This is a genomic window from Halobacillus sp. B23F22_5 (assembly GCF_043497085.1).
In the GTDB taxonomy this organism is placed as follows: Bacteria; Bacillota; Bacilli; order Bacillales; family Halobacillaceae; genus Thalassobacillus.
The window spans coordinates 57,672-115,342 of the sequence record NZ_JBIEKI010000007.1 but is presented as its reverse complement, the minus strand read 5'-3'; the positions used below and the strand labels follow the sequence as shown (position 1 = coordinate 115,342).

The window sequence follows — 57,671 nt, the reverse complement described above, 5'->3', positions numbered from 1 at the left end:
GGCATCTGCACGCCCGCCCCCTTCGCCGGCGCGTGTATCCAGTCCCATAATCAAAATCGATATCGGATCCCCGTCCCCAAGGTCAATATTCTCCATACGGTTTGCAAGCTTTGGATTCCTATCAATATCTTCGTGGATACTTGCGGACGTTGATGTTACAAAGTTGAAGGCGTAACTGACCACACCCAGTATCAAAACCGTCATTGCAGTAATAAAAAATAACAATAATTTTTTCCCCATTACACTTTCACCTACTAATAAACTTTTTCCTCGGGAACAGCCTTTTTTCAAGCTGCTGTTTTCGAGTTTTTGTGATGATAACTTCTCCCTGTCCGGGAGACTTTGTTCCATTTTTTATTGAAGAAATAGGAGATGCTGCCATACATAACATAATAAACGGCTACAAATCGATAGATGAAAATATCAAACAGGATGGTCACAAACAAACGAAGACTATCCATTTTGCTGAACGAAAATCCATAATGTTTATTCATCCGAAGTGCCACAAGGTTATATATAATTCCAAATACAATCAGGAAAAACAGATAGAAAAACATATAATCGATGAACGAATTCCCCGGGTTGTTGATTATATTGTAAGTCATGATACCTGTCATGATATAAGCTGCAAGCGTCCCAATAAGGAATGTTTCAAATACATAGAAAAAGGATACAGGCTTCGTAAGTAACGTTTTTAAGAAAAACGCCCAAAAGTGAATGATGCAGTCGATATAGGCTTTCTGCCATCGCAGCCGCTGTTTGGTCAAGTCCCTCCATGTTTCAGGTAGCTCAGTGTAGCCTACCGCATCAGCTATGAAACTGATTTTCATGTCTTTGTGCCTGGCTATGTGCCGCTGGATACGTAGGGTTATATCAATATCTTCTCCGATCGAATTACGATAGCCACCTACATCAATCAGCACTTGCTTATTGAAAATCCCGAATGCTCCTGATATTACCGCCAAAGCCTTGAACCGTACAAGTGATAATTTTGATATATAGAATGCTTTCAGGAAATCAAGTACTTGCACACGTATCAGCATATTCGTCCTTTTTAGAGATAAGCGGCTCAATGGATGATCTGTTTTCGTCTGCAGTACATGTACCATACCTCCTGCCGCAACTACATTTCTATCCTCAAAAGCCTCGTTGACAGAATTTAATGCTGTTCTGGTTAAAATAGTGTCGGCATCCAATGTCACAACCAAATCCTTCGTTGCATATTCAATACCGGCGTTCAGAGAGTCCGCTTTCCCACCATTCTCCTTATCGATCACATAGATATTAGGATAAAGGGAAGATTGGTATACTTTTTTGACTTCTTTATACGTGAGTTCTCCCTGTGCTGACATGCTGCAAGGGGTCAGCCCCAATAATTCATCCAACTGATCCATCGTATCGTCTGATGAACCGTCATTGATATAAAAGACTTCAAACCGGGAATACGACAAAGACTTCATGCTCTCAATCGAAGTTTCTATAATGTCCTCTTCGTTAAAACACGGCACTAAGATACTTATACCTTTTTCATTATCATAGCAATGTTCACTCTTCCATCGTTTCAGCTCACGGTTTGCGTCGAATCTTTCACCGGACTCACGGAAAAACGGCAAGCAGTGATAGATATGCAAAACCGGGAATGTAACACTGATTAGGAAAAAAATAGTGATTAATATATCCAAATATGCCACTCCTTCATTAGATAACCATACGAATAAATAAATCCTCTTCCAATGAAAAACGTCCCCCATGCAAGGAGGACGTGGATCATCATCTATTAAGGTTATCACAACCGGCAACTGAAAGAATACAGGCTTATTATCTAAATAAGTCTCCACTTTTCATGAGAAATCCTATGTACCAAGTGACATTCTTTTCCGTTATCCACCAAATATTGTGTGGATCATGTAACTACATTACTATTCTAAAGGTAGAGAGCCAAATTACAGAAAGACGGAGTACTTTTAAAAATACATAAAAAAAGCACGATTGTAAAAATCGTATTACAATTCAATTACTTTATTGGTTTAAAGCGTCTATATCTGTTAGGATGAAGATGAATGAAGGCAGCACCCTACCAGTGACCTCCCCCTTTTCCTGGTTAGCATGCTGCCTTTTTTTTTGGATTCATTCCTGAAAGTCCCTTGCAAGTCCCCTCTCAAACGCAGCCAGATGATTCATAGAAGCATTGCGTAAATTAGTGAATACCACCCTCACATCCTGTGGCAGCATGTAGGTTAGGAATTTATTATACATCCCAATATTATCGATTTCCGCCTGGACTCCTTCAGCAAATGCTTGCTTCACCGACGCTGGGGTAGAGACAAATGTCTCGGAAATATCACCCGGCACAGGAACCTGATAGCGCTGGAACAATGGAAGCAATGCCTGGATATGCCTCAATTCCGCCTGTTGAATATTCGCAAATTGACGCACATACCCAAAATTACTCAACACATCCCGATATCTCGCTTGTGCCAAATATTCGTCCTGCATCGCATAGGTCAACATTTGTGGCAGAGTCAGGGAAGTTGCATTCAACGCTCCTTTTGCCCCATAATCCGCTGCGTTTTGTCGCACATTAAAAGGATATGCACCCTGAAAAAGATTCGTATACATCGATCGCCCTCCTTATCGTTCACTTTTTATCGTATGGGCGCGATGCAGAAAGAGTGCTGTTTAAATAGTAAAACCTAGAGATAACGATGGTACCGTAATGTGATATAGTTTTCCGCTTCTCCATTACCATACCCTGCCTGCTTATACCGGTATACAAACCCTCTGGCTTCGTAGAAAGGAATCCCTTTTGTGTTACCTTCCTGAACAGAAACCCACTGTTCTTTCGCATGGAACTCATATTTTTGCTGATGGCTGACTGCTTCCAGCAGTTTCGTACCAATTCCCTCATTACGTCTTCGAGGATCAAGATATAAAACATATACTTCGCCCGCGTTATCGCTGATCATTCCGCCTCCACAAGCACCAATCACTTCATTGTTTTCAACTGCTGCGAAATAGCCGCCCCAGTCTTTTTCTGAATAAGTAACTTCCGTCAAAATTCTGGCAGGGTTATAGAATTCTTTGATGACCCGCTCAATATATTCCGGCGTGTAAATATCTTTATAAGTGGACCTTGTAGCTGCCGAACAAACATCAGCTATCCCTTGGACGTGATGGACGTTCGCCTTTACCACCTGTATCATAATGCCTCCCCCCCCTCTGCCCATAAACTACTTTTTCTTAAAACATCTATATAAATAGCTGTGTGGTTTGTTTACCGATCATTACTTCCCCCTTATCATGGATGAAATTCTTCCGATAAAATGGAATAAAGCTTCAAATCGCGAAACTTTCCTTTCACCAGCATTCCTTTTCTGATGGTTCCTTCCCATCTCATACCGACTTTTTCCATTACCCGCTGTGAACCAACATTGTCTACAAAACACCGCGCCTGAATCCGCTCTAAGTCCAATTCGTTAAATCCAAAAGCGATTATCCTCTCGGTAGCTTCGGTGGTTAATCCCTGGCCCCAATATTCCTCGGCTAATACATATCCAATTTCTGCCCGCTTATGCTTGGTATTTACGGTAACAAAGTCAATCGTACCCACAATCTTTCCAGTAGACTTTAACTCCATTCCCCATAGCGCTTTTTTGCCCAGTCGATATCCCTCCTGGACAAACTGCACAAATTCCCGGGCGTCCTCAAGCGATTGATGGGTCTCCCAACTGACATATTGCGATACATTAGGGTTCGATCCATACGCAAATACATCCTCGATATCATTCAGGCTAATTTTTCTTAACATCAACCGCTTCGTCTTAAGCTTTGGTAACTGTTCGAACAATTGCTCCATTTTTTCATCTCCCAACACATCGATTAAGCGGATAAAACTTTCTGGCATAAATAACAACCGTGCCCCATCAGCCAGAACACTAATCAAAGCCTACCAAGGAATTCTACTAGCTCCATCAATATAATGATAATAGGTGCTGTCAGAACAATTCGTCTCGTCCGTTTCCTGGAAGGCTCATCCAAAATAATCGGCATGATGAGTAGGTAATATAAACCGAAAGAAGTAAAGTCTACGGTAAGAAAACCTCCGTTAGGCATGAAAGCAAGCAGGATAAACATAATAGCTGATACAAATACGATATAAACGACCTGCTCTTCTTTTGTTGACATAGCTGACAAATCCTTTCTTTACAAATTCTTAACTCAAACGGATAACTACCATAATATCAATCACCAAAAATATCACCGCTAACCATGCACTACCATATGTATATAATTTCCTCTCCCTGGCCCACCACGATAGAATAGCCATCAGGGCAAAAACCATGGTTACACTTTGGATTCTCTGGACTCTGGTTTGGTTTTGAAAAACCTTCAGTGCTTCATCGGAATCCCCTTCGAACGATTCATGAATCAGAGGCGCTCCATACCAGCTATATTTGGTAATTTTATAGCTGTTTGTTTGTGGAATGTAATCCAGGTTTTTGTAGCCCAACGCTGGCATATCAATCGAAAAAATAATTAAGAAAAACGCCGCTATCCATAAAACTATATTTTTAATCCATTTCCGCTTCCGAATATCTACCACTCTTCCCCTCTTAATTTTCCTTTATTTTACCATTTATTATTTGTACCTTGGCTGCTCTCTTGGAAATAGATAGATTTTTATGAATATATCGGTAAATAATGCTCAATATGTAGAAAAAGACGTACCGGAATCCTGGAGAGGAATCTGGTACGCCTATGACTTGCAATAAGCATTCTACTCGTTAAAATTTCTGCATGGTCACAAAAAGTGCCCTTGCCCTTTTCGTGATGCCTCCCTACAGCGATGAGAGACTCACAGTCACGAATACTTTCGGATTCTGAAATTATCTCGTAACACCGGCCAATTCTGCGGGAACGTACTTCCAAGCACCCAGTAACTCCCGCCGCGTAAGCCATAATCTTTAATCGTGTCGTACTTCGCCTGCATGCTGCGCGCATCCTCGAACCAGACTTCGTGTTCCTGGCCGGTTCCATCGACATAACGGAAAAATGGGGATTGATAGGTTTCATCATATTGGATATCCACTCCGTACCGTTGAGCCAATTGGACTGCTTCCTTGGGACTCACCGTCCTTGCGAATGTCCCTTGCACCCATGGAACCTTCCAATCTCTCCCGTATAACGGGATACCCATCAGAATTTTATCCCTCGGAATTTCTGTCACGGCATAGTCCAGGACATCCCGTACTTTGTTGATTGGAGCAATCGCCCATGGCTCGCCGCCGGCCCATCCCCATTCATAAGTCATGATGACAACAAAATCGAGGATTTCCCCGTGAGCAGCATAATCATGCGCTTCATATAAAAGCCCCTGCTGATCCGCGCTTTCTTTCGGGGCAAGTGCCGTCGAGACTGTGTACCCTTCCGGTCGCAGCCTGGCCACGGCCCGCCTCAAAAAATTATTATAGTTTTCCCGGTCCTCTGGATAGACATATTCAAAATCAATATTAAGACCCGTATAGCCTTTAGCTTCCATTTTAGCGAGTATATTGGTAAGTAATGTTTCCTGCAATTCCGGACTTCGTAAAATGGTAGCCGCGATATCCGAGTCAAACGACCGATCCCGGAAGTTGGTCAATACAAGCAGGGGAGCGACATTGGCAGCACTAGCAGCTTCCAATACTCCCGTATCGTTCATCTCCGTGATCGTGCCATCTTCCTGAATCGAGTAAGTGAATGGCGACAGATACGTAAAATTCCGGCCAAGGGCAAGCACCTCACGTCTTCCTTCCTCACTCATGTTGGTAAGGTAAGCATTAATTTCTGTTACAGGCCGTGGCTCCCTTGGGATGTACAACATTTGCCCGACAGACAGCATCGAAGGATTGGTGATGTTATTAATCTGAATGACCCGCTGCATCGAAACACCAAACCTGCGGGAAATCGCCCATAATGTATCGCCCGGCTGAACGGTATACGGAAAATAAGGAAGCACCAGCATATCCCCGACAAAAATCAAAGCAGGATTACTGATTTGATTCACTTGTTGTAAATCCTGCACAGAAATTCCATAACGCTGTGCAATCGCCCACAGCGTATCTCCCGCCTGCACCACATATTCCCGGCCCGGTTCCGGAATGACCAGCGCCTGACCGACCACGATTACATCCGGATTGTCTATCTGGTTGGCTAATATAATCTGATTCATATCAGAACGATAACGCCTGGCTATCGCCCATAACGTATCGCCGGATTCCACCACATGGATTTGCATGCTTCCTTCACCCTCTCAGGTAGTCTCTATATACCATGCTATTCATGTAAGCCCTGTCCTATTAAGTAATTAAAAGCTTCTCCCCTCCTGCTTAAATTTTATAATCAAAAAATAATCAAACCCTATTGACGCAAAAATATTCTGCTAATAAAATTGCCTAACAACAAAATTTGAACAAACAATAATAAGAAAGACGAGGGTCAATGAATGCTTTACCGCATGTCCGTATATATCCTGGGTATTTTTGTCAATTTTTTCGGAGTAGCCCTTTTAATTAAAGCTGCTTTAGGCGCAGGATTTTGGACAGCATTATTTGTCGGGTTAGAAGATAGATTTGGTTTTACAGTAGGGATTTGGTACGGCACCTTCCAGCTTGCCTTCATTTTCCTGAATGGATGGCTGGCAAAGCAAAAGCCGGAATTCAGAGCTTTACTGCCGCTTGTGCTGGAAAGTCTGGTTCTGGACTTCTGGCTGGAAGTCGTTTTCAACAATATGAGCCTGGCAGCCGCACCATTTCTTATCCAGCTTATCACGGTAGCAACTGGTGTGGCCTTCACTGCTTTAGGCGTGGCTATTTATATTTTGCCTCAGCTGCCACGGGCGCCGGTCGATCAATTATTCTTAGTCATCGCCAAGAAGTTCAGAATCAGTCTGTTGGTGAGTCAGACAGCAATAGCCATCACTACGTCGACGACTGCTTTATTGATCGGTGGTCCTGTAGGAATCGGCACGGTGGTTGGCACCGCCTTTGCAGGTCCGCTCATCCAGTATTTTTACACGAAAGGTTATCCGTTATATTATTTACTCCATCCCGGCTACCGGGAAAAGTTCGAGCCGATTATTCAGTAATCAGCATCCCCCCTTACCATGGAACATTATCCAGGTTAAGGGGTTTTTTATGTCCTTTTCACCACTCCCTCACCCACTGCATAAATTGTACCGATTACCATAAAGGGGGAATTTTCATGTATCATCACCAAAGCAGAAATCAGGGTATAGATGTGCAATATAAAACCTTGTTCGATCCTTTTGTTGTTAGCCGTCTCCAATCTGTCGTTGGCAAAAACCTGATTGTGGAGACTACCAAAGATACCATTCGTGGTGAATTGACGGAAGTCCAGCCAGATCACATCGCATTACAAGCCGGGGACTCTACCTTTTTTGTACGTATTCAACAAATCGTTTCCATCATGCCAATATAAGGGATTTTGACACGTGATGTTTTAAATTTGTTCAGGCGGGATATATCCATAATAGATTTTAAAAGAGGAGGTTAACCATTATGGGTCTTATTTTATATTTAATCGTGGGTGGACTGATCGGCTGGCTCGCCGGAGCTATCATCGGCCGTGACATGCCACTCGGAATCATTGGAAATATTATTGCAGGTATTGTAGGTGCATGGATTGGCGGTGAACTATTAGGTTCATGGGGACCTTCCTTAGCCGGTATTGCTATTTTACCTGCTTTGATTGGCGCAATCATTTTTGTCTTTATCATCAGTGCCATCATGAGAAGTTCCCGAAAAAAACGATAAAAAATACCGAAGCTCAAGGCATCGCAGGCCTTGAGCTTTTTTACTGACCGTTTTTATTTGCTACCCTTACCTGACACGCTAAATGACACGGCACTAAACCTTATCAACGCTTTATCCCACAAGCGTCAGGACTCCATAATCCCCTCCGAAACATAGGCAAAACAAAGATTATTAACAAAAAGATTAGTAAAAATCGTACAGGAAACGAATTTTTTCCATCTATGATAGCACCTGACTTTTCTTTCCTTCGATTATAAGGGTAAAAGCTTTGATTGGATGATGTTCATAATGAATATACAAGAGGTTAGCAAACTACAATCCTTCACGAATAAACAAACTATGGATTTGCGTGTACGTTCCTTTTTATTTCACCACAAAGCGGAACTTTCTGCTGGAGCACTCGATGTTTTGAAATTTATCTGGCGCCATTCTGTTAAATATCCCGGCGTCTCTTTTGCAAAAAACGAAACGATCGAGAAGAAAACCGGGCGCAGCCGCAGTACCGTCATCCGGGCGATCAATACGTTTGTTGAAAAAGGGCTCTTAAAACGCGTACCTGCTACCCGTCCCAACGGGAAGCGCGGTGTCAATATCCTGGTCATCCTTCCCGGGGATGAAACGACTTCACCATGGCTGGAAAAAGAAGACGAAAAACCTTCGGAAAAGATCGAGATTCAGCAGAAAACAGCAGAAGAAAAATCTTTGCCTGCAGCGGAACAAAAACCCGATTTCGATACGGATTACCTTCCTTCTTACATACCGAAAGCCTTCACGTCACTGACAAAAGCTTTTTTACCAATTGACGACATCTGGTCCGCCTGGAAAAGCGTCACCCATGCTTTCCATAAATTCCAATTGAACTATCCAGTCGACCATTACATAGAAGTCATTAATCGTACATTCAAGCAAAGCCTCTACGCCCAAAAGAAAGGAATAATCAAGAAGACCTTCCTCGGTTATTTTTACGGCGGAATCATCCAGACCTTTACCCAGGTCTATCGAAGTGAAGTGATGGAGGATCCGGCCACATTGTACTATGATTGGCTGAACGCGTGATCCTGCATGGCTTTTTCCAAAAAAACACCTGGACCAACAGACTGATCCAGGTTACTTCCATACGTAACCCCTGCTTCCTCCACAATGCAAGGCATCTGGTTATTTAACAGGGATTACCGTTTTTTCTTTATCATTTTTTCAATCGAGGAAAAGTCTTTCGGTACTTTATCATTCAGTATTGCTTTAACAATCATGTCTTCTTTACTTTTCGAAACTGGCTTATTTGCCAGCTTGGAAACTTTGTTGATCACGTTTCGGATCGTTGTTTCATCTTTAAAATTAGCACCCTGTAAAGACTGGGCAAGCTTCATGACTTCGTCCATTTTCACACCGGTTTTTTTCTCGAAATTATTGAACAAGCCTACTACCTCCTTTGCCTGCAAAAAGATTCATAGTTATCCTATGGCAGGCAGTCTGGTTGGTAACGGCATGTATCCTCATTTCATAATAACTAAAATTTTTTGTATAAATGTCCTTTCCAATCATTGCGCTCTTACATAGACTAATTATGGAACAGGGAGTAGCTATGCCTTCCCTTTCCAATTGATTAAATCAGACAGTTAGGAGGGTTAAATATGGGTTACGGATGCTACGGAGGTCTTGGTTATGGTGGTTCCCGTTACGGCGACACTTTCGTGTTGATCGTTGTCTTGTTTATCCTGCTTATCATTGTAGGAGCAGCTTGGTACTAAAACGATGGTTGGATTAGCAGGTAAATGACCCTGTTGCCGAAAACCTCCTCTCGGCAACAGGGTTTTTAATTTTCTTGTCTCCTTTCCACACGATCATTCATGCATTAGAAAAACTTAGCTTATCGCCAAGTACTTATGGCGAAAGCCTTAGTATTTTCTTATACTTTAATCCTTTAACAAAGTTAAACTTTCTTAAAGTGCAAAAAAGAGCCCGTATCCCTATTACTGGGACAGGACCTTTCCTTCAGGGAATTGAGATCTACCATGCATTTCTCGAGCTTTTCAATAAGAATCAATAAAAAAAACCAGGTCCCCTTCCGGACCTGGTTTTCTGTTATCAAATGTGGACTTTAACATCTGCATCTTCACGCAGATTCTTAATAAGCTTTTGCGCTTCTTCCGCTTCTTTTTGCTGCTTCAGTTGCTGTTTCAGAGATGGTTTCGCTTCCTCGAAAGAAGGAACTTTGCTTTCTCCACCCATTTGTTCTTGCTGCGCTTTCATCTGCTCATACATTTTTTTCATTTCTTCTTCTGTAGGCTCGATGTCTCCTGCTTCAGCGGCAATCAGTTGCTCTACCTTCACTTGGGTTTCCAGTTGAGACATGACTTCTTTTTCACTCATGCCCTGCTTTTCTAATTGAGCCAGGAACTCTTCTTTAGAGCCGGCTTTATTCTGCTTAGCCAAGTCTTCGAGAATTTTATCCTTCTTTTCCTGGGTAGCTTTGTAATCACGATTGTTCGCTTCCTGAATGAGAAGCTCCTGACCGACCAGGCTGTCGACCATCTGTTTTTTCAGCTTGTCCTGATCAACCTTCTGCCCTGACATCTGTGATTGCAAGGCAGCCTGTTGGAATTGACTTTTATATGCTGCCTCAAATTCTTTTTTCTTGATTTTTTCTCCATTGACTTCCGCTACAACATCCGGTGTGCCTTTCAGATCCGGCTCAGGCATTTTAGGCTGTTCGCCGCCTTCCTTGCCTTCTTTGTTACCTTCACTTTGTTCACTGGACTTCTGTTCTTGTTGTGTATCTTTTTTCTCATTATCTTTTGCTGTTTCTCCGTCACTACTGCATGCACCCAGAGTTAAAAATGCTGCAAACAGTAGACCTGATAACCACTTTTTACGCAATGTCATTCTCCTTTTCTATGGATAGTTTCCGCCATTGTATCAAATACCAGCCGTCTGTAAACCCTGCTTTTTCACAAAATACAACACCTGACTGAATGCATTATCCTGCTGAACCCCTGTCAGAGAGGGAATGAAACCAACGAAGCAAGCCCGCTCACCGCAAATGTGTAAAAAGTGTGGAATTTACCTGAGAAATGGAGTTTGGAACCAGAGTAAGCATACACTGCTAATCAGTTGGAAAACTGGAGCCCGCAATCAGTTCGTCCGCCGTTTTCGTCAACAATTCCCTCGTAGTAAGTCGTCCATGGCGTTCCTGATAAGATGTAATAATTTCAAAACCGATTTGATACCCAATCCATCTCGGGAGTGAACTATTGCCTTTTCCATACAAATATTTCTGATGGTTTTCCTGTCCTTGCACATGCAATGCGGATTGGAATTGCTTTTTCCATATTTCTTTCACCCGATTACTCCGGTAGTTACTGGTCCATGGCGCCAGTTGCTTTTCCCCGTACAATTCTTTCACCGCATTTTCCGCCAGGCCCTCCATGATCAGCACTTCTTTGAGCGGGAGTCTGATTTCATTCAACTTGCTCTGAGAAAACCGGCACATATGATTATATTCATGAGCCAATAAGGCTTTTATTTCTAACACCGGCGTATCGGGTGCCAAAAATAAAAATAAGCATTTCTTAAAGCTTACCCCGCTTTTTTTGATGGGGCGTTTTCCAGCAGGCTGCTGTGCCCGGGCTACCGGATAGATATAAATGGGTGCCTCTGGCCCATGCCATTTTCTCTTCAAACGGCGGTATTCCTCTTCGACAATCTTCCATATATTCCTTTTTTCTATCTCACGAACCGTGCGATGGATATGTTTCCACTCGAACGGCTCAAACAAGCCATGTTTTAATAAAATGGCCTGTAATTCAGCCGGGGGAATTTTCGAAAAGCTTTTTTGGACCGGCCTGCAAAGCGCTTCACGCTGCTCATCATAAGGCGGCTTAAACAAAAAGCTTTTCTTTTCACATGCTTTCACAAAATCATCCAGCCAAAGCTGCGTTTCTATTACTCCCAACGCCCTCTCCCCTTTTGCAATCCTTTTATCATCATAACTGCTGCAGACACAGTGATAAGCTACACGTTTACCGTTCATTCATAAACTCAGGCAAACTATTATACGAAGCTGTATGGATTTTTGTGCAAACTCGCCCCTCCCCCTGTCCAGAAATAAACACCCTTGAGTTCCCACATTTTTGCAAGCTGTCCCCTAAAACTCCATATAACGTCCTCTCTTTTATTCTGCGTTCCGATTGTACTCCTAGCTACGAATATCTAAATTTACATAGATTTAACGTTTTAAACACTGGATGAGATGGTATCGTTAAAAAACAAATTTTCAAAGAAGGTAAATGAAACCATCGAATAAATGGAGGTATCCAGCATGAATAACTATCTTCTGTTATCTTTTTCGATTTTGTTTGAAGTAATCGGAACTTCTTTCATGAAGATCTCCGAGGGGTTCACGAATGTAGGGCCAACATTAATTGTAGTAGCTTGCTATGGGATTGCTCTTTCACTTTATGTGGTGATCACCCGCTCCAGTGAAATCGGGATCATCAACGCCATTTGGTCAGGAGGCGGCATGGTCGTCGTCACCATCATCGCTGTATCCTTGTTCCACGAGCCGCTTTCTCTGGTCAAGGTTCTTGGTACTACTTTAATTCTTGCAGGCGTAGTGGGATTGAATTTACCGGAACAAAGAGACATATCCACGGAAAAGAGGTGATCCCTTGGCTTCTCTATACTTGATTATCAGCTTGATCTTTTCCACTATTGGAAATATTAGTGTCAAACTATCCGAGGGGTTCACAAGAAAACTGCCAAGCATCGGTGTGTTCGTCTTTTTCACCTTATGTATCTATTACCTGACACTGTCGATCCAATATCTCGAAATAAGCATCGTATATGCGATCTGGTCAGGCGTAAGTGTGGCAGCAACCACATTGATGGGTATATTAATCTTCCGCGAATCAGCAAATGCACGGAAAATCATCTCTATTTTGTTGATTATTATCGGAGTGGTCAGTCTGGAACTTTACGGATAAGCTTAAATACCTTCCATTTTTAGCAAGAACAAAGCATGAAATGGAGCTGCCAGACCCTGATTTTCTCTCTACTGCTCTCAAATTTAAAATCCTCCTTTTGCTTCCTGGCAAGGGGAGGATTTTTTATTTTGCTATTAAAATCATCCTAAAGCTCTTCTAGTATTAATAGTAAGTTCTCAACGCAAAGGAATATGCTATAATTAGAAAATTAAAACAATTATGATTTACAGAATGAAGGTGAGTATTTGAACAGAGTATGGTTTACCGTTTTGCTAGTGATCACGACCAGCTTGATGGGCTCCTCTTTTGCTGTCGGTAAAATCGGGCTCCATTTTGTTTCCCCACTACTGCTGGTGGGATTACGATTTACGATCGCAGGTTTGCTGATGGCTATGATTGTATTTTTACTTAAACGAAAACATCCCAGACGTGTCAGGGAATGGCTCCAGATGCTATTGGTAGGTTTGTTTCAAACTGCGGGAGTGATGGGAGCTATCTTCCTCAGTTTGCGGACAATTACCGCAGGCGAATCGTCGATTTTGACCTTTACCAATCCCTTGCTTGTTGTCCTGTTCGGCACGATTTTCATGGGGATGAGATATCGCTGGCTGCAATGGGGCGGTGTCGTCATCGGATTTCTGGGAGTCTTCATCACTCTGGGAGCAAGTCTTGATATCCAGCAGCCAGGTACACTGTTAGGCATGTTCAGTGCAGTCTCCTGGGCTATCGCGACCTTATTGATGAAAAAATGGGGAAGTACGTTCGATACATGGGTGCTGACTGCCTATCAAATGCTTTTTGGCGGCATTATCCTGCTAATGGGAAGTGCTTTGTTTGAACAGACACAATTCGTCCTCACACCCCTTTCCATCTTTATCTTGATATGGCTGGCTATTATGGCTTCGATTGTGCAATTTGCCATCTGGTTCTATCTTTTGAACAAAGAGGATCCAGGAAAAGTCAGTGCATTTTTGTTCCTTGCTCCATTATTCGGTGTCATCTTTGGATGGCTGTTATTGAACGAGCAGCTACATATCTCTACTTTGGCAGGCGGAAGCCTGATTTTGGCAGGCATCTATTTTGTCAATCGACCAGCCAGACACGTAAAAAGGCGTCTCGCTCCCGGTACCTCTCAGCTTTGAGCTACCTGGGGCAGACGCCTTTTTTCTTATGAATAAGGATGAATACTGCAGCATATATCTTGAATTAGAGTGTTTTTTTTATTATTTATCTTGACTTTGAGATATTTTTGAGTTATCTTTAATTCAAGATAAAAACACAAAACATTTTCAGGAGGAATTTTTTATGTCAACGTTAAAATTAGACAACGTGCACAGCAACTTGAATTTTCAAATCAAACATATGATGGTTTCCAAGGCAAAAGGTGAATTCAAAGAATTCGATGTAAACTTCAACGGAGATCTCGAAAATCTGGATAATGCTAAAGTGACGGTTACTATTCCAGTCACTTCCATCGATACAGGTAATGAAGACCGTGATGGCCACCTTCGCTCCGGCGACTTTTTTGAAGCTGAAACATACCCGAATATGGTGTTTGAAAGTAAGTCAATCAAGAAAGTATCTGATGATGAATACGAAGTGACTGGTGACTTCACGATCAAAGATGTCACACGTGAGGAAACCTTCACAGTTGAATATAACGGCGTATCCAAAAGCCCGATGGATGGCAGCACGATCGCCGGCTTCGATGTAGCAGGCAAAGTCAACCGCGAAGCTTATGGCATGACTTATAACGCGGCTATAGAAACAGGCGGCGTCCTGCTTGGTAAAGAGGTTAAATTTGAAGGCAACTTTGAATTTGTTGTAGAGGATTAAACGAACAAAAGCCATGAACCTGAAATCAACAGGCTCATGGCTTTTTTTAATTCTTCAACTGCTCCCAGGCTTCATCGACACTTGGGTACTGCGCTACCAAACCTTGGTTGATCGCTTCCCAAAGGTAAAGTGACGCGGCCGTGTAATGCGGGTGCCACTTAGAAGCATGGCTCTTGATGAGCTGCTTCCCGTTGTTATCCCGCTCCACTTGATACAGCCACTGGCATGCTCGCTGGAGACCAAGATCCCCCACTGGCAAAACGTCTGTCCGCCCCAATGAAAAAATCAGGAACACTTCAGCCGTCCACGGACCGATCCCTTTTACACTTGTCAGCACTTTCCTTATTTCATCGTTATCCATTCTTTCCAGTTGATCAAGATCGACTTCTTTAGCCAACACTTTTTCACTGAGGTCTCTCAGATATGCTATTTTTTGCTTCGAAAGACCAACGCTTCTAAGTTCTTCATCGGAAAATTTCAAAACCGCTTCCGGCGTTATTTCTCCCACCAGTTCCTCAAACCTTGCATAGATAGTCTTCGCCGCTTTTACAGATAGCTGCTGGCCGATACATGATCGGACAAGACTTTTAAAGTGATCTTCCCTTTTTGTCAGGGAAATGTCTCCAATCAGTGTAACCAGTTTTTTCATTTCCGGGTCTTTTGCCGTCATCGCCTCGATCGCTGATTTTTCAAAAGTTAATCGATTATTTGCAGTCATCATGATCTCCTTCTTATTTTCAATATGTGTGTATTGTTCGGAAAAATTGGGGTATACCCTCATTGTAACGAATAGAAAATTGCTTTGTCTTAATAATTTGATTTCAAATACGTTAAATCCTGCCTGAAGCTGGTATCCTGTGTTAAAATACAGGCTGCTTTTTCTATTCATCATCATGACGATAAGGATGTGTACACCTTGAAAAGACTCCCTTTCTTACTGTTTATTTTAACAACTACCTTGCTACTTACTGCCTGCTCGGATTCACCCTCGCAGGATAAAGAAGAAGAGAAAAATAGTACGAAGGAAACAGAACAAGAGGAACCAACAGACAAATCAAAAGAGGATAAAAAAGAACAAGAACCTTCCAAGCCTTACAAAGCATTGCAGCCTTCAGAAGATGCGAAACCTCTTAAGGAAAAGCTGTCCGAGAAAGAGCTGAAAAACATGCCGAAGGCCCAGACGGACGGGGTAGATAACCCTAAACGATCGGTTCCCGTTGGCCAGATGCTTGTCAAAGGTGCTGCGGATCAAACGGATGGTCCTTTAAAAAACAACCGGATTGTCGCATTTTACGGCCATCCGAACTCAGAAAACATGGGAATCCTCGGTGAAATGGAGCCAGAAGCCATGATGAAAAAATTAAAGAAACAGACACAGGCCTATTCCGACGCAGACCCGGAGCGGCCAGCAATTCCGACCATTGAGCTGATTACGACAGTCGCTCAACGCGATCCCGGCCCGCATGGTAAATACTATCGCATGACACCGGAAGAGGATATCGAGAAATACGCGAAGCTTGCTGAGAAAAACAATGCTTTACTCCTCCTCGATATTCAGCTCGGCACGGACTCCGTCATGAATCAGGTAAAACTAATTGAAAAATGGCTGAAGCTCCCTCATGTCCATCTCGCCATCGATACGGAATTCCGTGTCGAAGAAGGAGAAGTACCCGGTGAGGACCTCGGTCAAGTCAACGGAAAAGAAGTTCAGAAAGCTGTGGAATATTTATCCAGGATCATCGAAGAAAATGACCTGCCGGATAAATTCGTGCTCGTCCACCAGTTCACTGATGGCGTACTGACGAATAAAGACGCCGTCCAGCCGACCGACAACGTCGAAGTCGCGCTGAATGTCGACGGATGGGGCAATTATATCGATAAGCAGACCCTTTACCGGAAATTCGTCCGCGATGACACTTCCCAGTACGGGGGCTTCAAAATTTTTTATAAGAAAGATGAACCAGTACTGAAGCCAATGGACGTGGTAAAACTGGACCCTGGCCCGGCGGTAATCAACTATCAATAAGCATTTTTCCTTAAGCAATAACAAGAGTGAAAAAACTATCTTTTACGAAACAAAACATTCATTTACTAGACAAGCATGGAATATACTAGACGTTTTCGTGCATTAACTAGACAACCCCGTGATTTTAGTAGACAAAATCAAAAATTTACGAGACATCCATGTCAGTTTTGAGACAATTCATTGATTTACTAGACAATTAGCGACTGAAAGGGGCCTGCCCCCTTTCTTCGAATTAGAAAAACTTGGCTTGTCGCCAAGTCCTTATGGCGAAAGCCTTAGTTTTTCTTATACTTTAATCCTTTAACACAGTTAAACTTTCTTAAAGTACAAAAACTCTCCTCCTTAGGTGAGGATTATGTTTTAGTTATGATAGAATGGTGCAAATGTAACTTTGAAAAGTGAGGGTTCCAAATGATAGAAACAGAAGTAGAATTACTGAGACTGATTGAAAAGAATGCCAATCTGGAAGTAGAAAAAATCGCAAAACTGATGGGGAAAAGTAAGCAGGAAATCGAGGAATTGATCGCGAGTTTGGAAAAAAAGAAAGCCATCCTCGGTTATTCAACGCTCATTGACTGGGCAAAAGTAGAGAATAAAGAAGAAGTTACCGCGATGGTAGATGTAAAAGTCACACCCGCCCGAGGGGTCGGTTTTGATAAAGTAGCGGAGCGCATTTACCGTTTTCCGGAAGTAAAAGCCGTTTACCTAATGTCTGGCGCTTACGATCTGTCCGTTTCCGTAAGAGGAAGTACGATGATGGAAATCGGGCATTTCATTTCTGAAAAATTATCTACACTCGATTCTGTCCTATCGACGACGACTCATTTCGTGTTGAAAAAATACAAGCATGACGGCATCATCCTCGAAGATGAAGATGATGACGATAAAAGAATTGTGGTATCGCCATGAATCAGTATCTATCTAAGCAAGTAGCAGACCTGAAGCCATCTGGAATCCGCCGCTTTTTTGATTTGGCAGCCCAGATGGATGATGTAATTTCCCTTGGTGTCGGTGAGCCGGATTTCGTAACCCCATGGAGTTTTATCGAGCAAAGCTTTCATGCGCTGGAACAGGGTTATACCTCTTACACCGAAAATGCCGGAATGATTGAGCTGCGGGAGGAAATCAGTGGCTATCTAAGTAGAAGTTTTGACTTATCCTATAATGCTAGTGATCAGTTGATTGTTTCCGTAGGAGCAAGCCAGGCGATTGACCTTGCACTGCGGGCGATTGTCAATCCAGGAGATGAGGTCATCGTCGTCGAACCGAGCTTTGTTGCTTATGTACCGGCCATCACACTCGCCGGCGGTACACCGGTCACGATTCAAACAAAAGCGGAAGATGACTTTAAAGTCCAACCGGAACAGATCGAGGCAGCCATTACACCAAAAACGAAAGCGATCATGTTGTGCAATCCGAACAACCCGACAGGTACCTTTTTGGAGAAAAAAGAGTTAGAGCAGCTCGCAACAGTAATTGAAAAGCACGACCTTCTCGTTCTGTCGGATGAAATCTACGCTGAGCTCACTTATGATAAGCCATACACCAGTTTTCCAACCATTAGTGGCATGAAGGAACGGACGATTTTAATCAGTGGGTTCTCCAAAGCATTTGCCATGACGGGCTGGAGACTCGGCTATGCTGCTGGTCCTTCTGAAATCATTGCCGCCATGGTCAAAATCCATCAGTACACGATGATGTGTGCCCCAACAATGGCCCAGCACGCTGCCTTAGAGGCGATGAAAAATGGAAGAGAAAGTGTCCAGCACATGCTGGAAAGCTATAAACAGCGACGGAACCTGATCGTCAGCAGTTTAAATGACATCGGGCTCGACTGTCCAAATCCTGGCGGAGCATTCTACGCATTCCCGTCCATTCAGGCAACAGGATTGAGCTCGGCTGAATTTGCTGAACAGCTGCTGCAGGAAGAACAAGTTGCTGTTGTACCAGGAGAAGTTTTCGGAGCAAATGGCGAAGGCTATATCCGCTGTTCGTACGCCACCTCCATCAAACAACTGGATGAAGCGATGACGCGTATCAAGAGATTTGTAGAAAAACGAACAAATCCGGTGACTGCATCGCTAAACGCTTCCAGTTAAAATAGCGATTTAAAAAATGAAGCCTCCATGGCAATGGCAGGCTTCATTTTTATTGAAATCTTCTATTGTTTATTTCCTTCCGGTTCAAAGTCAGGAGCAATAGCTTTTCTGATAAATAGTGCAATGATAAACGCTCCGATACTTAAAGCAAGTGCAAACCAGTAGGCATGGTGCACGCCGATGATCATGGCTTCGTCTATTACCGTTTCCGTAACCGCGCCAGATCGTTCATTCAGATAATTATTTTGTCCCTGACTCATGATGCTGACAAAAATCGATACGCCCAGTGCGCCCCCAATCGGCTGTAATGTATTGGCAATGGCCGTGCCATGAGGGTATAAATGCTTCGGCAGTTCATTCAAGGCATTGGTTTGCGCCGGCATTAATATCGCTGAAACCGAAAGCATCAGCACCATATAGGAAAATATGAATATCCAGATAGGAATAGCCGGCCCCAGGTTACTGAAGAAAATCATAACGCCTGTTAATACCACCGTTCCCGGTATGATCAGCTTTCTGGGACCAAATTTATCAAATAACGTTCCCATGACCGGGGACATCAATCCATTCAATAAAGCACCTGGCAACAGCAGCAATCCAGCTACTTTCGCTGAATAACCGAGCGGTCCTTGTAAGTACATCGGCATAACAATTTCCGATGCAAACATGGCCATAATGACAATGACAAAAATAATGATTCCTCTTGCATAACTTTTATAAGTGAAAACACGGACATCCAGTAAAGGTTCGTCGATTATTAACTGGCGAACAACAAAAAGGATTAAACTTACGAAACTGATCCCCAGGATTGCGAGAATAGTAACAGATGAAAATCCTTCCCCGCTTTCCCCGGCACTACTGAATCCATAGACGATTCCTCCAATTCCGATCGATGAAAGAACAATCGACAGGACATCCGCCTTGGGACGCGTTACTTCTCCAACATTTTGTAAATATTTCACACCAAAAAGAATGGAGAAAGCGGCAAAAGGAATGACCGTGATGAACAACCAGCGCCACCCTAAAAAGTCTACGATCACGCCGGATAGTGTCGGCCCGATAGCAGGGGCGAACATGATCACAAGCCCGAATGTCCCCATGATTTTACCACGCACCTCCGGAGGATAGAGCAGCAAGAGTGCGTTCATAATGACAGGAATCAGCAGACCTGTGCCAACGGCCTGGATCATCCTCCCTGTCAACAGCATCGGAAAATTAATGGCCGATGCAGCTATTACTGTTCCCGCCAAAAAGACCGACATGACTCCGATGAACATCTGCCTGGTGGTAAACCACTGAATCAACAGCGCAGATATCGGCATCAGCACCCCCATTACGAGCATGAAGCCTGTCGCCATCCATTGCACTGTAGCAGCCTCAAGGTCAAATACAACCATCAGTTCTGTTAAGGCAATGTTGAGCAAAGTCTCATTTAAAACGGCAAAAAATGCACCAATCATAAATGTAATAAGAATGATCTTTCTATTAAGCTGTGTTTCCATAATAACCCCCATGACATATATAAAAATGACATACTTAACCATAATCCACTACTTTCCTATGATTGGCAAGCGTTTTACATAAACCGTTTGAAGTTAATCCTTCTCCCTCCATCATTGCTACTATTCCCAAGCCCTTGCACGCTCTGTTCATATTTTTAAAGTGTATCACGTTCGGTTCCGAGAAATTTCTTTCAGATTGCTAACTAACAAAAAACGCTTAAACTGCTTTTACATCAAAAGTGCATGAAACTATCCTTGAGTTCAACCGTACAAATAAGTACGGATGAATCGAGGTGGATTATATGGAGGACAAAAAATTCTTTTACATGCTGGGCGGAGTGTCGTATGTTTCCTGGCCACTCTATTTTCTTTTATATTTTCATAAGTATACTACCGGAGAGATTATCGAGGCTTTAATATTTATTACTATTGTTATGATTTGTTATTTTATCATCACGATGCTCTATTTCCGTTAAATGGGATTGCGAAGGATATCTGTTTTGGTTAGGACGTCCCGCACGTCATTAAGCCTAGTATTCTCCTCGTGGTATCCTAATCTAAAAGATTAGTTCGCAAATGTAAAAAGCAATAAACTGACCGCTAACAAAACAATTGCTATCATAATTATTAGGTACATCGAATATTCAAAGGTCGATAGTTTCCTTTGTTTCTTGGCTTTTGACAGGTGTTGGCCATAAAGGATAGCCATCATAACTAGCACCGTTTCAGAAACTGCCCGTAACACTTCTGCTACCGTAATCAAGCACATCTACTCCTTCATTTGGACCTTTTTACTACTTATGCTTCTATATGGATATAATGTTAGATTGACTCTGCTCCCCTATTACAAATAAAGAAATCAATGCTTTGTAGAGCCATCCACTTATGGCCTAAACTCTATTTTTAACCCTTATTAACTGACTCCCTGATTCATTAACGAAAATCGCCAAAATAATCAACAAAACACCCAGCCACTGTAAAAAGTAAACTGTTTCATTTAGAATAATCATCGCTGAAATGATTGCGACAGGTAGTTCAATCGAACTCAATACATTGGCAAGTCTACCCGACAGGAGCGGAGCACCTCCCGCAAAGAACAACGGCGGAATGACAGCTCCAACCAGTGCAACACCTGCCCCGATCGCCCATAACCGACCGTCAAAGACATCGACAGTGGGAATATCCCGGAAAAATACAAGGGTTACGAGAATCATAGAGCCTGTTACCATCAACGAACTACGGAGAACCGGATGGGATTGAACCGCCACTTGACCACTGAAAAACACAAATCCCGCATAAGAAAAGCCTGATAGCAGCCCTAGGATCAGCCCAATAACCGGGATTTCTGAAATACTTCCGTCCATGATATTGGAAGCAAAAAATACACCTGTTAACGTAATGACCATAGCGATGAGGTTGATCTTAGTTGGCTTAGCCTTGTTAAACACCCATTCATAGATCATACCAATCCAGACAAATTGAAATAATAGAATAATGGCTAAAGAAGCAGATAAATACTGCATCGCTCCATAGTAGAAAATACTTGTCAGTCCTACACTCGTTCCTGTAGCAAAGGTTTTTATCATGTCGGGCCTTGATAATTCCTTTATATGTAAACCTTTCATGAGGCTCAGTCCCCATAATAGAACGAAACTCACGAACATTTGGGTGAGCGTGATTTGTCCTAAAGAATAGTTATATTTAAATCCTGTTTTAACGAATACAGGAGTGAATCCAAAGCTTGCAGCACCTATTAAGACCAAAATAATCCCTTTTGTTTTCATAAAAAAATCACCTAATCTCTTTGCAATGTATTCCAGTTCAAGAATACTACTCCATACAAAAAAAGCAAATGCTCAAATCAGGCATTTGCTCCCTTTGTGAAACTCCATCTTCATAATCCGTCACAGAGTCAATTTATCCTATAGGAATGCTAAAAGTTTCTTCCCAATGGAGCAAAACTCTTCTTTTATTCAACATACTATCCCGATTGGTTATAATTACCCATCAGTTATATAGAGTTTTACAGTAAATAAAATTCAAGAATATGCTCAGAATAATAACAATAAAACAAGGGAGTTGTTCACCATGAACGATAAGCTGAACACCATTATCTGGCTTCTTATCGGAAGTACAGTACTTTCGTCCATATTCAGTATCATCATGCTTACATTGACAGTCAGACATGATCGGGAAGTTACTGGCGGAAACAAATCATCCTAATCCACATTTTCTTAAAAAGGGAAAGGTTCTCTTTTCCCTTTTTAATCGAACGATGTTGAGCTCTGCTTTTTCGGGAACAGCGTGTAGCTGAAACTGATAATAAAGTCAACCACTAACACGACGGTCCACAACTGCAAGGTGCGCCATAATGCTTCGGTTTGCGACGCATTCCCTACATACCAGATGATTGCTCCCAATACAGCCCCCCCAATAATCCATGCCAGGACATGGAGATACCAGCCTTCCCGTTCTATCCGGGCGCGGGCCTTGCCATATCTGGGCTTTTTTGCCGGCTTATTCCGGCCAGCAAACCAAAACGCGAAACGCTCATCTGCCCACTGGATCATCCGGTGGCCATAGGCGACACTGGCACCTATATAAATAGCCGCAAGCCCATGTACAGTCGAGGCGACTGCACCGTTTTTCAAATCAGCTACCGTTACTATCAGGAGGATTACATCCACAACCGGCGTACATATCAATAAAAACGTGCCTAGTCTTTTCTTTTTCAAAACGTACCTGGCAAACAACCCACTTATCGCAAAAATCCAAAAACCAACCTCACACGCAATGATCAACCATCCAATCAAGCTATCATCCCCTGTCTTAAATGCCTGGTAATATCACCTCGGCTTCACACTCTGATTAAAATGCGCCGGATCCTCCTCCGCCGCCACCGGTGCCAGCACCACCGCTAGCACCGCCCATACCGGTAGTAGCGGACACATGTTTGTCGGCTTCCTGGAAACTGCTTTGCATCGTAGCAGCAAGCATCAAGAAAATGATCCAGTCATTATCGGATGAGGACAGAGCTCCTGCCGGCTGGGAGGAAAGGTTACGCTTTCCGAGACCAATCTGATACAAAAGAGCAGGAACCTGGTCTTCTTTTTCCCATTCCTTCCACTGGTCGCCGAGCTTGAGCGGCCGCAGCTCCTGCTTGATTCGCTGCCCTTCCACTGTCAACGGCTGGTAGCCGATCGTGAAGGTAAGAAAAAATAGAAACAGAATTAGCGCTGCCGCCATCCATAGGGACACGCCATAATAAAGGAAAAGAATCACGAACGGCAGTGTTGCCAGGGTTGCGAAACCAGCCAGCCAGCGTGGTTTGGTTGACTTTTCATATAAATCATACTGCCTGTATTCTTTCAAAACTGCTTCCCGCCATGCCTGGAAATGTTTCTGATAGTCTTTATGATTCGCTTTGTCCTTCGCATAAGCTTCCAGGTCATCAGTATGGAATTTGCCGTCATGCCCGATAACATCAAACAGCCAGTGGATCAGCTTGCTTTCATGCTCGTATTTCGTATTTCGATCGACCACCCGGAATTCCTTTTCGGAGAGCTTTTCGATATGCCCTTTTCTAACAAGCTCGAGCAGCGCAGCTGTCAATGTTTTAGGTGTCAACAGACCATAAGCGTTGGAAAACGCAAGCATGGCAGGCAGGCTCATATCCGTTCTGGGAAAACGGCCAACCGCACTGACTTGCCGCCTTGCTTCGTGTAACGTTTCCTGCCTCTTTCTCCAACCCTGAACGATTAGCAAAACTGCCACCACAGTCAATGCGCCAATGATGAACGGACCAAAACTGTTCCAACGCTCCCGTTGCGCCGCTTTTGCTGCGACTTGATCATCCAACGCATCCTTTTCCGATTGGATGGTATCAAGCATCGGTTTTTCGCTTGCGATTGGTGCATTAAGAAATAATTTAGCATCATAGGCTACCCGGATATCACCATTCTCACCACTGGAAACTTTGCCAAGGTCAAAAGTAACAGTGCCACCGTCCTTGACCTGCGCGGTATCATACGCTTCATCAAACCCATACGCTGCCTTCACTTCCGCCCGCTCTGGTGGTACAATCGTAATTGTCAGATTTTCGTAATCAGACTCATTGCTTTTATCAAAAAATGGCCAATAAAACTGGGCGACGTCCCGGAACACTTCCACCCCATTTTCTATGGTATAAAAAGTATCAATCGTCACCGTCTCATCTTCGCCACTTCGATGCACCTTATAAAGTTCATCCTCCTGCTCCACTCTTAAATCCTTACCATTCTCAGAAGCATGCACATCCTTGATCGCAGTGTTCCTTTTTGGTATCAGCGTCCGAGTGATCCCATTGAATTCCCCTTCAAAACTGTACGTATGCGTTTCTTTCACTTCCACATTGCCATCTTGAAGCAGTTCCGCGGTGATAGCCGTGCGATCGATTTCGTAATCAACCGCGAACACACTCACCGGGAAAACCAGCACCATTACCAGCATCAGCATCATTAATTTTTTCACGTTCATCACTCGCTTTCTAACTTAACTTACGAATGAACAAACAGAAAAGTTTCAGCGCACTTTGTAGAACTTTAACAAAAAATCCCTGAGAGCCGGTTGATCGAACCGCTGCTCTCAGGGATTTTTTTATCTAACGTCTACATACTGCCCTAACGGAAGTGTATACCGCCCTAACGAAAAAATTTCTGGTTAACTCGTTGCTCGTTGCTTCGCTTCCATGGACTTGGGCTCGCTTTCCTTCTCTTGCTTAAAGGCCTTCTTCATCCGAAACGGCGTAATGATTAACACGGCAATCAGCGTCAAGCCGAGATAGCCGATCAGCGGATAGAAGTAGGCAACCAATTTGGTGAATCCGAAGAAGCTGACAATAAAGCCAACGGCCATTGTACCGGTAAAAAACACCTTAAACTGTTTGGTTTCAACAGTAGAAAATCTGGCAGCAAAAGAATAGAACATGCTGAGTGCTGTATTGAAAATCATGGCGAATATGACGATCGACATGATTACACCTAGCACCGGTGATACATCATTGACAATGGCAAGCATCGGCATGTCTGCTTGTCCAGCGTGCCCCACTTTTGAAAAAATAGCCAGGTTACTTAATATGATGAGAATTCCAATACCAAGACCACCCATCAAGCCACCCAGCGCCGCTGTTTTACGGTTGGTTTCAGCACCACCCATGACCAGCGCCATGGATGCCCCTACTGCAATGTTAAACGACACATAGTTGATAGCAGAGATGAACCAGTTCGGCAACGTTGTCGGTAATTCATTAGCCTGATTGTCCAATTCAGCAAATGATCCGTCCGCCGTCATAAAACTGTAAACGGATATAAGCAGAACAAATAAAATAAGAAATGGTGTAATTCCTCCAATGATGTTGACGACACGGTCAACCTTTAACATTCCTGCCATCAGTACAAGCAGGGTCATAAGGATGGTTCCTGCAACTACCGGCAATCCAAACTGTTGATTAAGATTGGAACCTGCACCTGCAATCATGACTACACCGACACCAAACAAAGTAAAAATAAGTACATAATCAATAATAGTTCCTAAAACTTTACCACTTATTTGGTAAATGACTTCCTTGTGAGAAGTTGTTTTCATTCGGCTTCCAATCCATACGAGTGCCATCCCCGCATAAGCGAATAAAGCGGTTGCAAGAATCGCCCCGATGATTCCCATGATTCCAAAGCTGGTGAAATACTGAAGTACCTCTTGTCCAGAGGCAAAACCAGCCCCGACAATAACGCCTATAAAAGCGCTTCCAATTATTAGTGCATGCTTCATATGATGTCCTCCTGTTCGTTCTTGGGTAAAACTATAACATCCTAAAGATGAATTTTATTTGTAAATATACTAAAATAAAAAAATACTGATTTGTGTTTTTAACCAAACGAACCTAAAAGGAGCGGTCAAATGACTCTACATCCAGATATACTGAAAGACCGACTAAATGAAAGTCATGTATCCATTGAAGAACTTGCCGATCGAATTGCTGATATTTTCAACTGCCCTATTACAATAGAAGATTCTAACCATGGCCTTGTCTCTTATAGCCGCCATTCAAGTAATATCGACGAGGTACGCGTTGCTACTATTATTAACCGCAAAGTTCCCGATAAAGTAATTAACGGGCTATGGAAAAATGGCATTTTGCCAAGGCTGATCGACAGTGATGAGCCTGTTGTCATTCCCGAGATGAAAGAAACGGGACTTGGCAATCGGGTTGCGATATCGATTCGAAAAAATAATGAAATACTGGGATTTATTTGGGCACATGTCTCGGACTCTACTTTTACAGATGAAGAAATCCGGTTATTCAAGGAAGCATCACTCTATGTGAAAAAGTTCCTCCTTCAACGCAGAAAGCGGCGGAGGAAATCAGAGGAAGGTTATAAAGATTTCTTCTGGCAGCTGCTTCGGGGCGACTTTTGGGACAGTGATGAAATTCTCCAAAAGGCCAAGCAGTACAATATGAACCTGGAAGGTAATAAAGCGATCGTCGTCATTAATTTTTCCGATGTGGTAACAGAACAAATGGAAAAACACGCCTATTATTTGTCAGAAACACAGGTAAAGGTATCCGTGATTACACGGCTGTTCGATGATGATGATTTTATTATGCTGGTGCGATTAAAAGACGACGAGTCTCCTAAACAAACATTCAAAGAATTCATTCAGCAATTCATTGTCAAAATGACCGGCCAATTACAGTTACAGGATGTGCATGGATCAGCCGGGATGACCTATCCATCTTCACAAAAAATTGTCCATTCCTACCATCAGGCGACGGAAGTATTGCGGTTAAAGATTAAATTTCCTGAAGAACTTACGGATGTATTTTTGTATGAAGATTTAGGAGTCTACCAATTTATTGAGCGGTTAAATAATTTCCAGAAAGCGAACCACTACCATAACAGGCAAATTGAAAATCTTAGGCGTTACGACGAAGCCAACCATACTTTTCTCCTGAATACGTTAGAAACGTACCTGAAGAATGACAACAACGTATACCAGGCCGCGAAGGAAATGTTTATTCACCCGAACACCATGAATTACCGCCTGAAACGGATTCGGGATGTCGGCGGGATCGATCTTAGCGACCCAAACCAAAAGGTAAGCCTGTTTCTAGACTTAATTACAGATAAAATGGATTGAACATGCTTTGTGCAAATACACAAAGCATGTTTTTTTTATTTAGCCATTTGCCTGATGAAAACGCTTTACCAGCAAGTTACGATGAACAGGAAAAGAAATGAACAGAGGAGAGATGAATCGTGATTATTGGTGTACTTAAGGAAATAAAAAACAACGAAAACCGTGTAGCTATGACTCCAGCAGGGGTCGTTCACCTGATAAATGCCGGACAGACAGTCTATATCGAAACAGGAGCCGGCTTGGGAAGCAACTTCAAGGATGAGGAATATGTAAAGGCTGGTGCGGAAATCGTCGACCAGGCTGCTGATGTATGGGCAAAAGCGGATATGATTATGAAAGTAAAAGAACCACTAAAAGAAGAATATCAATATTTCCGTAAAGGACTTATCCTGTTCACCTATCTCCACCTGGCAGCAGAGCCAGAATTAGCAGAGGCATTAATCGAAAACGAAGTCACTGCCATCGCCTATGAAACAATTACGGTCGATCGCACGTTGCCACTACTTACTCCAATGAGTGAAGTTGCCGGTCGAATGGCTTCCCAGCTTGGAGCACAGTATTTAGAAAAGTCCCAAGGCGGAAAAGGTATCCTGCTCGGCGGTATTCCTGGGGTTAAGCGCGGAAAAGTGACAGTTATCGGCGGCGGTGTAGTCGGCACCAATGCAGCAAAAATTGCTCTTGGATATGGAGCGGAGGTCACGATCATCGACCTGAACCCTGGCCGTCTACGTGAACTGGATGATATTTTCGGCTCCAGCATCAATACAGTTATGTCTAATCCACTTAATATCGCAGAGGCGGTTAAAGAATCTGATCTCGTCATCGGATCGGTATTGATTCCAGGTAGAAAAGCACCAAAATTGGTTTCAGAGGAAATGGTTCAATCCATGCAGCCAGGATCGGTTATTGTGGATGTTGCCATCGACCAGGGTGGAAACTTCGAAACAGTCGACCACCCAACTACTCACGACGAGCCAATCTATGAAAAACACGGCGTGCTTCATTATGCAGTAGCGAACATCCCTGGCGCTGTGCCACGTACTGCTACCGTAGGACTAACCAATGTCACTGTACCGTATGCGGTCCAAATTGCTTCCAAAGGTGTTATTCAGGCTGTTCAGGATAATGCCGCTATCCTTTCCGGTCTGAATGTCGTCAATGGCAAAGTGACGTATGAAGCTGTAGCACAGGATCTTGGTTACGAGTATATTTCTCCAGAAAGCGCATTACATGAAGCGGAACTCGCTTATTAATGGAAAAGTATCCTGCTGCCAAATTGGCAGACAGGATACTTTTTTACCAACAAAGCGACACTAGTAAGGGAGGTAACCCAATGCATCAAAGAAGTTATCGTCAGGCGTGGGCGGAAGTCTCCCTGGACGCCTTTCAGGAAAATGTGTTGGCATTCAAGAATCATATTCAACCAGACACAAAACTAATGGCCGTAGTCAAAGCGGATGGCTACGGGCATGGAGCGGAAGCAATGGCAAAAGAAGCGGTTGCTGCCGGTGCTGATTATCTGGCTGTTGCACTCCTGGAGGAAGCGGTTCAGCTTCGCGAAGCAGGGATCGATGAACCAGTCCTTGTTCTCGGCTACACCCCGCCGGATGCTGTGGAAACAGCGATCAGCCAGGATATCACCCTCACTGTTTTTACCACAGCGGCAGCGGAAGAAGTCCAAATAGCAGCAGAGTCGCTGAAAAAGACCGCACGTGTGCACCTGAAAATAGAAACCGGCATGAACCGGATTGGCATCAAGGAAGAAAAACAGGCGCTGAAGATTATCGAATCGCTCACCTCCGATTATGTATTCATCGAAGGGGCATTCACCCATTTTGCAGATGCCGATAATCCGGATGCTGCCTATACGAAAGAACAATTTGCGGCCTTTCGCCGGTTTGTTGATTTCCTGGAGGAGCACATCTCTATTCCTATCAAGCATTGCTGTAATAGTGCAGCGACAATTGCTTATCCTGAAATGCATATGGACATGGTAAGGGTCGGAATCAGCCTGTATGGATTGTATCCGGAGGAGCATTTAAAACCACTCATTTCCTTGAAACACGTCATGAGTCTGAAGGTGAAACCCGTCCTGATCAAGACACTGGAAGCGAATCAGACGATCAGCTATGGCCGGACGTTCACAACAGCCCAGACCAGTACCATCGCCACCCTTCCTATCGGGTATGCCGACGGCTTTTCCCGTTCCCTTTCCAATAAAGGCGACGTCACGGTTTGCGGTAAAAGAGCTCCGATTGTAGGAAGAATCTGCATGGACCAGACAATGATCGATGTCACTGGAATCGAAACAATAACGAAATCAGATACCGTTACCATCTTCGGAGAACCTTCTGAAGGTTTTATTCCGATGGGTGAAATTGCCGATCATATGGGAACGATACATTACGAAACAGCTTGCCTGATCGGAAAACGCGTCCCGCGCGTCTATGTCAAAAATGGAGAACTGGCCAGGAAGAAAGAATTATTAAAACTAAATACTGCCGATTAAATAAAGAGTGCCTGTCCCCCACCAGAGTAAAGCGGTAACGCAACGGGGGCCAGGCACTTTTTCCACTTATGATATTTCCTTTGTTTTCTTCACCCAGTCAACATAATTATTCATAACTGAATCTATAAATTGAATGGTCGGCTCATCAATAATATCTCCATTTTCATCCATCTTCTTATCAATACCGCTTATCAGGACTTCATTACCTGGTAAAGTAAGGGATGATAGACCAGGAGAGTTAAGGATTTGGCGGAGATGCATTTGAGCTCGAACAGTTCCCAGCAAGCCAATGGAGCCGCCTGCAATCATGACAGGCTTCTTCACCATAACCTTGTCCACCCTTGAAAACCAGTCAATCGCATTTTTTAATACACCTGGCAGGGAATGATTATATTCAGGTGTCACGATAATAATCCCATCACTTTCTTTTATCTTCCATTTAATTTCATTAACAATGGCAGGAGGAGATAATTCATCATCCTGGTTAAAAAAAGGCAGCTCTTCAATTGGTAAAATTTCTATTTCTGCCTGGTTTTTATACCTTGATTGTATGTAAGATGCAAGTTTTCTATTAAATGATTCTTTCCTGACACTACCTACCAGCACTGAAAATTTCATTATAGTACCTCCAATTATTAAAATTATGGTCAGCTGATCATGCCTCGTAGACAATAGCTATGGCTTCCCTGCAAGCAAGCTTGCTTTATACCCTGTCTTCCCATTTATCTAAATTTTCTTAAACTAGTAACAATTATTTCAGAATATCATCAATTACTCAATACACATTTAGCTTGCCTTCCATTTACTGGAGGACCCGGAGTGTTTAGCGGCCTAATGAACGTTCCACTCCACTATGAAATGAATCTATTATTCAATAATACCTCACGAGCCCATAGAGTAATTTCAATCAAAAGAGCAAGCAGGACTACCCATGCCAATACAGGCAAGAAGAAGTGATGGAAATCATTTAAAAAATTACCACCATTGCTGTTGCCACGCATAGCCATTGAAAAAGCAAAAAACATTCCGAATGTGAAATTCCGTGACCACTGGCTGATATGGTAGGTAAAGATGCCTTCTTTCCAGCCTTTTTGCCTAACCCGTTTGACGGCGCGTATGACCTCCACACCCTCCACTAAACAAAATACTATTAATACTAACAACCAATAATAATAAAGAACCAAACCATCCATTATATTTGATGTAATAATAGCAAAACCTGTAATAGAAAGGCCGCCATGGATAATACAGTTCGTGTTTGTCCAGTCTTCAATAATCGACCAATCTGTTGTCAAATAACGACTCAAAATTAAAATAAGGCCGTTCGCATAAAAGAAGACACCGAGGGCAAAGGCAGTTAAACTTAACAAGTCAGGCAGTTCAGGGAACAGTTTCTCCCATAAAACGACCAGTGATTGTGATGCGACAGCAGACAACAGTACAACACCATGAGTAGCATGGAAGGTTGTTCGCTGCCACAGCCGTTTGAAATTCTTGATACTTAAATAAAGAAAAAATACCCACAACAATGAGTTGATTACGGCTATACCCACCGCTAATGAATGAAGCAAAGGTGTATAGTGTTTCAGCACGATCCCCAACACCGAAAAACCGGCGATCCAGGAACCAATTACAAAAGAATTAACCGGGTTATTTAAAAAAGGAGTAAGAAAGCCTTTTTGAAATAACTGCCGGGCTAATTTGTAGTAAATAATGATAGCCAGAAACAAAAAAGTTAAGGCGAACCACCGTTCTGCAGATTGGTTCAAAAAATGACTCATGACGCCATGCAAGAAAATACCCAAAGCCATAACAATTGCCCCTGAGGCTGGATTGATTACTTTTTTATCTATTACATCCATTCTCGTTCGACTCCTCTTCCGCGCGACTAACCTTTTTATTGTACGATTTTTTCAAGGTTATTTAAAGCATCCCTGCTTCTAGAGGCAGGGTTGTGCTACTGAACGTAAACCTTTTCCTGTTCTTCGGGAACGTTTTCTTTATTCATCCGTAAATATAATAAACAACCATTAAGAAGGAGGACCAGTATGGTGCTAAGTGAAAAGCTTACATTATTGAAAGATACATACGTGGACATTTACAAACAATTGAAAAAAAAGATGAGGTGGACGGACAAAAAGATTGTCATGATGGTGGCGGCCGTCTATGTGAGCAGTGACCGCAGATTTGATATCGATCGCTATGTGAAAGTTTCTGAGACAATTAAACAAGAAGCCAGCATGTTTTCCTATTTGAACTCCCCGCTCCGATACACGATAGCGGCCATGTTGGATACACGTTTTGATGATCCATTCACAGCTTATCATGACATGATGCAAGTTTATGAATCTATGATTCGAAGCGGGTTTAACCGTTCCCAGTATACCTACCTTGCTGCTGCCGCGATTATGCAGGACCAAACTGAAGAGTCTGACTTGATGGAAAAAGTTAAGCAGGCGGTTTCGATTCACCGGTTAATGAAAAAGGAACATCCCTTTCTCACTTCAAACGATGATTATCCACTGGCTGCATTGTTGGCTCTACAAGAAGAAGAAATGGAAAAGCTCATCGACCAGGTGGAATATATCTATCGCGCACTTAATCAAAATGGATTTTGGAAAGGGAATCACCTTCAATTTTTAAGCCATATGCTTGCCCTGGATGAGCAGCACACCCCAGACGAACTAGTAGAGCGCACGATCCGAGCTTCAGAGTCATTAAAGAGATCGGAAATCCGTTTTAAAAGTTTACTTTATCCGGAAGCAGGCTTACTCGCATTCCTTGGAGATGGCCCTAATGCTCTAAACGAAGTCCTGGCTTTCAAGGATGTCCTGGACCAGGAATCTTCTTTTCAATGGCAAAAAGAAATGAATGTCAAGGTAGCGGTTAACATTCTGGTAAGCCATCAGCTGCGCGAAGCCAACACCATCCAAACAGGATTGTTCACCACACTGGAAACTATACTGCAAGCCCAGCAGGCTGCAACCCTTGCAGGGATAACAGCTGCAACTGCCGCTTCTTCCTCCAACAGTGGAGGACAATAAAAGCCTATATGGAGTTTTAATCAAAAAACTCCATATAGGCTTTTTCCTGTTTATAATAATACAAACGATCCTGTACCGTCCCAGTATGAAATTCAAACTTATGGCCGTCAGGGTCTTCAAAATATATGGACCGCTTGTCCCTTTTATCTCTTGGCCTGCCAGGTAAAATAGCAACACCCAGATCACTTAGCTTTTTATACATTTTGTCAAAATCATTATCGTCAATGGAAAAGGCAATATGGGTATAGGACTCCTTTATTTCATTACGCGGGATGTCTTTTTCTTCATTGAGTGCAAACCACATACCACGAACATCAAAGTATGCCGTACTTCTGCCTTTCACCAACAGCCTGGCGTCAAAAACATTCCTATAAAACTCGACGGATCTTTCTAAATCCGAAACAGAAAACAAAAAGTGATTGAGTCCTTTTATCGACATATGCAGCCCCCTAATCCCATTTTAATCTCCCTCGCGTCCTGTCAACGATTTAAATAGTCTACAACCACTTCACGAAAACGATCCGGAGTTTCATAATGCGGCGTGTGTCCACATTTTTCAAAGTAGTGAACTTCCCCGTTTGCAGCATTACGTGTGAATGTTTTCCGATGTATATCACATGTTGCCGCATCATGCTCCGCCGTCATTAGGAGCATAGGATTTTTCACTTCTTTTAACCGGGGCAGCAAGGATTCAAATAGCCTTCCCTCTTCACGCAAACGGTCATAATGAATTTCCGATCGATTATAAAATTTATCCCATTCTTCATCCGTGTAAGCAGCATTATAATCCGTCGGGTTATCAGTGATGTACCTGTAAATTTCAATGCGGCTGTCGCCTAATCCATCACTTAACTCCATATATCCCTCGGTCAGCTGTTGAGGGGATTTATCTTTACTCCATGATAATTCCATACATTTTTGAGCTAACGCTTCATTGTCATACTTTCTTGCTAGGTTCGCAGTTTTCTTTAAGAGAAATCTGGATGTAAGTTCAAAATCGAAGGTTGGACATTCAAAAATCACTTTATGAATAGAACTCGGAAAAGTTGCGGCATAAAGGAGTGCTAAATATCCACCAAAAGAATGGCCAATAACCGACCACTGGTTAATTTGTAAGTGATCTCTTAGCTCTTCGCAATCTTTTATGATATCCATTAAAGTGAAATGTTCATGACTTTCAATGATCTCAGACCGGCACACGCCTCGTTGATCGATCGCTATGACATGAAAATGATCCTGCAACCTTTCTTTTTGATGATATGTAAAATCAAAGCAGCTTTCACCAGGTCCGCCGTGTAAATAAAGGACAGGCTGTTTATCCTTTGCCCCAAACTCTTCAACATAAAGTTTCTTTCCTCTAATTTCTATTAATCTGCCTTCCATCTACGTTCCTCGCTTCCATATATTTTTCAGGAAACCCATTCGAATTACATATTTAACATCACACCATTATCCTCGATACTCCATCAACCAGCAATCTCTATATCCCCCTTCGTGAAACTCATGTTTTGGGAGTAATTTAACTCTTTTAAAACGGCTTTTCTCATAACATTTAATAGCCCTTGCGTTCCTTATTTGGGGATCCATCACTACCAGGTCTGCCCTTTTTTGCACCAATAAAAAGTTAGCCATAGAAGTAACAAGTAAGGTGCCAATGCCTTTATTCCAATACGCTGCTTCCCCAATAAACTGGTCTATTCCAAATATAATTTCATCCCCATACCCATATTCTCTTTTGGTATCCTCCTCTAATAGATAGAATTGAATATACCCAATTTCACTTCCTTCAAAAGTGACGATACACTTATTAACATAGTCCTTAGGATCATAAAATTCTTCTTTCACTTTATCTAGATCAAATGGATTGTCTCTTCCTTCATAAAATTCAAGAACCCGTGGATCAGATAGCCATTTTGCCAGCAGGTGACTGTCCTTTTCTTCTAATTTCCTCACCAGCAAATTTTTATTCTGAAAGAGCATAACAAGCCCCCTTTTATATCCGTTTACGTTTCCAGACTTCAGTCGCATAAACGGAAGGTTATATTTACATACGAAACAGATTAGGGATTAGTTTCAATACTTCCCTTACTTAAACTTTCACCCCTCTGATTATCAGATAAAAGAAAAGGAGCCTGATTTGTTTATAAATCAGGCTCCAACTAGTTACTGTTTACTTTTTAATTCTTCATAGCGACGGACTACTTCTTTGGTGATCTCACTGTCTTCTTTCAGCTTACTTACTTCTTTCAAAACATAAGCAGCACCGTGCTCTTCGATCATTTGCTGGATATTCATAGCTTCTTCGTCCTCGGGGTGATCAAACAATAACGCTGCTGCGATCGCTTTAGCCAGGTTTGTATAGGACAAACCTGCTTTTTGCGCCTGTGTGGCCGGACGAATTAACCGGTCTTCCGGTCCAAGCTTCCTCATTGGAGCGCGTGCTACTCTTGTCACGTTATCATTGAGATAAGGATTTTTGAAGCGTTCAATATTCTTGTTGATATAGTTTAAATGGTCGTTTTTATCGAGACCGTATTCATTGATCAGGTAGGATCCAGTCTCTTTTAGTGTTTCCCTGACTTGATTGGCAACTTCTTCATCCGAGAGGGTCTCGTCAATGGTCTCTTTCCCGGCAAGATAACCAAGATACGCAATAACCGCATGTCCTGTGTTGACCGTAAATAGCTTTCGTTCAATGAAAGGAGCAAGATCCTCTACAATCTTCATTCCTTTTACAGGTGGAATAGATTCTTTTGTTTCCACCACCCACTCATAATATGGTTCGACAAGGACATCTAAGGAATCCTGATCCTGAATTGGCACGATACGGTCAACAGCCGAATTAAAGAAATAGACCCTTCCTTCGATCTTTCCTTTCATTTCATCGTCCAGATGATCGAATACATAATCTCTTAACAATGCTGTTGCTCCGATTTGGTTTTCGCAAGCAATGATATAGAGTTTTTCATCAGTTGTATTGATGCGTTCAGAAATTCCGCGGGCAATCAATGGTGCTATCTTCGGCAAAATGTTCGGTCCGATCGCTGTCGTCAGGTAGGCTGCATTTTTAATCGCTTCTACCACTTCGTCTTCCTGACTGCTATTATTTAATCCAGAAACATTTTCGACAGCTACGGTCTCTTGCTGTTCGGTCGCTAATTTAACCTGATAGCTTCGTTCTTCATTTAATTTATTGATGATCTGGTCGGCGATATCTACAAATGTTACATGGTAACCAGACTGGGAAAATAGCGCGCCTATAAAACCTCTGCCAATGTTTCCTGCTCCAAAATGAACCGTTTGCTTCACCATCATCATTCCTTTATCAAATTATTTTTCAGATAGACCAGAAATAAATCTTCCAGCTTTTTTCGAATCATTGCTTCATTAGAAGAAGAGAAGATCATCATGGCTACATCACTTTCTATCAAGCTGGTACTGATGAGACTTAAGATTTCCTGTTCCCGGTTACTCAAGTTTTCAGGAGCCAGCATTAGAAGGAGGTTCTTCATTTGCATGGGCTGGCCATCCATCCCCTTGATCTCACAGGGCTGCTCTAAATGGGATACTCGAAAGATAAGCTCATGGATACCTTCATCACGACAATGAAAGAGCCCCATATTCGTATTCGGGATACCGAGTCCACCTTTCCGCTCTCTTTCTTTAAGCTGGTGCATGACATTAAGGGCATCTGTGAGAAGCCCTTCCTGTTCTGCCTGTTCCACCATTTCCCCTAAAACCCCCCAGTGATCTCCATCTGTCTGCATCCGGTATACACTCAGATTTTTTAGGATGGCATCCATACTGGATTGAACGTCTTTTATTTCCTGCAAGAGACTCTTTACATCCTGCTGGTTTGTTTCTGTTTTAGGCGGGGTATCCTGCCGGGCACCAGGGTTTAAATACTGATTTTTGCTTGTCAGCTTTTCCAGATTATTTTCCAGATAACTCTGGATAAACCCGATGTCCTTCTCACTTAACAACGGACTAACAAGAATGTAGTCAATATTCGTAAAAGGGAGTCTGACAGTTGAAATCACAAGCTCATAGTCATCGAGATTTGCTGTTTGAAAATCTTTAATCGATAAAATCTCAACATCTGTGATCTCTGTCAGTTCTTTTTGAATACGGCTTGCCAGCATCTTAGAAGCACCGATACCTGTAGGGCAGACAATTACTGCTTTAATTTTCACTTTCTCTTCCTGCATCAGCAACGCTGAACCAAAGTGCAAAACGATAAAGGCAATTTCATCATCGGGAAAATCAATATCCTTAAATTCTTTTTCCAGGGCTTTTTTAACCGCCATGAATAAGACCGGATATTTCCTTTTTATTTCTTCTGTCAGTGGGTTAAATAACTCCAGCTGTTGTTTCAAGCGAAATATCGATGGCTCCATGTGTGCCAATAATCCTTGAAATAAAGAAAAGTCATCGGATAAATCTACATGCAGCATCGAAGAAACATCCTTGATGACATTTTTAATCAACTTTCCAAGCAGTACACTGTCATAATATAAGACATCAGTAGCGTGCACTTTTGAACCTCTTAATATAATCGTTAAAAAATGGACATCGCTAGTGGTGATTGGAATCGAAAGATTTTCTTTCAGCTCCCGGCCTATCATTTGAATTAATTGAAATTCATTTGTATCTTCCTTTGCTGCCTGATAATCTTCTGGCAGCAAAAAATTATTCTGGGTGCGCTGGATTGTCAGGCAAATATGAACAATAAGTCCGATATAATCACTATCGGCTAATCTTGTTTGGCCTTTATTGATTTTTTGATTAACCAGCTTGTCTATCATTAATAAATATTCCGGAGAAAAATATCCCAGTATTTTCTCCTTCTTCTCCTCTTCTTGTTCCAGTAAATACAAATTTTCGATTAACTCTTCGTAAAAATAGACTAAGAAGTAGCTGGCAAGTGCATGCCGTTTATTCGCTTCATCTGCAATCAGCTCGACTCCTACGCCTCTTTTTCTTGTAAGAGTAATCGAAAACTTTTTTAACCAGTCCGAAAGTTCATCCAGATAGGTAGATAATGTTGCGCCGCTTACACCAAGCTCGTTGGCGAGCACTTGTTTTTTTATTAAAGGACCTTCATGCAGCAAAGTAATAAGCAATCTCAGCTTTCTTTCTTCGGGTGTTTCATCGGTAGGATCGACACCGGTCAATGTCTGTATGAGCCTGAAAATCTGTTCGTTTTTACCATCGATAAAAAGACCATCTTCCGCAGTACGGTTCAATTCCAACTCAAATTGCTGTAAGACCTTTTCAATTGATTTCAGGTCTCTTTGAATCGTTCTCACGCTCACATTCAGGAACGAAGAAAGAGAATGAACCGTATGATTTCCCGATGTTCGGACAATTAAATCAATGATGGATTTTTCCCTTGAGGTAATAAACATACATCTCACTCATTTCATTTTTTGATGTCCCTCTTTTAAGAGAAAAAGCATGGAAAGCAACAGCAGAAAGGCAGGAATCATCCCGCCTTTCTAACCACAATTATTTGCTGTTAATGATGTCCTTAATTTCTTTTGCAGTCGTTGCCTGAACCATCTGGTCGACATTTTCCTGTTCAGAACAGATTACTGCAATGCCTGAGAGGATTTCAAGGTGTGTGCCATCTTTTCCGGCGATACCAAAGATCATTTTGGCTTGCTCTCCGTCAAAATCAACCCCATTTGGCACTTGGATAACCGTAAATCCTGATTTGAGTACGGCTTTCTTTGCTTCTTCTGTCCCATGAGGAATTGCTACGTTATTGCCCATATAAGTGGAAGTGATTTCTTCCCTTTCCACCATCGCATCAACATAGCTGTCTTTTACATAACCGGCTTTGACTAACGCCTCTCCGGCAAAACGGATCGCTTCTTCTTTTGTAGAAAATTCCTTACCAATGAAGATGTTCTCTTCCAATAATAAATCATCATCTTCATGTGTGTCAGACTCTACGGCTCCCGCATCTTCTTGGGATTCCTCCACAAGTTCTGCCTGCTCTTCTGTTATTTTATTTTGCAGACTCGCGATCAATTTATCATACTCAGGGCTTGATAAGAAGTTATCGACAGAAATATGATAAGCATTCGGCATTTTCCCCTTCGCGCGAGGGGTTAATTCTTTCTGCGTGATGACGATATCTGTATCCTGCGGAATATTACTGATTGCTGTATTAGTTACCGATACTTCAAGATCAGCTTCTTTTACTTTCTTTTTCAGCAGGGATGCCCCCATTGCACTTGATCCCATACCGGCATCACAGGCAAAAATAATCTTGTTGACTTCCTGTGGGAACTCTCCGTTATGAACGGTTGTTTCTTTTTCGGCCACATTTCCGGCAACAGAGCTTTTCTTACCTTTCATTTGTTCCATCTTCTGAGTAGCTTCATTGATATCCTCATCCTGTTGCTTGCCTGTTTTAAGGACAACAGCAGAAACGATAAAGGAAACAGCTGTAGCTACAATAACCGCTGCAAAGTTTGCTACATAAACCATTGGCTGAGGGGGGGTAACAGCTGAAATCGCCAGGATACTACCTGGGGAGGCAGGTGCTCCCAGCCCTCCACCTAGAAGTACCAGTGTGAAAACGCCGCTCATGCCACCAAGAATGACCGACAGAATCAACATAGGTCTCATTAGTACATAAGGGAAGTAAATTTCGTGAATACCACCAAGAAAGTGAATAAGCGCTGCACCTGGAGCTGACTGTTTTGCTGTTCCTCTTCCAAACAACATGAAAGCCAACAATACACCAAGACCTGGTCCCGGGTTAGCCTCTAGAAGGAAAAGGATCGACTTACCAGTCTCTTGCGCCTGATCCAGACCGATTGGTGATAGGACCCCGTGATTGATTGCGTTATTTAAGAAAAGAATTTTTGCAGGTTCAATCAGAATACTGGTCAGAGGAAGTAGTCCAGCACCTATTAACCAGTCGACACCAACCACAAGGATATCGGTGAAACCTTCAACCGCCGGTCCTACGCCTAAGTAGGCAAGAATCGCAAGAATGCCACCTATGATACCAGCAGAGAAGTTGTTAACAAGCATCTCAAACCCGGATCTGATTTTTCCATCAATCGCCTGGTCAAATTTCTTAATGGCGAGTGCCCCAAGCGGTCCCATGACCATGGCACCCATAAACATAGGCGTATCAGGAGCTCCGACGATCACACCCATCGTTGCAATCGCACCTACTACACCGCCACGTTGGTCATGAACCAGCTTACCTCCTGTATAACCGATCAACAGCGGCAAGAGATAGGTAACCATCGGACCAACTAATTCAGCAAGCTTTTCATTTGGAAAGAAACCGGTCGGAATGAATAGTGCCGTGATCAGTCCCCACGCAATGAAAGCGCCAATGTTCGGCAAAACCATCGAACTGAGGAAGTTACCAAACTTCTGTACCGCAACTTTAATATTTGATTGCGCCATTTATACCCTTCCTTTCAAAAAAAATAATCATAAGTTCGTTCTAACTTAATCATAGAGGAGTAATGTAGGCGCATTCAATGACAATGAAAACTAACTTTGTCGCACAGGTGATGACAAACCTATTGTTTCTCTGATTTGGTCTACTATGCTATAGGAGTGAGAGGTTATGCTGAACTCCCATCAAGCTAAGATGTCATAATTAAAACAGTCTGTTTATGTTTCTAATTTTGCTCATTTTCATCGATTCTTATTTTGAATAATAAAACTAATTCATGTTCATTCAGCATCTCTTCTAACTCTTCTTCGGCCGTTAAATCATACATTCTCGTTTCGTTGCCCGTCGTTCCTTTATAAGCCCCTAAAATATATTCCTTGCCATGCTTTAAGGTCAATTCATCTCCATTAACGGCATCCTGCCAGCCTCTGATACTTAACTCTTTCCACTTGGTTTCCTCTAACTGCTGGGTTCTCAGTGTGCCACTCTGACTAAACAGGAGCATACTAGGCTCCTCCATTGGAGATGTGACATAACCCACGCCAAAGGTGCCTTCTTGCTCTTTTTCCTCCCAATCCAGTGATAAAGAACTAGTGTTTTCTTGCATTACTCCATTTTCATAAACCTCTACAAAAATTTCTCCTTCCAAATCTGCATCCTTTGGAAACTGGATCTCGTATTCATTTAACTCGCCTAGCGCAAGGTCCTGAAATGTTTTTTGATAGTCAGATTCCGGGTTCTTTTGTATCGTCACTTCGTCACTTTCAGCTTTAGCGCACCCGGCAGCAAGCACCAACAGGATGATCCCTGCCCATAACCCATAGATTTTTTTCAAAACTAACACTCCCTTTTCAACAGTTGCTCACCTGAGAAGTGTAACATCTATTTCCATTTATGGGTTATATCTCCAATAAAAAAGACCCCCTAATAATAGAGAGCCTGAAACGGGTGAGTTAAAACTAATTTAATCATGGAATCTTTCCCTCTTATCCTTCTAAAAATGTGCTTTTTGAAAAGCTCTCGCATTTGTCGCTACAATAACTGGCTATTTGCTTGGAGGAAAAATTGAGATTGCTCGTAATTATAAGTAACAATTGAAAAATCGAACGGCTGCCCGTTGGTCAAATGAAACAACGTCTCCACATCCAGTTTTGGCGCTCCTTCTTCAAGCCCGAGATATGCCGCCTCTTTCTCTGTGAGTTTGCCTACATGAAGATACATATCCGAAAACCCGACCTTCAACCCTAGCCCTTCGCGAATATAGTTAAAAATGGATTCGGAAACGATTTCTTTATTCAAGTAGGTAACAATCGATTTATTAAAGAATGATTCTTCCAAACACAGCGTCTGCCCATTGATGTAGCGGACTCTTTTCACATAATAAACGTCATCATCCAGTTCAAGATTCAAGTTGCGGGCAGCTTCGGCTGTCGGTTTTCTCACGTCCAGCTCAATAACATCAGAAGTTAAGTGAGATTCTTCTAAATCTTTTTTGAATTCTTGGTTGGAAAGTAAACTGATATACCCTTTCCTTTTGTGCCTTCTCACAAAAATACCACTGCCTCTGACCTGGAAGACGACGCCTTTTTTCTCCAATAAATCCAATGACTTGGTCACGGTACTCTTGCTGGCGTCAAACTGGCTCATTAATGTATCCAGGACCGGAAGCTTTTCCCCTTGCTGCAGTTCATTTTCTTCAATATATTTTTCAATTTCTTCGGCAATTTGCTGATATTTCAACATAAACATACCTCTTATCTTTAATTTTCTTAGACCATTATAGCATACCCCCTCCTAAAAGCTCATTCAATCAAATTGTATCATACCTATTTTTTTATTTGGTTATTGATAAATTGTATCGATACAATTATAATGTAAGCGTATAGCAAATAAGGGAGGGTTTATATTGGCAGAAAAAGTGAGAGATTATCCTAAATTGGCAAAAGATGTTTTAGAAGCTGTAGGCGGTGAAGAAAATGTTATTGGAGTTTCCCGCTGTGCAACAAGATTGCGGTTAGTGTTAAAACGCTCCAAGCCAGAAGCCAAAGCAAAGGTTTCAGCTATGCCCGGAGTCATTACAGTCGTAGAAAATAATGGACAATTCCAGGTTGTCATAGGTCAGCATGTAGGTGAGGTATACGAAGAATTTGCTAGAATGACTAATGTAGATGAAACCGATGAAACAGCGGAAAATAAAGGAACGATATTAAACCGTGTCATTGCAACAATGTCCGCTGTTTTTGCACCGTTCATTTACATATTAGCGGCCGCTGGTATTTTGCAAGGTACACTAATTTTAATCAATTTATTTTCGGACCGTTTCGTAGATACAGGCACTTATCAAGTATTGAGTTTTATATCCTGGGCACCATTTGTATTTTTACCTATTTTCATTGCAATGACTGCAGCGAAGCATTTTAGAACGAATATCTACATTGCAGTGGCCTGTAGTGCTGCGCTTGTCAGCCCGACATGGTCAGAAATGGCGACACAAATTGCGGAAGGAAATACCCTTACTTTTCTGGGCCTCCCTTTAACGGAAACGGTCTATACTTCTTCCGTACTGCCACCGCTATTTTTGGTCTGGATCCTTTCCTATCTTGAAAGGTTCTTAAATAAAAAAATGCCTGAAGTTGTCCGTCCTTTATTTGTTCCGTTCTTTTCTATCCTGATTATGGTTCCTTTAACTATTCTATTGATCGGTCCTGTAACCACATTAGGAGCAACCGCTATTGCCGATGGCTACAACCTTTTAGCAGAAAATGCCCCTGCTGTAGCTGGTGCAATTATTGGAGCCTTTTGGCAGGTATTAGTCATTTTCGGTGTCCATTGGGGAATCACACCGATGGTATTAGCCAACTTCGATTTATATGGCCGTGATTCATTCCAGGCCTATCAGACAATCGCCGTAATCGCACAAGTAGGAGCAGTGCTTGGTGTTATTCTCAAAACAAAAAGCCGGGAGATACGGAAAGTCGGCACTTCCGCAGGGATTACCGGTATATTCGGTATTACAGAACCATCTATTTACGGGATCACACTACGATTTAAGAAGCCGTTTATATTTGGCTGTATTTCCGGAGCCGTCGGTGCTATCGCTGCCAGCTTTTTCAACCCCTACTATTTTGCCTACGCGGGTTTGCCAGGACCATTAACTTTAGTAAACGGAATCGATGATGCCTATCCCCTTTCCATATGGGGCATCCTGCTAGGCGTTTTAATTGCTATCATTCTTCCAGTCGTATTGATTCAAATTTTCGGTTATGGGGAAGACTCTGCGAAAGAAGCTGGAGATGAAAGTCTTGTACAGGAGCAAGAGGAGATGACAAGCACCCCAGAACAAAATCAGCCTGAAAATAACGAAGAAATATTAACCGCTCCTCTAACCGGTCAAGTCATTCCGCTTTCTGAAGTGCCCGATGAAGTATTCAGCTCTGGTGCGATGGGTCAGGGGATCGCTATCCAGCCATCTGATACCAATGTCTATGCACCTTTTGAAGGAACGATTGTCATGGTAGCTCCTACCAAACACGCCATAGGCCTACGTTCTAAAACTGGGGTGGAGCTTCTGATTCATATCGGGTTAGATACCGTTAAATTAGAAGGAAAACCATTCACGCTGCACGTAAAAGAAGGCGATGAATTTAACAAAGGTGATCGCCTGGTCCATTTTGATGCTAAATTAATAGAAAATGAAGGTTTGTCTGCCATTACACCAGTCATCATTACCAATGCCGGGGATTACGAAGAAGTCATTATTGAAGAAGCTGCGGCTTTCACATCAAACGAAAAAGTACTTACTGTGGTTAAATAAAAAAAGGAGGATGATTACGATGAAAAACATGCCGAAAGATTTCTTATGGGGCGGCGCATTAGCCGCCCATCAGTTTGAAGGCGGATGGAATAAAGGCGGTAAAGGGCCGAGCGTCGTCGACGTCATGACGGCAGGAGCCCACGGGGTACCACGGAAAATCACCCAAACGATTGAAGAAGATGAGTTCTATCCAAACCACGAAGCAATCGATTTTTACCATCACTATAAAGAAGACATCGCGCTATTCGCAGAAATGGGGTTGAAATGCCTGCGCACCTCGATTGGCTGGAGCCGTATTTTTCCGAACGGTGATGAGGACGAACCAAATGAAGAAGGACTGCAATTCTATGATGATGTTTTCGATGAACTGATTAAACATGGCATCGAACCGGTCATCACCCTGTCCCACTTCGAAATGCCGCTTCATTTAGCGAGAGAATATGGCGGTTTCCGCAGCAGAAAGGTCGTCGGCTTTTTCGAAAAGTTCGCCGAGACTTGCTTTAACCGTTACAAAAATAAAGTGAAATACTGGATGACGTTTAACGAAATCAACAACAAAATGGATGTCGACAATCCATTGTTCTTATGGACCAATTCAGGCGTTACCGTAAACGAAGGCGAAAACGCAAAAGAAGTGATGTACCAGGCGGGTCACCATGAGCTGCTCGCGAGCGCCCTCGCTGTAGCAAAAGGGAAAGAAATCAATTCGGATTTCGAGATTGGTGCGATGGTATCCCATGTGCCAATCTACCCTTATTCCTCTAACCCTGAAGATGTCATGCTGGCCGAAGAACTGATGCGACAGCGTTATTTCTTTCCGGATGTTCAGGTTCGCGGTTACTATCCAAACTATGCGTTAAAGGAATTTGAACGGGAAAGTTTCGACATCAAGTTCGAAGATGGCGATGATAAGATTTTGCAAAACGGTACGGTTGATTACCTTGGCTTCAGCTACTACATGTCTACCACGGTGAAAAGTGATGTTAAAAAAGATAATACCGGAGATATAGTAAATGGAGCCTTGCCAAATGGCGTAGAAAATCCTTACCTGAAAGCGAGCGACTGGGGCTGGACCATCGACCCGGTTGGATTACGTTACGCGTTGAACCGCTTGTACGATCGCTACCAGATTCCACTTTTTATCGTTGAAAATGGCTTTGGCGCTGTTGATACGATCGAAGCAGATGGTTCTATCCACGACCAGGATCGCATCAATTACCTGAAAGCACACATCGAAGAGCTTGAAAAAGCCGTTATTTATGATGGCGTCGATCTCCTTGGCTACACACCATGGGGCATCATCGATATCGTTTCATTCACGACAGGCGAAATGAAAAAACGCTACGGGATGATCCATGTCGATCGTGATAATGAAGGAAACGGCACCATGAAACGTACGAAGAAGGATTCCTTCGAATGGTATAAACGTGTCATCGCAACCAACGGCGAAGAATTAGAACCATTGATGAAAAAATTGAAATAATAAAAAGTGGGCATCCACGTGCTGGAAGCCCACTTTTTCTCTGTGTTCTTTAACAAACTTTCAATCGCTGATAAGTCTTTTCCTGAATCATCAAAGTTATCTATCCATTACACAACGAAACCCGATATTACCTGTAGAACTATCAACCGTGTTAGAGGTGCGCGCCGCTACACGATAACGATTGCAGTAGGATTTATGACAAAGATAGGAACCTCCCCGCATCACTTTAGATGATGGTGAAGTAGCACGTCCCTTGCTCTGAAAAGAATCCGAGCACCACTCCCATACATTTCCTGACACTTGGTAGAGTCCAAAACCGTTAGCCGGAAAAGCTGTAACTGGGGCTGTTCCCATGTATCCATCTTCTTTGGTATTTTCTTTTGGAAATTTGCCCTGCCAGATGTTACAGTAATGTTCCCCATTTGGAGTCAGCTCGTCCCCCCATGGATAGCGTTTTTGTTCCAATCCTCCACGCGCTGCATATTCCCATTCTGCTTCGGTAGGCAACCGCTTCCCGGCCCAATCACAAAAAGCAACCGCATCGTTCCAGGATACATGGATGACTGGGTGGTCCATCCGTTCCTTAATCGTAGAACCAGGTCCTTCAGGCTGGAACCAGAAGGCTCCTTCTGTTGCGAGCCACCATGGAGTATTTGGCACTTGTTGTACCTTATAGGGAAAATCATCAGGGACGAACTGGTAAAAAACAAATGACCAGCCATATTGTTCAGCTTCTGTCTTATATCCGGTTTCCTCTGCAAATTGCTGGAATTCTCTATTAGTCACGGTATGGCTATCCATATAAAAAGAATCTACTGTCACTTTTCTTACGGGACCTTCCCCATCCCCCGGAACTCCTTCTTTATCATCCGTTCCCATTAAAAAGTCACCAGCGGGCAAGAATACCATTTTATCCTTAAACTTGGTTTCTTCTGTAGTACTCCGAGCATTGCTCGTGCGTACTTCGGGTGATGTTGCATCAGAATCAGCCCTGCTCGCTGCACAACAGGATGGTTTGTTTTTCGGTTCTTCCCTCATGATTATCTCCTCCTTTCATGATGCATTTTCCTAAAATGACACGTGAGTAATGACTGGGTAATGATCGGATGGAAACCTGCCATCATAGGAAGTTCTATCAATCTCTGTTTTTATTACCTCGATCTCTTGGGCGCTAAAAACATAATCGATCGGCTCCCCTTCCGTACCACCTTCAAACTCGTGGAATGTCCGTCCGGGTTTACCATCCAGCCAGTGATAAGCATCCTGCAATTGGCACGTATCTCCTTTAAGTGATAATTTCCCGCGTAAAAATTGAACTACTTTATTATCAGGTTTACTATTCAGATCCCCCATCAAAACAATCGGGACTTTCTTTTCTATGTAATGGCTACGAAGCCTTTCCCAAATCAAAACGATGCCATTTTCCCTCGCCTGCTGGCTCACATGGTCAAGGTGGGTGTTATAAACAATAAATTCCTTATGTGGTATCTCTACAAATCGAAAAACCCCCCAGGTACATATCCTTGGAAAGTCACTTTTCCAGCTGACGCTGTCAGGGACCTCCGGCTGTTCAGAGAGCCAGAATTGTCCTGAGTCTACCATCTCCAGCTTACGATAATCATAAAATATCGGACAGAATTCATCGCTCATCCCGCCTCGCCTGCCTTCCCCAATCCAGCAATAGTGAGATAAGGCTTCTTCCAGGTCTTGGATCATCGGTAATAAAGCTTCCTGTGCTCCGAACACCACCGGTTCATGCTTTCGAATCATTTTGACTGCTTTGTCTATCCTATTAGCCCAGGAATTTTCACCATCCTGGGGGAGATCTACCCTTAAGTTGAATGTTACTAGTTTCATATCCATTTGCACACCCACCTTCCAACATTTGATACTAAAAGCAGATGGGTTCCATTACCCTACTTCGAGGAGTGGGGCAGTTAGGGTAATGGAACACTATCTCCTATTCATTTACCTTGCTCTTCAATCGAGTTGTAAAAAATGACATCCCGCGTTTGAAAGCCGTGAATCCATATAGCATCGAACTCCAATCGATCAACGTAACCTTGGCTGGATACCAGCGATCGGGCTGATTGAGATGCCACCAGGAATAGCGGTGTAATCCATAGCGATAGGCGGCACGAAGTTTTTTCTCATCTTCTTTGTCTTCCTCATTCGTGTACCGGTCATATGGCAGATGATTTTGATAGAGTGCATATAAATCATAGATTCCCCCAGGATAGACCGGGAGAAAACCTCCCACGATATAGGCGGAAGCTATATCCCCTGGTGAGTTATTGACCTGATCAGCATGGTATCCGCCGTGCAACCCATCGTTAGGGCCGGCACCATATCCCCATACATAGGATGGCACATCAGCTCGCTCTTTCCATTTTAAGCGATCGGCCATGCAGGCATTGTGGTAAAACTCCCGGTAAACAGCGCTTTCCGCGTATTCCGGCACAAGGTAGAATGGAAATTGATGGACAAACGATGACAGGAACGAATCTTTTCCATGTTCCCCGTTGGTATCTGTCAGGACTGAAAAGCCGCGGAAGTCGACTTGCGGCAAGTCGGTCATTTTTTCTTCGGAAAAGTTGTTTTGCCACAAGTCCTGAACAGCTTTGTTATCAGGCTGACCCAACATGGCCAGATGGGCTACTAAAACATATTCATTATAAGCCGGAAGCGGCAAGGTTCCTTCGCCGTCCTTCACAACCATATGGATCGATCCGGTCTCGATATCAGCGACTACTACGCTCCAGTCGATTTGATTCAAAAGTTCACTTGCCAAAGCGTCAATTTCAGGCTCTGTGTCCTTAAAATGCTGGCCTGCAAAAAGGGCTCCGGCAACTAACAAAGAAGTATCAATCGTCGAAATTTCAGAATGCAGATTCTCCCCTGTCTCCATATCTACAAAGTGAGCGAAAAACCAGGTTTGCTCATCACGCGCGGGCTGGCAGCCTTTCGTTTTCCCGAGAGCAGTTTTTATTGTTAACATAGCTTTTTCTGCGGCTTGGTTATCCCAGCCTTCCATATCAGCGACACACAGGCCGATCAAGCCTACACCTGTAGCAGCTATCGAAGATTTCGATTCCGGGTTGTCCTCCAATGTTCGGTAACTATCTGCATACAGCCCCGTCTTAGGGTGACGGGATGCATCCAACAGGCGATAGGAATCTTCATATTGTCGGTCGAAAAAATCTTTTACTTGTTCTGGCAACTTTGTATAAAACTCTGTCGTTTTCGTCACAAGTCCACTACTCCCTTAATCTATTATAGATCTTTTGAAATTTTTGATGGCGTTGTTCCAAACGGTCTGCCGCATCATTACGGCCTTCTTTCCGAAGTCTTTCTACATAATTATGATAATTGCCTCTCGTATGAAAAGGTCCTCCCTCATGGATGACATTCCACATCGGATCGGTTGGTGAATCGGAGCTCGCCATCTGCTCAGTTACCCACTCATCCAGCAGCCGTAAGCCTTCTCCTACTATTTCCGGCTTTTCATTAGCTAGATTGGTAGTTTCATGGGGATCATTTTCGATATCAAACAGCATTAGCTCAGGGAAGTCTTTTAATCCATCATGGTAAGTCCGAATCAAGATCCAATTATCGAAACGGACACCTCGCTGACAGCTCCATGCCGCCTGACTGACGACAAGGTAAGGACGTCCTGCTTCTTCTCCTTTTGTAATGGCAGGCAGAAAACTCGTGCCGTCCCATCGATCACGCAATTCCCCTCCAACAAGTTCTGTCACTGTCGGGCCAATATCAATCTGATAATGGAAGTCCTCATCGACATGTCCTTCTTTTAGATCTGGTCCTGACATGATCAACGGGATCCGGCTGGTAATATGGTCTGCCGTCTGGTGATCACCGTAAACATTCAGCTCACCCTGGTTTTCCCCATGATCGGCAGAAATGATAATCATCGTCTCTTCTAACATTCCCTCTTCTTCCAGGGCATCAAGCAGCATGCCGATATGATCGTCCACGTGACGGATCGCGGTATCATATCCATCGATCCATTGTTTAAAATCTTCGACAGAGGTAATTTCCTCTGGAAGATTCGGCATCAAGTGATTGGATGGAATTTCCCGGGCGCTCATCGGGCCGAAGCTTTCCCGGTGTTCCGCGATCATTTCATCAGTGAGCCAATCTGGGGCCGGATCTTTTTCAAATGGATTGCCGTATTCTTCAGGTGTGCGGTAAGGCGTATGGGGGTCCCAGAAATTCAAATACAAGAACCAGTCTTCTTTTTCCGTACCTCTTCCTTTGATCCATCTCAATGCCTCGGATGAAACATCTCCAGCTGTTTCTCCGGCATGCTTGCCTGTATCATGCATTTCGAGGAACCCTTCCAGCACGTTCCACTTGGCATGACGGCCAGGAAACGGACTGATCATAGCGGTATGGTGACCTTTGAAGCGAAGTTCCTCCACCCAAGCCTGATAGGGACTATGGTGATGGTTGAAGGGACGATCTATCCCGATCGGCTGAACGTCTGCATTCAATCCGCCATGGTTGATCGACCCGGTATGGATACCGAACCTCGAATTGAACATGGCATTTCGTGACGGGGCGCAGGGTGCATCGGATGCGTAATAATTAGTGAACCTTACCCCTTTTTCTGCGATGCGATCAATATTCGGTGATGTGTTCCGGTGATAGCCATACACTCCCAGGTGGTCTGGACGGAGAGAATCAATATCAATGTAAAGGATTTTCATAGTAATCTTCCTTTCTATTACTTTCTATAATTAAACCGAAATACTCTGAAACTATAGAAACTTCACCACTAGTCGATCATCCACTTTCGCATGCTTCTTCGAATGAATATAAGTCACGTCGCTTTTTTGATAAACCGTATAATCTTCACTTGCACCTATATCACGATCCGTCTTTAAGGCGATCACATCTTCAGACTGGGTAAGTCGAAACTGGATAGCATCATCAGCGACCTTCATTATTTCAGCAGTCGAATAACTGATTTCCACATCACCAAATACCATATCGATAGGAAGCATCAATCCTTCCTTCGCGTGTAACTCCAGCTTGCGACCGTCAAACAACGGATTACCTTTTTCATAGACATGCAACTCTTTATCAAAGCCATCTAAATTAAGTAGGTGAATGAACCTTTCGCCTTCTTTTGTAGCAGTAGACGTCATGAATACGCCATGATACTTGCTGTCATTCGTCAGGCTTGCCTTCGCACCCAGCTTCTCAATAGCAGTTCTGAAAAAGTTTATATCACACGTATAAGGAGCCGCAATCACGATTGCCCTGCCTTTTCCTGCTTCAGTATCAAAACCGCACACCTCATCTGTTCCATAGACACGGAATAATGGCTCGGCTTGTTCTGCGATATCAAAGACCTGGGCTTTATGCACACGCAATTCCGCACGGTCTTTTGCCCAGCCATCTGCATAAATGGATAAATCATAGGCTGGTCCTGCCTGACTAATCCCCGTTGGCTGTACTCCCAAAGCGTTCGCCAATAGATTACAAGGGCTTCCTTCCATATCATGGGTAGGGACTTCCCCGTAAAGGAGCAGGCCGCCACCATTGTTTAAATAATCAACTAGTTTTTCCTGCACAGGCTCCGCCATATAACGAGCGGAAGGAATAGCAAGTACAGGCGTTTCCAATACATCCAGGGCTTTATTCTGGATATCTACGGAACCATAGCGATAACCAGCAAGCAGCATGGCGCGGGCCATGTTTTCCCATGCCGCTGTTGATCGGTTTGCCGCTAAGTTCTGGTGGATTTCTCTCACCTTCACACTGTCGTGATAGCACGCTTCCGTCATATAGTAGTCCGGTATGAAGGCGAATGCTACATCATCACGTTCCTCCTCCATGACAACAAGCTTATCGGAAACCGCCATGATGGTTTGTATCGAACGGGCCATTCTCGGGAACGTATAATTCAGTTCACCTTCCGGGCTGATAGGGGCAGCAAAACCATGACGTTCCCCGGTGGAAGCGATTCTGTCATTGCCGTCATCCCGCTTTTCGCTTAGCCGATAGTTTCTTCCTCCAGTCATTAGATAATAGTTGATCAGACGATTGCCCTGTGCGATGCACATTCTTGCTTTGAAGTCAGAAGCTGAAGGGTCCATACGGCCACTGAAGTTGTTGCCGAAGTTGCCATCCCCACAATTAAATTCAACAGAAGTCAACGGCTGGTCCGGGTTATGGACAGCATCCATAAAACCATTGATCAAATAAAGATCCTGAAAACTTTCCATATTCAAGTCGCCAAAATAAATGTCCGACCCCGACAGGTAACCAGGCGCCTGGGTATAGGATTCATACAACTGGCTGATGCCAATCGGATAGGTGAAACCCCGGCCGCCCCCTGTTCCATGGATGTTGACGACAAACGGAACACCTTTGACACCGAACGCTTCTGCATACTCCCTTAATGTTGCTATATAGTTGGCGAAGCGGTGCCGCATATAATAGCCGAGATCAATATGAAGTTCTGCTGCGTATTGCTCTTTCGGTGACCGTATCGCTGTAAAACACGCTTCGGAGTCCTCCAGTAGAAACGGATAACGTTCCTTAATGGCCGCTTCATCATAACGCTCTTTCAGCCATCCCACAAAATCACGTATAACATGGTCGGTCAAATCCGGACAATTACTGACCCAGGAAAGCATCCCGACTTCATTGTCCAGCTGGATGCCGATAATGTTTCCGCCATTGGTTTGCAGCCGAGGAACAGCGAGTTCCATGACACCCTGATACCATTTCTTTGTTTCTTTCAAAAAGTTCGGTGCCATGTAATCCAGGGTCTTCGCTAATGTTTTCTTTCCATCCCATGTTATTGGCACAATTTCCGGATGCTTGTCGATGACCCAGTAAGGGATTCCTTCATTTTTCATTTCTGCCATGATGAATGGCCCTGGTCGCAAGAAAAAATAAAGATCATTTTCTGCACATAAATCGATGAACCCTGCTAAATCTAATTCCGGCCGTGTTTTTCCATACAGATCAATCTCCCCTTCAAATTCCTCATGGGCAAGCCAGGGAACATAGGAAGCGACAGCATTACATCCGGTATCTTTCAGCTTATCAATACGATCCTGCCAATCTGCAGGATCCAGGCGGTAATAATGGATTTCCCCGCACATAATAATTTTCGGTTCTCCATCAATCACAATCTGTTTATCCTTGATCTCAATCACGTTACCTTCCCCCTCCTTGTGAAAAAATTATGGATGAGGCCACCTATTCACAGAATAGGAGGCTCCATCAGCTAATTTATAGGTAAATATCGATTACATTACTTTCTTTATCCAGTTTACTTCCGACTTCCTCGCTGCTGATTCTGACGCCGCCTTTGCGGTAGGCATTCTTGAGCCGTTCAGCTTTTTCTACGGGCTCACCATTGATGGCGACATGTTTTTCTTCATTGTTAAGGTGATAGACAAAGGTGACCGCTTTATCATGCCATTGGAAATCAAACGTCAATCTGTCAAAATCGTCCGGAAGTACCGGATCGATGACAAGGTCGCCTCCTTCCTCGCGAATACCGAGGCAATTGGAGATCAGTTGGTTCATATAGATGCCAGGCCCGCTGGAATAGATGCGCCATCCGCCTTTGACAGGAACGGAACCGTCACGCAGCTTGTCAAAGTTTTCTTCCGCTTCATAACGTGTGTTGAACTTCCCATCTGAACTGCTGAAGTAGGCATTGCTTTGTCTGATTTCCGCATTAGGGACGACGTCTCTGATTCCGATCGGATTAATCATTTGCAGCCCCTGCCACACTTCCTCTTCTTTTCCAAGTTTCGCCATTGCCTCAACGTAACGGATATGGGCATGGACATATTGCAGCCCGATTTCACGGCCGAAATTGGATGCTTGTTCGGCACGTTTGAAATGTGTGCTGACTCCCCCGACATAATTAGCAGGACGGTTCATCAACCGTACACCATCAGGACAATAAAGTTTTTCCTTGATCAATTGATAGTGTTTCTCTGCCTGTTCCGCATTCAGCAATTCACTGATGATGCTTCGCTGCATTGGCAGCAGACGATAGTCGATACCTGTTTTTGTGTCATCCGGGTGAAGCATCATTTCTGCTTCTCCTGGCTGTTCCATATAGACAAACCCTGGCAACACATCTGTTTTCAGGATGTATTTCTTATAATCTTTTTCAATACCCGTGGCGATAGAGGCTAGTTCTCCAGCATACTGTTCGTCGAAAGTTTCGAGTACTTCAGCAAGCTTATCCACCACTTGATACGTCAGGGCTACAGTCCAGCTGCTCACCATGAACTGCTTCAACTGGGCGTTCGCAGGCTGCAGGGTATCATCCCAATCCCCATCACCATAAGAAGATAAATACGTATCATGGAGGAAATGTTCTTGGATGTAATTGATCTCTTTTTTCGCGTGATCAAGAATCGTTGCTGTCTCTTCTGTCAGCACAAACCCTTCGTCCCGCTTCGTATAAGGCACCTTTTCTTCCAGCAGTTGATAATCCCCTGTTGCCTGTAAGTAATCAGCTAATATTTTTAAAGGCCAGACAATGACATCCCCGTGGCTCTCTCCTGCCTGAATATGCGCGTACTTATCGAACATGAACCATTGCGGCCAGTTTCCGTCTTCTTCAAATTGATGCGTATATACCTTCTTAATAATTTCCTTGACTGATGCATAGTTTTGCGTTGCCATGAAATATTCCGTCGGCCCCTGACAAACATCCCGTGTACCCCAGGCTGCTCCGCTATATTGTTCCAGGCCATGAGGGACAGAGAAATGAACGAGCATATTATGGGTGTACCACCAGGCCAGTGCGTTGACCTTATTCATTTCTTCCGTAAGTTCACCTTTGCCGGAAAGTCGGAAACCGTTCATCACATCACGATAATAGCTGCGATATCTCTCGATTTCTTCTTCTGCTGATCGTTCCTCGACAGGCAGCTCTTTCCCGTGAAGTTGACCTTGCAAAATCATGCTCCAGTCACTGGAAGCTTCCAGTTCACAGATTACAAGGGAAGCTGCTCCTAGTTTTACATTCGTAGCAAGCTTTTGTTCATCTACTAAATCAAATGAAGCTCCTTCCACATGAAGCTTGTAGGTAAGATCCGGGTAAATGCCAGCGTTCATGGAAGAATCGTCTGCAGTAATGGTAATCACTTGACCGTCTCTATCAACCTGATACGGCACCTCATATTCATTCGGATGCATGACAACTTGATTAGTCACCAGGTAGCGGTACGCTTTCCCGCTTTCTGTTTCGAATTGTAAACGAACTTCCGGTGTATCTAAGATTGTATAGCTGGTAATGATGAACGTCTCTTTATCAGTTTTATAGTACCAGCGGGCATAATTGAACCCGACTTCATAGACAGACGGCAATGTCAGCAGTTGATAAGATCCATTTATCTCGACATAAATACGCTGTCCTGACGTTTTCATCACATTAAGCGCATTGCGTGCATTGGTTAATAGTTTGTTAAAGTTAGTATTGCCGACAACCGTCTGCGCATTGAAAATGCCGTACATCCATGAGGTTGACGTAATCGTATCTTCTTTGAGCTGGTCATTGTAACCCGACATGATGATATGTCCGTGCGGGCGTTCCACCAGTAGCTCTTTTTCTTTTAACACCACATGCTCGTGGGTGTCGGTAAAGAAGGACAGCAATTCGTTTCCGTCCCATTCTTCCTGATGGCGGTTCGGATAATAGTGGTTGATATCATCGGTGCTCATCGTTTCCCCGACGATATTGCTTTCGATGTCAGAAGTTTTTCTCACCTTCTCGGCAGGTGTTTTCGTCGAAACTTCCTTTGTTTTCACCTGTGTCCAGGCTTCCGAAACGATATCCTGGTATTCCAATTCACTTACTGCCTCTTCATGATTTCCCCGGAAATACCCATAGAAGACAAACTGGCTGGAACCGGCCAGTGTCACTTTTTCTGATTGCAATGCAGTATAGGCAAATTCATATTGATACACTTCATTAGGAAGCGTCGATTCAGCTAAAGCTGCCGGTCGATCTGTTTCTTTATAAGATTTCCCGAAGAACTGGAATCCGTCGGTTGCATACCCGACTGTGGATGTCAGCGAACCCTGCTGCAAATAAGGAAAACCGGACGACTGCTGTTGGTTTTGCCGGGAACAGACGACATAGCCTTTCTGTTCATCTTCAAAAATCTGATGGTCGATATATTGGGATATGTATGCTTCATTATTTCTTAGGGCACCTTTTTCCGCTATCCCGATATCCTGCCCATATATGACGTCGATTTCTTGCCCATCGCCCTCGACGTTGACCTCCCAGAACCAGACACCGTGATCCGTCAAATGAAAATCAACGGTATAGTCGATGTCTTCAATCGTACCTGTCCACGTCACCTGGCCTTCTCCGAATGCCACTTCACTTTGAGAAGCTACCCCTAGTAATGGATAGGCTTGAATGCCATTTTCCTCATGGATTCGTAAGTAAAGATTATTCAACGAGCCATCCACAGGATTAGATATCAGCTGGTTGATCATCACAGAATGGAAAGTTGCTTCCTGAATATCCCCACTCGGTAAAAAGGAAAAACAATAATCTCCCGCTGTCAGTTTAATAGTAGAATCTATCGTTATCGACACTGCGCATTCCTCCGTTTATGTTTATTAATTGAAACGTTTCAATTACTAGATAAAAAAATCTGATATATGATACTTAGGAGACATTTGGTTCCATTTCCATAATGAAAATAGCGGTCCAGGGAAACGACTCGCTTTCCCTGACCCGCTCCTCCCAGTTGGGTAATGGAACCCAGCAAGATGGAAATGTTGTTACTCTCCTGTAATACCGGAACGGTCCACTCCTTCAACAAACCATTTTTGCGTAAAGAAATAGACAATCAAAAGCGGCAAAATCGAAAGCATTGTCCCGGCCATACTGATCCCTTCGTTGATGTTCTGCGTGTTGGTGTCTCCGGCGTACAACTGCTCAAACGTCGCATTAAACTTCCCTAACTCAATCGGTAACGTCGTCAGCGCATTCCCAAAGTAGAGACTGGCGAGCGCTGTTTCATTCCAATACCATACAAACGAAAAGAGGAAGGAAATGATGATTGCCGGAACAGCCATCGGAATCGCAATCGTCATGAAAATACGGAAGTTCCCTGCCCCATCTAAATGCGCCGCTTCTTCCAGTGCCTTTGGCATCATCCGGAAAAACTGATAGAAAATCAGGATGAATATCGCACTGTTCAAGCCTTGCCCGAACAAAGCCGGAAGTAAGAAGGCGAGAATACTACCGATCAACTCCAGCTCATTGAAAAACACATACCTCGGTATCAACAGCACCTGAGGCGGTATGATAAACGTGATCAGTACCAGCCCTAATAATATTTTTTTGAGCGGAAATTCAAACCTGGCAAACCCGTACCCGATTACGGCCGCCACCGCTGTCTGGGCAAGTGCTGGTATCACTGTTACATACAGCGTTTCCAGCAGTGTAGGAAATAGGTTCAACACATTGTAGGCGACCTGATAATTTTCAGTATAAAATGTGGATGGAATCCAGCTGATCAATGGATTCAATAAATCTTCCAACGACTTGAAGCTATAGGATCCCATATAAATGATCGGATAGAGATAGACGAATCCTATCCCGATCAGGAGACTATAGACAGCAAGCTTAAACAACAGCCCGTTATTTCCTTGTACCCCTAATAGATTAGCCTTCGCTTTGGAAGAATATTTATCTATTCTTTTTTTCTGATCGTGTGATAGTTTGGTATCCAGCATAAGTGATCCCTCCTTTAACTGTACTTCTTATTGCCCCTGACAGCCATGACTCCAACACTGACAGCTAATACGAAGGCAATGACGAGAAAGTACATCCAAGATAACGCCGAAGCGTAACCAAATCCGGTTGAAATTTCGAACATATTGGCCTGGATATGGTCTACTACTGGATTCAATGCGAATAC

General features: G+C 43.3%; 54 protein-coding genes and 1 pseudogene (2 of these 55 cut by a window edge). 19 read left to right on the top strand and 36 right to left on the bottom strand.

Going from position 1 to position 57,671, the window contains the following annotated elements; genetic code table 11:
- The 8 genes and pseudogenes from ACGTN9_RS11675 to ACGTN9_RS11640 all read right to left on the bottom strand — a co-directional run.
- Positions 1-240, bottom strand: a pseudogene (locus tag ACGTN9_RS11675) (LCP family glycopolymer transferase); its annotated part reaches 672 nt to the left of the window's first position; the annotation flags it as partial.
- A 47-nt stretch (positions 241-287) separates the two neighbouring features.
- The gene (locus tag ACGTN9_RS11670; RefSeq protein WP_499592962.1) at positions 288-1,682 is read right to left on the bottom strand and encodes a glycosyltransferase family 2 protein; all 1,395 of its coding nucleotides are present in this window, start codon (positions 1,680-1,682) and stop codon (positions 288-290) included.
- Positions 1,683-2,127: 445 nt separating this feature from the next.
- Entirely contained in the window at positions 2,128-2,619 is a 492-nt protein-coding gene (locus ACGTN9_RS11665; RefSeq protein WP_499592960.1) for a ferritin-like domain-containing protein, read from the bottom strand.
- Between the two features lie 74 nt (positions 2,620-2,693).
- On the bottom strand, positions 2,694-3,203 hold the full coding sequence (locus tag ACGTN9_RS11660; RefSeq protein ID WP_499592958.1) for a GNAT family N-acetyltransferase: 510 nt from the start codon (positions 3,201-3,203) through the stop codon (positions 2,694-2,696).
- Between the two features lie 95 nt (positions 3,204-3,298).
- Positions 3,299-3,856 carry a GNAT family N-acetyltransferase gene (locus ACGTN9_RS11655; RefSeq protein ID WP_499593042.1) on the bottom strand — a complete coding sequence of 186 codons (558 nt, stop codon included), beginning with the start codon at positions 3,854-3,856 and terminating at the stop codon, positions 3,299-3,301.
- A gap of 83 nt (positions 3,857-3,939) precedes the next feature.
- Positions 3,940-4,185: a hypothetical protein gene (locus ACGTN9_RS11650; protein WP_499592956.1), complete on the bottom strand. Its 246-nt coding sequence runs from the start codon at positions 4,183-4,185 to the stop codon at positions 3,940-3,942.
- A gap of 28 nt (positions 4,186-4,213) precedes the next feature.
- Positions 4,214-4,603 carry a hypothetical protein gene (locus tag ACGTN9_RS11645; protein WP_499592954.1) on the bottom strand — a complete coding sequence of 130 codons (390 nt, stop codon included), beginning with the start codon at positions 4,601-4,603 and terminating at the stop codon, positions 4,214-4,216.
- Between the two features lie 258 nt (positions 4,604-4,861).
- Positions 4,862-6,277, bottom strand: coding sequence for a glycoside hydrolase family 18 protein (locus ACGTN9_RS11640; protein ID WP_499592952.1), 1,416 nt, complete (start codon positions 6,275-6,277; stop codon positions 4,862-4,864).
- A 207-nt stretch (positions 6,278-6,484) separates the two neighbouring features.
- Between ACGTN9_RS11640 and ACGTN9_RS11635 the strand changes: the two genes are divergently transcribed.
- From ACGTN9_RS11635 to ACGTN9_RS11620, 4 genes are all read left to right on the top strand, one after another.
- Complete coding sequence (locus ACGTN9_RS11635) at positions 6,485-7,126, top strand: YczE/YyaS/YitT family protein (RefSeq protein ID WP_499592950.1); 642 nt, start codon at positions 6,485-6,487, stop codon at positions 7,124-7,126.
- A 116-nt stretch (positions 7,127-7,242) separates the two neighbouring features.
- Positions 7,243-7,479 carry a YuzF family protein gene (locus ACGTN9_RS11630; protein WP_499592948.1) on the top strand — a complete coding sequence of 79 codons (237 nt, stop codon included), beginning with the start codon at positions 7,243-7,245 and terminating at the stop codon, positions 7,477-7,479.
- An 80-nt stretch (positions 7,480-7,559) separates the two neighbouring features.
- A complete protein-coding gene (locus tag ACGTN9_RS11625; RefSeq protein ID WP_499592947.1) occupies positions 7,560-7,814 on the top strand; it encodes a GlsB/YeaQ/YmgE family stress response membrane protein in 255 nt (84 codons plus the stop codon).
- 288 nt (positions 7,815-8,102) lie between these two features.
- Positions 8,103-8,870, top strand: a complete 768-nt coding sequence (locus ACGTN9_RS11620) for a helix-turn-helix domain-containing protein (RefSeq protein WP_499592945.1) — start codon at positions 8,103-8,105, stop codon at positions 8,868-8,870.
- Positions 8,871-8,983: 113 nt separating this feature from the next.
- Here ACGTN9_RS11620 and ACGTN9_RS11615 read toward each other — a convergent pair whose 3' ends face one another.
- Positions 8,984-9,229 (bottom strand): stage VI sporulation protein F, encoded by a 246-nt coding sequence (locus ACGTN9_RS11615; protein ID WP_499592943.1) that lies wholly within the window; start codon positions 9,227-9,229, stop codon positions 8,984-8,986.
- 216 nt (positions 9,230-9,445) lie between these two features.
- Between ACGTN9_RS11615 and ACGTN9_RS11610 the strand changes: the two genes are divergently transcribed.
- Positions 9,446-9,562: a YjcZ family sporulation protein gene (locus ACGTN9_RS11610; protein ID WP_084315614.1), complete on the top strand. Its 117-nt coding sequence runs from the start codon at positions 9,446-9,448 to the stop codon at positions 9,560-9,562.
- Positions 9,563-9,899: 337 nt separating this feature from the next.
- On the opposite strand, the gene ACGTN9_RS11605 is transcribed toward ACGTN9_RS11610, so the two are convergent.
- A complete protein-coding gene (locus tag ACGTN9_RS11605) occupies positions 9,900-10,697 on the bottom strand; it encodes a SurA N-terminal domain-containing protein (RefSeq protein WP_499592940.1) in 798 nt (265 codons plus the stop codon).
- A 220-nt stretch (positions 10,698-10,917) separates the two neighbouring features.
- Positions 10,918-11,844, bottom strand: a complete 927-nt coding sequence (locus ACGTN9_RS11600) for a DUF2268 domain-containing putative Zn-dependent protease (RefSeq protein WP_499592939.1) — start codon at positions 11,842-11,844, stop codon at positions 10,918-10,920.
- A gap of 288 nt (positions 11,845-12,132) precedes the next feature.
- On the opposite strand from ACGTN9_RS11600, the gene ACGTN9_RS11595 reads away from it, so the two are divergent.
- The 4 genes from ACGTN9_RS11595 to ACGTN9_RS11580 all read left to right on the top strand — a co-directional run bounded on the left by ACGTN9_RS11595 (position 12,133) and on the right by ACGTN9_RS11580 (position 14,632).
- The gene (locus ACGTN9_RS11595; protein ID WP_499592937.1) at positions 12,133-12,477 is read left to right on the top strand and encodes a DMT family transporter; all 345 of its coding nucleotides are present in this window, start codon (positions 12,133-12,135) and stop codon (positions 12,475-12,477) included.
- 4 nt (positions 12,478-12,481) lie between these two features.
- Complete coding sequence (locus tag ACGTN9_RS11590; protein ID WP_499592935.1) at positions 12,482-12,796, top strand: DMT family transporter; 315 nt, start codon at positions 12,482-12,484, stop codon at positions 12,794-12,796.
- A gap of 245 nt (positions 12,797-13,041) precedes the next feature.
- Positions 13,042-13,938: a DMT family transporter gene (locus ACGTN9_RS11585; RefSeq protein ID WP_499592933.1), complete on the top strand. Its 897-nt coding sequence runs from the start codon at positions 13,042-13,044 to the stop codon at positions 13,936-13,938.
- Between the two features lie 163 nt (positions 13,939-14,101).
- Entirely contained in the window at positions 14,102-14,632 is a 531-nt protein-coding gene (locus tag ACGTN9_RS11580; RefSeq protein ID WP_499592931.1) for a YceI family protein, read from the top strand.
- Positions 14,633-14,678: 46 nt separating this feature from the next.
- On the opposite strand, the gene ACGTN9_RS11575 is transcribed toward ACGTN9_RS11580, so the two are convergent.
- Positions 14,679-15,527 (bottom strand): DNA-3-methyladenine glycosylase family protein, encoded by an 849-nt coding sequence (locus ACGTN9_RS11575; protein WP_499592929.1) that lies wholly within the window; start codon positions 15,525-15,527, stop codon positions 14,679-14,681.
- Positions 15,528-15,548: 21 nt separating this feature from the next.
- On the opposite strand from ACGTN9_RS11575, the gene ACGTN9_RS11570 reads away from it, so the two are divergent.
- The 3 genes from ACGTN9_RS11570 (at position 15,549) to ACGTN9_RS11560 (ending at position 18,757) form a co-directional block, all read left to right on the top strand.
- Complete coding sequence (locus tag ACGTN9_RS11570; RefSeq protein WP_499592928.1) at positions 15,549-16,658, top strand: hypothetical protein; 1,110 nt, start codon at positions 15,549-15,551, stop codon at positions 16,656-16,658.
- 411 nt (positions 16,659-17,069) lie between these two features.
- Positions 17,070-17,567 carry an Lrp/AsnC family transcriptional regulator gene (locus tag ACGTN9_RS11565; RefSeq protein ID WP_499592926.1) on the top strand — a complete coding sequence of 166 codons (498 nt, stop codon included), beginning with the start codon at positions 17,070-17,072 and terminating at the stop codon, positions 17,565-17,567.
- Entirely contained in the window at positions 17,564-18,757 is a 1,194-nt protein-coding gene (locus ACGTN9_RS11560; RefSeq protein ID WP_499592924.1) for an aminotransferase, read from the top strand. Before ACGTN9_RS11565 ends, ACGTN9_RS11560 begins: the two co-directional genes overlap by 4 nt.
- A gap of 62 nt (positions 18,758-18,819) precedes the next feature.
- Here the strand turns inward: ACGTN9_RS11560 and ACGTN9_RS11555 are convergent, their stop codons facing one another.
- From ACGTN9_RS11555 to ACGTN9_RS11545, 3 genes are all read right to left on the bottom strand, one after another.
- Positions 18,820-20,259: an MDR family MFS transporter gene (locus tag ACGTN9_RS11555; RefSeq protein WP_499592922.1), complete on the bottom strand. Its 1,440-nt coding sequence runs from the start codon at positions 20,257-20,259 to the stop codon at positions 18,820-18,822.
- A gap of 565 nt (positions 20,260-20,824) precedes the next feature.
- Entirely contained in the window at positions 20,825-21,022 is a 198-nt protein-coding gene (locus ACGTN9_RS11550) for a hypothetical protein (RefSeq protein WP_499592920.1), read from the bottom strand.
- 127 nt (positions 21,023-21,149) lie between these two features.
- Positions 21,150-22,043, bottom strand: coding sequence for an EamA family transporter (locus ACGTN9_RS11545; RefSeq protein ID WP_499592918.1), 894 nt, complete (start codon positions 22,041-22,043; stop codon positions 21,150-21,152).
- Positions 22,044-22,347: 304 nt separating this feature from the next.
- On the opposite strand from ACGTN9_RS11545, the gene ACGTN9_RS11540 reads away from it, so the two are divergent.
- The gene (locus ACGTN9_RS11540; RefSeq protein ID WP_499592917.1) at positions 22,348-22,482 is read left to right on the top strand and encodes a hypothetical protein; all 135 of its coding nucleotides are present in this window, start codon (positions 22,348-22,350) and stop codon (positions 22,480-22,482) included.
- A 41-nt stretch (positions 22,483-22,523) separates the two neighbouring features.
- On the opposite strand, the gene ACGTN9_RS11535 is transcribed toward ACGTN9_RS11540, so the two are convergent.
- The 3 genes from ACGTN9_RS11535 to ACGTN9_RS11525 form a co-directional block, all read right to left on the bottom strand.
- On the bottom strand, positions 22,524-23,072 hold the full coding sequence (locus ACGTN9_RS11535) for a hypothetical protein (RefSeq protein ID WP_499592915.1): 549 nt from the start codon (positions 23,070-23,072) through the stop codon (positions 22,524-22,526).
- A gap of 55 nt (positions 23,073-23,127) precedes the next feature.
- Positions 23,128-24,768 carry a DUF2207 domain-containing protein gene (locus ACGTN9_RS11530; RefSeq protein WP_499592913.1) on the bottom strand — a complete coding sequence of 547 codons (1,641 nt, stop codon included), beginning with the start codon at positions 24,766-24,768 and terminating at the stop codon, positions 23,128-23,130.
- Positions 24,769-24,957: 189 nt separating this feature from the next.
- On the bottom strand, positions 24,958-26,064 hold the full coding sequence (locus ACGTN9_RS11525) for a YkvI family membrane protein (protein ID WP_499592911.1): 1,107 nt from the start codon (positions 26,062-26,064) through the stop codon (positions 24,958-24,960).
- A gap of 129 nt (positions 26,065-26,193) precedes the next feature.
- Between ACGTN9_RS11525 and ACGTN9_RS11520 the strand changes: the two genes are divergently transcribed.
- The 3 genes from ACGTN9_RS11520 to alr all read left to right on the top strand — a co-directional run bounded on the left by ACGTN9_RS11520 (position 26,194) and on the right by alr (position 29,944).
- Positions 26,194-27,435 carry a PucR family transcriptional regulator gene (locus ACGTN9_RS11520; RefSeq protein WP_499592909.1) on the top strand — a complete coding sequence of 414 codons (1,242 nt, stop codon included), beginning with the start codon at positions 26,194-26,196 and terminating at the stop codon, positions 27,433-27,435.
- Positions 27,436-27,554: 119 nt separating this feature from the next.
- Positions 27,555-28,688 carry an alanine dehydrogenase gene (gene ald / locus ACGTN9_RS11515; RefSeq protein WP_499592907.1) on the top strand — a complete coding sequence of 378 codons (1,134 nt, stop codon included), beginning with the start codon at positions 27,555-27,557 and terminating at the stop codon, positions 28,686-28,688.
- 80 nt (positions 28,689-28,768) lie between these two features.
- Positions 28,769-29,944 (top strand): alanine racemase, encoded by a 1,176-nt coding sequence (alr, locus tag ACGTN9_RS11510; RefSeq protein WP_499592905.1) that lies wholly within the window; start codon positions 28,769-28,771, stop codon positions 29,942-29,944.
- Positions 29,945-30,010: 66 nt separating this feature from the next.
- Here the strand turns inward: alr and ACGTN9_RS11505 are convergent, their stop codons facing one another.
- Complete coding sequence (locus ACGTN9_RS11505; protein WP_499592903.1) at positions 30,011-30,562, bottom strand: NADPH-dependent FMN reductase; 552 nt, start codon at positions 30,560-30,562, stop codon at positions 30,011-30,013.
- A gap of 233 nt (positions 30,563-30,795) precedes the next feature.
- Positions 30,796-31,806: a TDT family transporter gene (locus tag ACGTN9_RS11500; protein WP_499592901.1), complete on the bottom strand. Its 1,011-nt coding sequence runs from the start codon at positions 31,804-31,806 to the stop codon at positions 30,796-30,798.
- Positions 31,807-31,992: 186 nt separating this feature from the next.
- Between ACGTN9_RS11500 and ACGTN9_RS11495 the strand changes: the two genes are divergently transcribed.
- Entirely contained in the window at positions 31,993-32,988 is a 996-nt protein-coding gene (locus ACGTN9_RS11495; protein ID WP_499592899.1) for a DUF4003 family protein, read from the top strand.
- 16 nt (positions 32,989-33,004) lie between these two features.
- Here ACGTN9_RS11495 and fosM read toward each other — a convergent pair whose 3' ends face one another.
- The 8 genes from fosM to ACGTN9_RS11455 all read right to left on the bottom strand — a co-directional run bounded on the left by fosM (position 33,005) and on the right by ACGTN9_RS11455 (position 42,163).
- Positions 33,005-33,427 carry a FosM family fosfomycin resistance protein gene (fosM, locus tag ACGTN9_RS11490; protein ID WP_499592897.1) on the bottom strand — a complete coding sequence of 141 codons (423 nt, stop codon included), beginning with the start codon at positions 33,425-33,427 and terminating at the stop codon, positions 33,005-33,007.
- Positions 33,428-33,468: 41 nt separating this feature from the next.
- Positions 33,469-34,371 carry an alpha/beta fold hydrolase gene (locus ACGTN9_RS11485; RefSeq protein WP_499592895.1) on the bottom strand — a complete coding sequence of 301 codons (903 nt, stop codon included), beginning with the start codon at positions 34,369-34,371 and terminating at the stop codon, positions 33,469-33,471.
- A gap of 66 nt (positions 34,372-34,437) precedes the next feature.
- Positions 34,438-34,968 carry a GNAT family N-acetyltransferase gene (locus tag ACGTN9_RS11480; protein WP_499592893.1) on the bottom strand — a complete coding sequence of 177 codons (531 nt, stop codon included), beginning with the start codon at positions 34,966-34,968 and terminating at the stop codon, positions 34,438-34,440.
- Positions 34,969-35,151: 183 nt separating this feature from the next.
- Positions 35,152-36,297: a mannitol-1-phosphate 5-dehydrogenase gene (locus ACGTN9_RS11475; RefSeq protein WP_499592891.1), complete on the bottom strand. Its 1,146-nt coding sequence runs from the start codon at positions 36,295-36,297 to the stop codon at positions 35,152-35,154.
- A gap of 5 nt (positions 36,298-36,302) precedes the next feature.
- Complete coding sequence (locus tag ACGTN9_RS11470; protein WP_499592890.1) at positions 36,303-38,396, bottom strand: BglG family transcription antiterminator; 2,094 nt, start codon at positions 38,394-38,396, stop codon at positions 36,303-36,305.
- Positions 38,397-38,496: 100 nt separating this feature from the next.
- Positions 38,497-40,425 carry a PTS mannitol transporter subunit IICBA gene (locus ACGTN9_RS11465; protein ID WP_499592888.1) on the bottom strand — a complete coding sequence of 643 codons (1,929 nt, stop codon included), beginning with the start codon at positions 40,423-40,425 and terminating at the stop codon, positions 38,497-38,499.
- Between the two features lie 221 nt (positions 40,426-40,646).
- Positions 40,647-41,255, bottom strand: a complete 609-nt coding sequence (locus tag ACGTN9_RS11460; RefSeq protein ID WP_499592886.1) for a hypothetical protein — start codon at positions 41,253-41,255, stop codon at positions 40,647-40,649.
- 197 nt (positions 41,256-41,452) lie between these two features.
- Positions 41,453-42,163: a GntR family transcriptional regulator gene (locus tag ACGTN9_RS11455; protein WP_499592884.1), complete on the bottom strand. Its 711-nt coding sequence runs from the start codon at positions 42,161-42,163 to the stop codon at positions 41,453-41,455.
- A gap of 163 nt (positions 42,164-42,326) precedes the next feature.
- Here ACGTN9_RS11455 and ACGTN9_RS11450 point away from each other — a divergent pair, with 163 nt between their 5' ends.
- On the top strand, positions 42,327-44,234 hold the full coding sequence (locus ACGTN9_RS11450; protein ID WP_499592882.1) for a beta-glucoside-specific PTS transporter subunit IIABC: 1,908 nt from the start codon (positions 42,327-42,329) through the stop codon (positions 44,232-44,234).
- A gap of 19 nt (positions 44,235-44,253) precedes the next feature.
- Entirely contained in the window at positions 44,254-45,717 is a 1,464-nt protein-coding gene (gene bglA, locus ACGTN9_RS11445) for a 6-phospho-beta-glucosidase BglA (RefSeq protein WP_499592880.1), read from the top strand.
- Positions 45,718-45,813: 96 nt separating this feature from the next.
- Here the strand turns inward: bglA and ACGTN9_RS11440 are convergent, their stop codons facing one another.
- From ACGTN9_RS11440 to ACGTN9_RS11405, 8 genes are all read right to left on the bottom strand, one after another.
- A complete protein-coding gene (locus tag ACGTN9_RS11440; RefSeq protein ID WP_499592878.1) occupies positions 45,814-46,755 on the bottom strand; it encodes a formylglycine-generating enzyme family protein in 942 nt (313 codons plus the stop codon).
- A 30-nt stretch (positions 46,756-46,785) separates the two neighbouring features.
- The gene (locus ACGTN9_RS11435; protein WP_499592876.1) at positions 46,786-47,580 is read right to left on the bottom strand and encodes an endonuclease/exonuclease/phosphatase family protein; all 795 of its coding nucleotides are present in this window, start codon (positions 47,578-47,580) and stop codon (positions 46,786-46,788) included.
- Positions 47,581-47,677: 97 nt separating this feature from the next.
- Positions 47,678-48,967 carry a hypothetical protein gene (locus tag ACGTN9_RS11430; protein WP_499592874.1) on the bottom strand — a complete coding sequence of 430 codons (1,290 nt, stop codon included), beginning with the start codon at positions 48,965-48,967 and terminating at the stop codon, positions 47,678-47,680.
- Positions 48,968-48,974: 7 nt separating this feature from the next.
- The gene (locus ACGTN9_RS11425) at positions 48,975-50,447 is read right to left on the bottom strand and encodes a sulfatase family protein (RefSeq protein ID WP_499592872.1); all 1,473 of its coding nucleotides are present in this window, start codon (positions 50,445-50,447) and stop codon (positions 48,975-48,977) included.
- A gap of 51 nt (positions 50,448-50,498) precedes the next feature.
- Positions 50,499-52,913 (bottom strand): beta-galactosidase, encoded by a 2,415-nt coding sequence (locus ACGTN9_RS11420; protein WP_499592870.1) that lies wholly within the window; start codon positions 52,911-52,913, stop codon positions 50,499-50,501.
- 76 nt (positions 52,914-52,989) lie between these two features.
- Positions 52,990-56,337, bottom strand: a complete 3,348-nt coding sequence (locus tag ACGTN9_RS11415; RefSeq protein ID WP_499592868.1) for a GH36-type glycosyl hydrolase domain-containing protein — start codon at positions 56,335-56,337, stop codon at positions 52,990-52,992.
- A gap of 189 nt (positions 56,338-56,526) precedes the next feature.
- Positions 56,527-57,486, bottom strand: a complete 960-nt coding sequence (locus ACGTN9_RS11410; protein WP_499592866.1) for a carbohydrate ABC transporter permease — start codon at positions 57,484-57,486, stop codon at positions 56,527-56,529.
- A gap of 14 nt (positions 57,487-57,500) precedes the next feature.
- Positions 57,501-57,671, bottom strand: the 3' end of a protein-coding gene (locus tag ACGTN9_RS11405) for a carbohydrate ABC transporter permease (RefSeq protein WP_499592864.1). The gene runs 696 nt beyond the window's last position; only the last 171 of its 867 coding nucleotides appear in the window; the start codon falls outside the window, past its right edge — the gene reads right to left on this strand; its stop codon occupies positions 57,501-57,503.

Excerpts from the sequence above, each read along its gene's own strand:
- ACGTN9_RS11485 (WP_499592895.1), bottom strand. The coding sequence starts at position 34,371 with ATGGAAGGCAGATTAATAGAAATTAGAGGAAAGAAACTTTATGTTGAA.
- ACGTN9_RS11465 (WP_499592888.1), bottom strand. The coding sequence starts at position 40,425 with ATGGCGCAATCAAATATTAAAGTTGCGGTACAGAAGTTTGGTAACTTC.
- alr (WP_499592905.1), top strand. The coding sequence starts at position 28,769 with ATGCATCAAAGAAGTTATCGTCAGGCGTGGGCGGAAGTCTCCCTGGAC.
- ACGTN9_RS11540 (WP_499592917.1), top strand. The coding sequence starts at position 22,348 with ATGAACGATAAGCTGAACACCATTATCTGGCTTCTTATCGGAAGTACA.
- ACGTN9_RS11525 (WP_499592911.1), bottom strand. The coding sequence starts at position 26,064 with ATGAAGCATGCACTAATAATTGGAAGCGCTTTTATAGGCGTTATTGTC.
- ACGTN9_RS11440 (WP_499592878.1), bottom strand. The coding sequence starts at position 46,755 with ATGAGGGAAGAACCGAAAAACAAACCATCCTGTTGTGCAGCGAGCAGG.
- ACGTN9_RS11495 (WP_499592899.1), top strand. The coding sequence starts at position 31,993 with ATGGTGCTAAGTGAAAAGCTTACATTATTGAAAGATACATACGTGGAC.
- ACGTN9_RS11630 (WP_499592948.1), top strand. The coding sequence starts at position 7,243 with ATGTATCATCACCAAAGCAGAAATCAGGGTATAGATGTGCAATATAAA.
- ACGTN9_RS11610 (WP_084315614.1), top strand. The coding sequence starts at position 9,446 with ATGGGTTACGGATGCTACGGAGGTCTTGGTTATGGTGGTTCCCGTTAC.
- ACGTN9_RS11580 (WP_499592931.1), top strand. The coding sequence starts at position 14,102 with ATGTCAACGTTAAAATTAGACAACGTGCACAGCAACTTGAATTTTCAA.
- ACGTN9_RS11520 (WP_499592909.1), top strand. The coding sequence starts at position 26,194 with ATGACTCTACATCCAGATATACTGAAAGACCGACTAAATGAAAGTCAT.
- ACGTN9_RS11635 (WP_499592950.1), top strand. The coding sequence starts at position 6,485 with ATGCTTTACCGCATGTCCGTATATATCCTGGGTATTTTTGTCAATTTT.
- ACGTN9_RS11620 (WP_499592945.1), top strand. The coding sequence starts at position 8,103 with ATGAATATACAAGAGGTTAGCAAACTACAATCCTTCACGAATAAACAA.
- ACGTN9_RS11560 (WP_499592924.1), top strand. The coding sequence starts at position 17,564 with ATGAATCAGTATCTATCTAAGCAAGTAGCAGACCTGAAGCCATCTGGA.
- ACGTN9_RS11660 (WP_499592958.1), bottom strand. The coding sequence starts at position 3,203 with ATGATACAGGTGGTAAAGGCGAACGTCCATCACGTCCAAGGGATAGCT.
- ACGTN9_RS11425 (WP_499592872.1), bottom strand. The coding sequence starts at position 50,447 with ATGAAAATCCTTTACATTGATATTGATTCTCTCCGTCCAGACCACCTG.
- ACGTN9_RS11640 (WP_499592952.1), bottom strand. The coding sequence starts at position 6,277 with ATGCAAATCCATGTGGTGGAATCCGGCGATACGTTATGGGCGATAGCC.
- ACGTN9_RS11625 (WP_499592947.1), top strand. The coding sequence starts at position 7,560 with ATGGGTCTTATTTTATATTTAATCGTGGGTGGACTGATCGGCTGGCTC.
- bglA (WP_499592880.1), top strand. The coding sequence starts at position 44,254 with ATGAAAAACATGCCGAAAGATTTCTTATGGGGCGGCGCATTAGCCGCC.
- ACGTN9_RS11455 (WP_499592884.1), bottom strand. The coding sequence starts at position 42,163 with ATGTTGAAATATCAGCAAATTGCCGAAGAAATTGAAAAATATATTGAA.
- ACGTN9_RS11575 (WP_499592929.1), bottom strand. The coding sequence starts at position 15,527 with ATGATGATGAATAGAAAAAGCAGCCTGTATTTTAACACAGGATACCAG.
- ACGTN9_RS11665 (WP_499592960.1), bottom strand. The coding sequence starts at position 2,619 with ATGTATACGAATCTTTTTCAGGGTGCATATCCTTTTAATGTGCGACAA.
- ACGTN9_RS11480 (WP_499592893.1), bottom strand. The coding sequence starts at position 34,968 with ATGCTCTTTCAGAATAAAAATTTGCTGGTGAGGAAATTAGAAGAAAAG.
- ACGTN9_RS11650 (WP_499592956.1), bottom strand. The coding sequence starts at position 4,185 with ATGTCAACAAAAGAAGAGCAGGTCGTTTATATCGTATTTGTATCAGCT.
- ACGTN9_RS11605 (WP_499592940.1), bottom strand. The coding sequence starts at position 10,697 with ATGACATTGCGTAAAAAGTGGTTATCAGGTCTACTGTTTGCAGCATTT.
- ACGTN9_RS11505 (WP_499592903.1), bottom strand. The coding sequence starts at position 30,562 with ATGAAATTTTCAGTGCTGGTAGGTAGTGTCAGGAAAGAATCATTTAAT.
- ACGTN9_RS11595 (WP_499592937.1), top strand. The coding sequence starts at position 12,133 with ATGAATAACTATCTTCTGTTATCTTTTTCGATTTTGTTTGAAGTAATC.
- ACGTN9_RS11655 (WP_499593042.1), bottom strand. The coding sequence starts at position 3,856 with ATGGAGCAATTGTTCGAACAGTTACCAAAGCTTAAGACGAAGCGGTTG.
- ACGTN9_RS11565 (WP_499592926.1), top strand. The coding sequence starts at position 17,070 with ATGATAGAAACAGAAGTAGAATTACTGAGACTGATTGAAAAGAATGCC.
- fosM (WP_499592897.1), bottom strand. The coding sequence starts at position 33,427 with ATGTCGATAAAAGGACTCAATCACTTTTTGTTTTCTGTTTCGGATTTA.
- ACGTN9_RS11555 (WP_499592922.1), bottom strand. The coding sequence starts at position 20,259 with ATGGAAACACAGCTTAATAGAAAGATCATTCTTATTACATTTATGATT.
- ACGTN9_RS11500 (WP_499592901.1), bottom strand. The coding sequence starts at position 31,806 with ATGGATGTAATAGATAAAAAAGTAATCAATCCAGCCTCAGGGGCAATT.
- ACGTN9_RS11470 (WP_499592890.1), bottom strand. The coding sequence starts at position 38,396 with ATGTTTATTACCTCAAGGGAAAAATCCATCATTGATTTAATTGTCCGA.
- ACGTN9_RS11600 (WP_499592939.1), bottom strand. The coding sequence starts at position 11,844 with ATGAACGGTAAACGTGTAGCTTATCACTGTGTCTGCAGCAGTTATGAT.
- ACGTN9_RS11410 (WP_499592866.1), bottom strand. The coding sequence starts at position 57,486 with ATGCTGGATACCAAACTATCACACGATCAGAAAAAAAGAATAGATAAA.
- ACGTN9_RS11545 (WP_499592918.1), bottom strand. The coding sequence starts at position 22,043 with ATGAAAACAAAAGGGATTATTTTGGTCTTAATAGGTGCTGCAAGCTTT.
- ACGTN9_RS11435 (WP_499592876.1), bottom strand. The coding sequence starts at position 47,580 with ATGGATATGAAACTAGTAACATTCAACTTAAGGGTAGATCTCCCCCAG.